Annotated in this window: 55 protein-coding genes and 1 pseudogene (2 of these 56 cut by a window edge); 26 read left to right on the forward strand and 30 right to left on the reverse strand. The window is 72.0% G+C overall.

Going from position 1 to position 54,168, the window contains the following annotated elements:
• Positions 1-107 carry the 3' end of an Rv1733c family protein gene (locus ACQCO7_RS37235; protein WP_464075938.1) on the forward strand. It extends 541 nt beyond the left edge of the window, so only the last 107 of its 648 coding nucleotides appear in the window; its start codon lies beyond the left edge, outside the window; it ends in the stop codon at positions 105-107.
• Between the two features lie 256 nt (positions 108-363).
• Here the strand turns inward: ACQCO7_RS37235 and ACQCO7_RS37240 are convergent, their stop codons facing one another.
• Together ACQCO7_RS37240 and ACQCO7_RS37245 are read right to left on the reverse strand one after the other, a co-directional pair.
• On the reverse strand, positions 364-2,676 hold the full coding sequence (locus tag ACQCO7_RS37240; RefSeq protein ID WP_464075939.1) for a HEAT repeat domain-containing protein: 2,313 nt from the start codon (positions 2,674-2,676) through the stop codon (positions 364-366).
• Between the two features lie 71 nt (positions 2,677-2,747).
• The gene (locus ACQCO7_RS37245; RefSeq protein WP_464075940.1) at positions 2,748-4,397 is read right to left on the reverse strand and encodes an acyl-CoA dehydrogenase family protein; all 1,650 of its coding nucleotides are present in this window, start codon (positions 4,395-4,397) and stop codon (positions 2,748-2,750) included.
• A 75-nt stretch (positions 4,398-4,472) separates the two neighbouring features.
• Between ACQCO7_RS37245 and ACQCO7_RS37250 the strand changes: the two genes are divergently transcribed.
• Positions 4,473-5,276: a PaaX family transcriptional regulator C-terminal domain-containing protein gene (locus ACQCO7_RS37250; RefSeq protein WP_464075941.1), complete on the forward strand. Its 804-nt coding sequence runs from the start codon at positions 4,473-4,475 to the stop codon at positions 5,274-5,276.
• Positions 5,277-5,605: 329 nt separating this feature from the next.
• Here ACQCO7_RS37250 and ACQCO7_RS37255 read toward each other — a convergent pair whose 3' ends face one another.
• Both ACQCO7_RS37255 and ACQCO7_RS37260 read right to left on the reverse strand, forming a co-directional pair.
• Positions 5,606-6,394: a pectate lyase gene (locus ACQCO7_RS37255; RefSeq protein WP_464075942.1), complete on the reverse strand. Its 789-nt coding sequence runs from the start codon at positions 6,392-6,394 to the stop codon at positions 5,606-5,608.
• Between the two features lie 116 nt (positions 6,395-6,510).
• Positions 6,511-7,479 carry a pectate lyase family protein gene (locus ACQCO7_RS37260; RefSeq protein WP_464075943.1) on the reverse strand — a complete coding sequence of 323 codons (969 nt, stop codon included), beginning with the start codon at positions 7,477-7,479 and terminating at the stop codon, positions 6,511-6,513.
• Positions 7,480-7,821: 342 nt separating this feature from the next.
• Between ACQCO7_RS37260 and ACQCO7_RS37265 the strand changes: the two genes are divergently transcribed.
• Positions 7,822-9,111: an extracellular catalytic domain type 1 short-chain-length polyhydroxyalkanoate depolymerase gene (locus ACQCO7_RS37265; RefSeq protein ID WP_464075944.1), complete on the forward strand. Its 1,290-nt coding sequence runs from the start codon at positions 7,822-7,824 to the stop codon at positions 9,109-9,111.
• 61 nt (positions 9,112-9,172) lie between these two features.
• On the opposite strand, the gene ACQCO7_RS37270 is transcribed toward ACQCO7_RS37265, so the two are convergent.
• Positions 9,173-10,498, reverse strand: a complete 1,326-nt coding sequence (locus tag ACQCO7_RS37270; RefSeq protein ID WP_464075945.1) for a nucleobase:cation symporter-2 family protein — start codon at positions 10,496-10,498, stop codon at positions 9,173-9,175.
• Between the two features lie 103 nt (positions 10,499-10,601).
• Positions 10,602-11,933, reverse strand: coding sequence for an FAD-dependent oxidoreductase (locus ACQCO7_RS37275; protein WP_464075946.1), 1,332 nt, complete (start codon positions 11,931-11,933; stop codon positions 10,602-10,604).
• 180 nt (positions 11,934-12,113) lie between these two features.
• Between ACQCO7_RS37275 and ACQCO7_RS37280 the strand changes: the two genes are divergently transcribed.
• Positions 12,114-12,572 (forward strand): DUF6214 family protein, encoded by a 459-nt coding sequence (locus ACQCO7_RS37280; RefSeq protein WP_464075947.1) that lies wholly within the window; start codon positions 12,114-12,116, stop codon positions 12,570-12,572.
• Between the two features lie 19 nt (positions 12,573-12,591).
• Here ACQCO7_RS37280 and ACQCO7_RS37285 read toward each other — a convergent pair whose 3' ends face one another.
• On the reverse strand, positions 12,592-13,239 hold the full coding sequence (locus ACQCO7_RS37285) for a DUF305 domain-containing protein (RefSeq protein WP_464075948.1): 648 nt from the start codon (positions 13,237-13,239) through the stop codon (positions 12,592-12,594).
• 179 nt (positions 13,240-13,418) lie between these two features.
• On the opposite strand from ACQCO7_RS37285, the gene ACQCO7_RS37290 reads away from it, so the two are divergent.
• Positions 13,419-14,924, forward strand: a complete 1,506-nt coding sequence (locus tag ACQCO7_RS37290; RefSeq protein ID WP_464075949.1) for an LVIVD repeat-containing protein — start codon at positions 13,419-13,421, stop codon at positions 14,922-14,924.
• Here the strand turns inward: ACQCO7_RS37290 and ACQCO7_RS37295 are convergent.
• From ACQCO7_RS37295 to ACQCO7_RS37325, 7 genes are all read right to left on the reverse strand, one after another.
• The gene (locus tag ACQCO7_RS37295; RefSeq protein WP_464075950.1) at positions 14,909-15,571 is read right to left on the reverse strand and encodes a TetR/AcrR family transcriptional regulator; all 663 of its coding nucleotides are present in this window, start codon (positions 15,569-15,571) and stop codon (positions 14,909-14,911) included. The genes ACQCO7_RS37290 and ACQCO7_RS37295 overlap by 16 nt on opposite strands.
• A 117-nt stretch (positions 15,572-15,688) precedes the next feature.
• Complete coding sequence (locus tag ACQCO7_RS37300) at positions 15,689-16,378, reverse strand: HAD family hydrolase (RefSeq protein WP_464075951.1); 690 nt, start codon at positions 16,376-16,378, stop codon at positions 15,689-15,691.
• 90 nt (positions 16,379-16,468) lie between these two features.
• Positions 16,469-17,155 (reverse strand): phosphatase PAP2 family protein, encoded by a 687-nt coding sequence (locus ACQCO7_RS37305; protein ID WP_464075952.1) that lies wholly within the window; start codon positions 17,153-17,155, stop codon positions 16,469-16,471.
• A 191-nt stretch (positions 17,156-17,346) separates the two neighbouring features.
• A complete protein-coding gene (locus ACQCO7_RS37310; RefSeq protein WP_464075953.1) occupies positions 17,347-18,282 on the reverse strand; it encodes a M56 family metallopeptidase in 936 nt (311 codons plus the stop codon).
• Between the two features lie 93 nt (positions 18,283-18,375).
• Entirely contained in the window at positions 18,376-18,972 is a 597-nt protein-coding gene (locus ACQCO7_RS37315; RefSeq protein ID WP_464075954.1) for a DUF5134 domain-containing protein, read from the reverse strand.
• Between the two features lie 287 nt (positions 18,973-19,259).
• The gene (locus tag ACQCO7_RS37320) at positions 19,260-20,021 is read right to left on the reverse strand and encodes a VOC family protein (RefSeq protein ID WP_464075955.1); all 762 of its coding nucleotides are present in this window, start codon (positions 20,019-20,021) and stop codon (positions 19,260-19,262) included.
• 221 nt (positions 20,022-20,242) lie between these two features.
• Positions 20,243-20,635 carry a VOC family protein gene (locus ACQCO7_RS37325; RefSeq protein WP_059048614.1) on the reverse strand — a complete coding sequence of 131 codons (393 nt, stop codon included), beginning with the start codon at positions 20,633-20,635 and terminating at the stop codon, positions 20,243-20,245.
• Positions 20,636-20,885: 250 nt separating this feature from the next.
• On the opposite strand from ACQCO7_RS37325, the gene ACQCO7_RS37330 reads away from it, so the two are divergent.
• The gene (locus tag ACQCO7_RS37330) at positions 20,886-21,425 is read left to right on the forward strand and encodes a GNAT family N-acetyltransferase (protein ID WP_464075956.1); all 540 of its coding nucleotides are present in this window, start codon (positions 20,886-20,888) and stop codon (positions 21,423-21,425) included.
• A gap of 72 nt (positions 21,426-21,497) precedes the next feature.
• Here ACQCO7_RS37330 and ACQCO7_RS37335 read toward each other — a convergent pair whose 3' ends face one another.
• Complete coding sequence (locus tag ACQCO7_RS37335) at positions 21,498-22,166, reverse strand: glycerophosphodiester phosphodiesterase (protein WP_464075957.1); 669 nt, start codon at positions 22,164-22,166, stop codon at positions 21,498-21,500.
• 263 nt (positions 22,167-22,429) lie between these two features.
• Here ACQCO7_RS37335 and ACQCO7_RS37340 point away from each other — a divergent pair, with 263 nt between their 5' ends.
• The 4 genes from ACQCO7_RS37340 to ACQCO7_RS37355 all read left to right on the forward strand — a co-directional run bounded on the left by ACQCO7_RS37340 (position 22,430) and on the right by ACQCO7_RS37355 (position 26,452).
• Positions 22,430-23,827: a DUF6421 family protein gene (locus ACQCO7_RS37340; protein WP_464075958.1), complete on the forward strand. Its 1,398-nt coding sequence runs from the start codon at positions 22,430-22,432 to the stop codon at positions 23,825-23,827.
• A 95-nt stretch (positions 23,828-23,922) separates the two neighbouring features.
• Positions 23,923-24,669: an SDR family oxidoreductase gene (locus tag ACQCO7_RS37345; protein ID WP_050374992.1), complete on the forward strand. Its 747-nt coding sequence runs from the start codon at positions 23,923-23,925 to the stop codon at positions 24,667-24,669.
• Positions 24,666-25,736, forward strand: a complete 1,071-nt coding sequence (locus ACQCO7_RS37350) for a threonine aldolase family protein (RefSeq protein WP_464075959.1) — start codon at positions 24,666-24,668, stop codon at positions 25,734-25,736. Before ACQCO7_RS37345 ends, ACQCO7_RS37350 begins: the two co-directional genes overlap by 4 nt.
• A 71-nt stretch (positions 25,737-25,807) precedes the next feature.
• On the forward strand, positions 25,808-26,452 hold the full coding sequence (locus ACQCO7_RS37355; protein ID WP_464075960.1) for a transglutaminase domain-containing protein: 645 nt from the start codon (positions 25,808-25,810) through the stop codon (positions 26,450-26,452).
• Positions 26,453-26,530: 78 nt separating this feature from the next.
• Here the strand turns inward: ACQCO7_RS37355 and ACQCO7_RS37360 are convergent, their stop codons facing one another.
• The 3 genes from ACQCO7_RS37360 to ACQCO7_RS37370 form a co-directional block, all read right to left on the reverse strand.
• Positions 26,531-26,920 (reverse strand): GAF domain-containing protein, encoded by a 390-nt coding sequence (locus tag ACQCO7_RS37360; protein WP_464075961.1) that lies wholly within the window; start codon positions 26,918-26,920, stop codon positions 26,531-26,533.
• 282 nt (positions 26,921-27,202) lie between these two features.
• On the reverse strand, positions 27,203-27,931 hold the full coding sequence (locus tag ACQCO7_RS37365) for a lysophospholipid acyltransferase family protein (RefSeq protein ID WP_464075962.1): 729 nt from the start codon (positions 27,929-27,931) through the stop codon (positions 27,203-27,205).
• Between the two features lie 191 nt (positions 27,932-28,122).
• On the reverse strand, positions 28,123-28,539 hold the full coding sequence (locus ACQCO7_RS37370; RefSeq protein ID WP_464075963.1) for a DUF4395 domain-containing protein: 417 nt from the start codon (positions 28,537-28,539) through the stop codon (positions 28,123-28,125).
• Between the two features lie 75 nt (positions 28,540-28,614).
• On the opposite strand from ACQCO7_RS37370, the gene ACQCO7_RS37375 reads away from it, so the two are divergent.
• The 4 genes from ACQCO7_RS37375 (at position 28,615) to ACQCO7_RS37390 (ending at position 31,784) form a co-directional block, all read left to right on the forward strand.
• Complete coding sequence (locus ACQCO7_RS37375; RefSeq protein ID WP_464075964.1) at positions 28,615-29,028, forward strand: TlpA family protein disulfide reductase; 414 nt, start codon at positions 28,615-28,617, stop codon at positions 29,026-29,028.
• Positions 29,029-29,224: 196 nt separating this feature from the next.
• Positions 29,225-29,734: a flavin reductase family protein gene (locus tag ACQCO7_RS37380; RefSeq protein WP_464075965.1), complete on the forward strand. Its 510-nt coding sequence runs from the start codon at positions 29,225-29,227 to the stop codon at positions 29,732-29,734.
• 220 nt (positions 29,735-29,954) lie between these two features.
• Positions 29,955-30,743, forward strand: a complete 789-nt coding sequence (locus ACQCO7_RS37385) for an electron transfer flavoprotein subunit beta/FixA family protein (protein WP_464075966.1) — start codon at positions 29,955-29,957, stop codon at positions 30,741-30,743.
• Positions 30,744-30,821: 78 nt separating this feature from the next.
• Positions 30,822-31,784 (forward strand): electron transfer flavoprotein subunit alpha/FixB family protein, encoded by a 963-nt coding sequence (locus tag ACQCO7_RS37390; protein ID WP_464075967.1) that lies wholly within the window; start codon positions 30,822-30,824, stop codon positions 31,782-31,784.
• Between the two features lie 68 nt (positions 31,785-31,852).
• Here the strand turns inward: ACQCO7_RS37390 and ACQCO7_RS37395 are convergent, their stop codons facing one another.
• Positions 31,853-32,782, reverse strand: coding sequence for an endonuclease/exonuclease/phosphatase family protein (locus ACQCO7_RS37395; protein ID WP_464075968.1), 930 nt, complete (start codon positions 32,780-32,782; stop codon positions 31,853-31,855).
• Between the two features lie 238 nt (positions 32,783-33,020).
• Between ACQCO7_RS37395 and ACQCO7_RS37400 the strand changes: the two genes are divergently transcribed.
• Positions 33,021-34,307: a DUF6986 family protein gene (locus ACQCO7_RS37400; RefSeq protein WP_464075969.1), complete on the forward strand. Its 1,287-nt coding sequence runs from the start codon at positions 33,021-33,023 to the stop codon at positions 34,305-34,307.
• 122 nt (positions 34,308-34,429) lie between these two features.
• Here the strand turns inward: ACQCO7_RS37400 and ACQCO7_RS37405 are convergent, their stop codons facing one another.
• Together ACQCO7_RS37405 and ACQCO7_RS37410 are read right to left on the reverse strand one after the other, a co-directional pair.
• Positions 34,430-34,816: a VOC family protein gene (locus ACQCO7_RS37405; RefSeq protein ID WP_464075970.1), complete on the reverse strand. Its 387-nt coding sequence runs from the start codon at positions 34,814-34,816 to the stop codon at positions 34,430-34,432.
• Positions 34,817-34,908: 92 nt separating this feature from the next.
• Positions 34,909-35,697, reverse strand: coding sequence for a hypothetical protein (locus ACQCO7_RS37410; RefSeq protein WP_464075971.1), 789 nt, complete (start codon positions 35,695-35,697; stop codon positions 34,909-34,911).
• A 304-nt stretch (positions 35,698-36,001) separates the two neighbouring features.
• Between ACQCO7_RS37410 and ACQCO7_RS37415 the strand changes: the two are divergent.
• Both ACQCO7_RS37415 and ACQCO7_RS37420 read left to right on the forward strand, forming a co-directional pair.
• Positions 36,002-36,367, forward strand: a pseudogene (locus ACQCO7_RS37415) (hypothetical protein); the annotation flags it as partial.
• Positions 36,368-36,462: 95 nt separating this feature from the next.
• On the forward strand, positions 36,463-36,783 hold the full coding sequence (locus tag ACQCO7_RS37420) for a hypothetical protein (RefSeq protein ID WP_464077449.1): 321 nt from the start codon (positions 36,463-36,465) through the stop codon (positions 36,781-36,783).
• A 537-nt stretch (positions 36,784-37,320) separates the two neighbouring features.
• Here ACQCO7_RS37420 and ACQCO7_RS37425 read toward each other — a convergent pair.
• Entirely contained in the window at positions 37,321-38,370 is a 1,050-nt protein-coding gene (locus tag ACQCO7_RS37425; protein ID WP_464075972.1) for a LacI family DNA-binding transcriptional regulator, read from the reverse strand.
• A 222-nt stretch (positions 38,371-38,592) separates the two neighbouring features.
• Between ACQCO7_RS37425 and ACQCO7_RS37430 the strand changes: the two genes are divergently transcribed.
• From ACQCO7_RS37430 to ACQCO7_RS37440, 3 genes are all read left to right on the forward strand, one after another.
• On the forward strand, positions 38,593-39,546 hold the full coding sequence (locus tag ACQCO7_RS37430; RefSeq protein WP_464075973.1) for an ROK family protein: 954 nt from the start codon (positions 38,593-38,595) through the stop codon (positions 39,544-39,546).
• A 388-nt stretch (positions 39,547-39,934) separates the two neighbouring features.
• Positions 39,935-40,129: a hypothetical protein gene (locus tag ACQCO7_RS37435; protein WP_010352981.1), complete on the forward strand. Its 195-nt coding sequence runs from the start codon at positions 39,935-39,937 to the stop codon at positions 40,127-40,129.
• 141 nt (positions 40,130-40,270) lie between these two features.
• Entirely contained in the window at positions 40,271-41,326 is a 1,056-nt protein-coding gene (locus tag ACQCO7_RS37440) for an NUDIX hydrolase (RefSeq protein ID WP_464075974.1), read from the forward strand.
• Here ACQCO7_RS37440 and ACQCO7_RS37445 read toward each other — a convergent pair.
• Together ACQCO7_RS37445 and ACQCO7_RS37450 are read right to left on the reverse strand one after the other, a co-directional pair.
• On the reverse strand, positions 41,284-42,282 hold the full coding sequence (locus ACQCO7_RS37445; protein ID WP_464075975.1) for a protein kinase family protein: 999 nt from the start codon (positions 42,280-42,282) through the stop codon (positions 41,284-41,286). The two genes, ACQCO7_RS37440 and ACQCO7_RS37445, sit on opposite strands and share 43 nt — an antisense overlap.
• A gap of 41 nt (positions 42,283-42,323) precedes the next feature.
• Positions 42,324-43,679 carry a M20/M25/M40 family metallo-hydrolase gene (locus tag ACQCO7_RS37450; RefSeq protein WP_464075976.1) on the reverse strand — a complete coding sequence of 452 codons (1,356 nt, stop codon included), beginning with the start codon at positions 43,677-43,679 and terminating at the stop codon, positions 42,324-42,326.
• Positions 43,680-43,871: 192 nt separating this feature from the next.
• Between ACQCO7_RS37450 and ACQCO7_RS37455 the strand changes: the two genes are divergently transcribed.
• Positions 43,872-45,131, forward strand: coding sequence for a geranylgeranyl reductase family protein (locus tag ACQCO7_RS37455; RefSeq protein ID WP_464075977.1), 1,260 nt, complete (start codon positions 43,872-43,874; stop codon positions 45,129-45,131).
• On the opposite strand, the gene ACQCO7_RS37460 is transcribed toward ACQCO7_RS37455, so the two are convergent.
• Positions 45,121-45,570, reverse strand: coding sequence for a nitroreductase family deazaflavin-dependent oxidoreductase (locus ACQCO7_RS37460; protein ID WP_464075978.1), 450 nt, complete (start codon positions 45,568-45,570; stop codon positions 45,121-45,123). The genes ACQCO7_RS37455 and ACQCO7_RS37460 overlap by 11 nt on opposite strands.
• Positions 45,571-45,719: 149 nt before the next feature.
• Here ACQCO7_RS37460 and ACQCO7_RS37465 point away from each other — a divergent pair, with 149 nt between their 5' ends.
• A complete protein-coding gene (locus tag ACQCO7_RS37465; protein ID WP_464075979.1) occupies positions 45,720-46,427 on the forward strand; it encodes a TetR/AcrR family transcriptional regulator in 708 nt (235 codons plus the stop codon).
• On the opposite strand, the gene ACQCO7_RS37470 is transcribed toward ACQCO7_RS37465, so the two are convergent.
• A complete protein-coding gene (locus ACQCO7_RS37470; protein WP_464075980.1) occupies positions 46,424-46,894 on the reverse strand; it encodes a MarR family winged helix-turn-helix transcriptional regulator in 471 nt (156 codons plus the stop codon). The genes ACQCO7_RS37465 and ACQCO7_RS37470 overlap by 4 nt on opposite strands.
• 93 nt (positions 46,895-46,987) lie before the next feature.
• Between ACQCO7_RS37470 and ACQCO7_RS37475 the strand changes: the two genes are divergently transcribed.
• From ACQCO7_RS37475 to ACQCO7_RS37485, 3 genes are all read left to right on the forward strand, one after another.
• On the forward strand, positions 46,988-47,314 hold the full coding sequence (locus ACQCO7_RS37475) for a hypothetical protein (protein ID WP_464075981.1): 327 nt from the start codon (positions 46,988-46,990) through the stop codon (positions 47,312-47,314).
• A 142-nt stretch (positions 47,315-47,456) separates the two neighbouring features.
• Positions 47,457-48,665 carry a sensor histidine kinase gene (locus ACQCO7_RS37480; protein ID WP_464077388.1) on the forward strand — a complete coding sequence of 403 codons (1,209 nt, stop codon included), beginning with the start codon at positions 47,457-47,459 and terminating at the stop codon, positions 48,663-48,665.
• Positions 48,662-49,327, forward strand: coding sequence for a response regulator (locus ACQCO7_RS37485; RefSeq protein WP_464075982.1), 666 nt, complete (start codon positions 48,662-48,664; stop codon positions 49,325-49,327). Before ACQCO7_RS37480 ends, ACQCO7_RS37485 begins: the two co-directional genes overlap by 4 nt.
• Here ACQCO7_RS37485 and ACQCO7_RS37490 read toward each other — a convergent pair.
• From ACQCO7_RS37490 to ACQCO7_RS37505, 4 genes are all read right to left on the reverse strand, one after another.
• Positions 49,288-49,605, reverse strand: a complete 318-nt coding sequence (locus tag ACQCO7_RS37490; RefSeq protein WP_464075983.1) for a DUF6332 family protein — start codon at positions 49,603-49,605, stop codon at positions 49,288-49,290. The two genes, ACQCO7_RS37485 and ACQCO7_RS37490, sit on opposite strands and share 40 nt — an antisense overlap.
• Before the next feature lie 33 nt (positions 49,606-49,638).
• On the reverse strand, positions 49,639-50,370 hold the full coding sequence (locus ACQCO7_RS37495; protein WP_464075984.1) for a maleylpyruvate isomerase family mycothiol-dependent enzyme: 732 nt from the start codon (positions 50,368-50,370) through the stop codon (positions 49,639-49,641).
• Between the two features lie 423 nt (positions 50,371-50,793).
• Positions 50,794-52,104: an MFS transporter gene (locus ACQCO7_RS37500; RefSeq protein WP_464075985.1), complete on the reverse strand. Its 1,311-nt coding sequence runs from the start codon at positions 52,102-52,104 to the stop codon at positions 50,794-50,796.
• A 47-nt stretch (positions 52,105-52,151) separates the two neighbouring features.
• Positions 52,152-52,730 carry a hypothetical protein gene (locus tag ACQCO7_RS37505; RefSeq protein ID WP_464075986.1) on the reverse strand — a complete coding sequence of 193 codons (579 nt, stop codon included), beginning with the start codon at positions 52,728-52,730 and terminating at the stop codon, positions 52,152-52,154.
• Between the two features lie 180 nt (positions 52,731-52,910).
• Between ACQCO7_RS37505 and htpG the strand changes: the two genes are divergently transcribed.
• Positions 52,911-54,168, forward strand: the 5' portion of a protein-coding gene (gene htpG / locus ACQCO7_RS37510; RefSeq protein WP_464075987.1) for a molecular chaperone HtpG. The gene runs 626 nt beyond the window's last position; only the first 1,258 of its 1,884 coding nucleotides appear in the window; the start codon lies at positions 52,911-52,913; its stop codon lies beyond the right edge, outside the window.

Below are 54,168 nucleotides of genomic sequence, written 5' to 3' on the forward strand. Positions count from 1 at the left end.
TCACCGGCCGGCTCCTGCGGGGGCGGCTGGAGCGGCGGAGGATGGATCAGTGGGGGGCGGACTGGGCTCGGTTCGATCCGCTGTGGGGGAGGCGGCAGACGGGGTGAGGGGCGGGGGCTGTGTCTGGTCGTGCCGGTGGCGGGCTGGGGCGGGGGTGCTGGCGGGTGGTGGCTCGGGTCGGTGCCGATGGGTTGGTTCGGTGTCGCGGGGTGCTGAGCTGTCGGGGCGGGGACCCCAGCGCCGGATCAACTCACCACCCCATGTAACAAGCTCCAGCCCCTCTCCGTCGCTCCCTGCCCTTCTCGGCCCTCAGGCTCGACCGGTGCGGCGGTGGTCGGGGTGTGTGAGGTTGGGAACCGGGGTTCAGAGGTGTGCCGTCAGGCTTCGGCACAGGGCCAGTAGGTTCTCGTCCTGGACGATGGTCTGTCCGCCCGGCCCGGTCGTGTGGCGGCGTCGGTGGGTCAACTCCGTTGTCGCCAGGTCGAGTAGAGGTGCGGCGGCTTCGGGGGTGAGGTTCGTCAGGGTCGTCGCTATGGGTACGCGGGTGTGGGGATGCGACTGCCAAGCGGACCGTAGGACGGTGTTCACCTCGCCCTCGATCTCGCCGGTGACAGAGGTGATCGCGCAGGCCGCCGAGACTCGTTCCCACGTGTCGAGGGAGTCGGTCACGAGACGCCTCAGGTGGGGCAGCGCGGGGCGGGCCGCAGGGCCCAGGTGGGACAGACGGTGGGCTGTGAGGGCACGGTGGTGGGGGTCGGAGCTGCTGCTCAACTCGTCGAGCAGCACCGGGAGTACGAGGGACACGTCCGGCTCGATCGCCCAAAGCGCCGCCGCCGCAGCCCCCTTGTGTACGCCGCGCAACGCGTCCCGTACGACCGGCAGAGCCTCCCGCGCGGCACTCCCCATCGCCTCCAACGCCCCGAACGCCGCCTCGACAAGCCCGGCAACCCCACGCTCCAGCACCCGCACCACCCCAGGCACGGCGTCCGGATCCCGCAACCCCCCGACGGCGACGAGCAACCCCCGGACAACCTCCCCCGACTCGGGCTGCTCAAGCGGCACAACTTCCAAATGCCGCTGCAAGACAGGCGCGAGCGAGGCTCCCCCCGCCCCCAAATACGGCACCACGGCCGCAGCATGACGAGGCAACTCCCCGCCACGCAACACTTCCCCCAACACACCCACAGCCCGCCGATCCCCACACCGAGCCAACGCAAGCAAGGCCCCTCCAAGCACGACAACCCCCCGAACCCCACCCCCGGAGGCCGTATCCGACCCACCCCCTCCAGCCCTTTCGGGCCCAACCTCACCCACCTCGGCGCCCTCTCCGGAAACCGCCGGCCCCTCAGATCCGCCCACCCCTCCGAACCCAGCCGAACCACTCACCCCACTAGGCACCACCTCCCCAACGGGGGACACCGCACGGGACGCCACGGAACCGCCCAGCCCCCTCACCCCCGCCCCTCCGAACCGCGTCAACCCTCCGCCCACCTCCACACCACCGCCCGAATCCGCCACCTTCACCAACCCCGTCCCAACCCCCGCCCTCCACCTCTCGACCCACCCCTCAGGCCGCCCCACCACCAGCGAGTGCAACCGGTCCGCAGCAGGCGTCCCCACCCCGAACAACCCCCCGAGCACAGACACAGCCGCATCGCGCAACCGCCCCTCCTCAGCCACCAGTTGCTCCCCGATCAGCGCGACGAGCCCCGAGTGGTCCGCACGCCACTCCCGGATGAACCCGGCGGAGAGCAGCACGGCGTTGCAACGGTCCGTGGGGGAGGGGAGGCGGAGTTGGGCCCGGAGGAGGGCTGTTCGGGTGGGGACGTCGTCGGCGAGGGCGCTGTGCAGCGTACGCATCAGATGCGCGCCCTGCTCGTCGGACGGCCGCAGCCGGCGCAACCGCCCCGTGAGTGTCTGCTCCGCGCCCGGCGACTCCCACGCGCGCGTGGACTGCGACGACCGTTCCCGCAGGAGCCGCGTCGTGAGGGCGACCAGGTCGGGCGGGAGCCGATCAGGCGCGTACGCGGCGAGTTGACCGAGGACGGCGAGGCGCAGGACGGGCGGGTTGGGCGAGGGAAGGTACGTGGTGAGGAGCGCGACCGCCTCGCCCGCGTACGCGGGATGCCGCCGCACGAAGAGCCCGACGGCCTCGGCGGCGGCGATCAGCGCATCGTCGTCCCGCTCGAAGCGCAGCCGCCGGCTCAGAAGCGGCAGTACCCGCGAGGGATCGTCCAGAAACCGCACGACCCCGGTGACGGCAGCACGCCGAACGGCAGGATCGGAATCAAGGGTGAGCGCAACAAACAACTCGCCCCCCGCACGAACGGCAGCCGCCCCCGAACCACCCGCCCAGCCAGAAGCACCCTCCTCCCCAATGCTCAACAACAACTCCAGCACCCCCGCCCGATCCCCGCCCCCCTCCCGCGCGGCCACCGCCAGCAAGAACGGCACCGCCGCCAGTGCCGAGTCGTACACCCCGTCCTCGTGATGCACAGCCCCGTACAACGCGTCCAGCGCCGCTTCCCGCTCGCTCCGCTCCTCGGAAGCCAGCGCCCGCAGCCAGCCGGGTACGTCCCCGGCGTCGCCGTGTGCGTGGTGCAGTGAGGTCCAGTCGACCTCGTCGATCCCCGTGAACACCTGGTCCTCCCCCGGACGGTGTGTCAGAAGTGCCACCTGATCACGAGTGTGCACCACGCCACTGACAACGATGCGGAGCCGAGGGGTGACTCAGAGGTAACGGGATGTCAGAGCCCGGAGGGAAGCGCGCGGTCGAGGATCGCGGTGAGGTCGGCGGAGTCGGGGAGGGTACCGAAGGAGTGCCCCCAGTCCCCGTCGAGCCGGCTCGCGCAGAACGCGTCGGCGACGGCGGGCGGCGCGTGCCGGACGAGGAGGGACGCCTGGAGGGTGAGGGCCATGGTCTCGACGACACGGCGGGCCTGGGAGGGGGAGGCGGTGGCCGCCAGACGCCGTACGCGCGCGTGGGCCGCGTCGAGGCGGGCGTCCGCCCCACGGGAGAGGGCGAGTTCCGTGTCGTACGCCTCGGCGGTGGCCGGATCACGGGTCAGCGCGCGCAGGACGTCGAGCGCGTTGACGTTGCCGGAGCCCTCCCAGATGGACAGCAGGGGGGCTTCCCGGTAGTGGCGGGGCATGCCGGAGTCCTCGACGTACCCGTTGCCGCCCAGGCACTCCAGGGCCTCGGCGGTGAACGCGGGCCCGCGCTTGGTGACCCAGTACTTGCCGACGGCGGTGGCGAGGCGGCGGAAGGCCCGCTCACCGGCGTCCCCGCGCGCGGCGCGGTCGGCGGCGCCCGCGAGCCGCAGGGTGAGCGTCGTCGCGGCCTCGGATTCGAGCGCGAGGTCGGCGAGGACGTTGCGCATGAGGGGCTGGTCCAGCAGGCGCGCGCCGAACGCGGTGCGGTGGCGGACGTGGTGGCCGGCCTCGACGAGGGTCTTGCGCATCAGGGTCGCCGTCGCCATCACGCAGTCCAGGCGCGTGCAGTTGACCATGTCGATGATGGTCTTCACGCCCTGCCCCTCGGGCCCGACGAGCCAGCCGACGGTGCCGTCGAACTCGGGCTCGGAGGACGCGTTGGAGCGGTTGCCGAGCTTGTCCTTGAGGCGCTGGATCCGGAACGGGTTGCGGGTGCCGTCGGGCAGGACGCGCGGGACGAGGAAGCAGGACAGGCCGTCGGGCGCCTGGGCCAGCACGAGGAAGACGTCGCACATGGGGGCCGACGTGAACCACTTGTGCCCGCGCAGGACGTACACGCCGGGCTCGGCGGTCGGCGTGGCCGTCGTCGTGTTCGTCCGGACGTCCGAGCCGCCCTGCTTCTCGGTCATGCCCATGCCGGCGAGGATGCCGCGCTTCTCCGTCGGCACGCGCAGGCCGGGTTCGTACGCGCGCGCGGTGAGCAGCGGTTCGTACACCTTCGCGAGGTCCGGCTGGTGGCGCAGGGCCGGGACGGCGGCGTACGTCATCGAGACCGGGCAGCCGTGGCCCGCCTCGGTGTGGTTCCACACGAGGCCGCCCGCCGTACGCGCGACGTGCGCGCCGGGGCGGTCGTCCGCCCACGCGGAGCCCGCGAGGCCCTCGGAGACGGCGACGTCCATCAGGGAGTGCCAGCTCGGGTGGAAGTCGACCTCGTCCACGCGGTGTCCGTAGCGGTCGTGCGTGCGCAGGGTCGGCTCGTGGCGGTTGGCCAGGTCGCCCCACTCCTGCGCCTCGACGCTCCCCGCGCGGCGGCCCAGCGCGCGTACGTCCGCCTCGGCCCACGCCGCGCCCTCGCGGCGCAGGCCCTCCAGGAGGGCGGGGTCCGCCGAGGCGTCGTAGGGGGCGAGGGGCGGCGGCTGGTTCGTGACGTCGTGGGTGGCGGACGGAGCGGGCGTCGATGACATGCCGTCCATGTTGCGCCTTTGCTGCGACTGTCGCAATAGTGCAACATGAAGAGGTGGGCCGTAGAGTACGTGCCCATGCGCAGGGAGGTTTCGGCGGAGACGGGGCTACGGCCGCTGTCCGCCCGGTCGGTCGTCCTGAGCCTGCTGCTCGGCGCGCAGCCGCCCGAACTGCCGGTGCGGGAACTCGTACGCCTCGTCGAGCCGTTCGGCATCGGCGGGTCCACCCTCCGCGCCGCCCTCAGCCGGATGACCGCCGCCGGCGACCTGCGCTGCGCGGACGCGGTGTACGGCCTCAGCGACCGCCTCCTCGAACGCCGCCGGCGCCAGGACGAGGCGCTGCACCCGCGCACGCGCGCGTGGACCGGCGACTGGGAGATGGCCGTCATCACGACGACGGGCCGCCCGGCGGCGGAACGAGCGGAACTCCGGGCCGACCTGACGGCCCTGCGCCTGGCGGAACTCCGCGAGGGCGTCTGGCTGCGCCCGGCGACCCTCCTGCGCCCCTGGCCCGCCCACCTCGCCCGGCTGACCCACCACTTCACGACACGCCCGACGAACCCGTCCCGGGAACTCGCGGCGACCCTCTGGCCGTTGACGGACTGGAAGACCACCGGCACGACCCTCCTCCGCCACACCGACCGCTCCACGACCCCCGCCGACCGCTTCACCACCTTCACCGCAGTAGTCCGCCACCTCCTCTCCGACCCCGTCCTCCCCCCGGCCCTCCTGCCCCCCGGCTGGCCTGGAGAGGCCCTGCGCAGGGCCTACGCCGACTACCGCCAGGAGTTCGCGCCCCAACTCCCCGGCGAACGGAACGCCGAGAACGCGACGGGCACGGGGCGAAGCCGGGAGACGGAGGGAGCACGACGGGCGAAGTGAGGGCACACGCGCAGGAGCGCACACCGAGGACGGCGCTCAGCCCGTGCCGACCCTGTTCGCGCCGCGACAGCCGCGCCGCGCCGAACGGCAGGCCCGGGGCGGCGCACCGAGCGACGGCCCCGGAACCCCCTCACAACTCCCGGCCCCGGCCTTCCGGCCCCGGCCTTCCGGCCCCGGCCTTCCGGCCCCGGCCTTCCGGCCCCGGCCTTCCGGTTCCTGCGACCCGTCACCTCACCACCCGAACCTCCGGAAACCCCGCACCCCCGAACCCCGGCCGCGCGCAACGCCGTGCGGGTGTGTTGCGTGCGGCCGGGTATCCCGTGGGAGGACTACCGGTACGTGATGTCCGACGTCGCGTACTTGCAGTACGTGCCGTCCGGGCCGGAGCCGTTGGTCGTCGGTTCCTTGCCCGTGTTGTTGCCGATGTACTTCTGGCAGGGCACGATCTTGCGGCTGCTGTCGCCGACGATGGTGATGCCCCGCAGGGTCGCGCTGTCGCCGTAGTTGGTGTTGATGCCGACGAGCCTGCCGCCGGAGTAGGTCGCCTCGATGGAGTTGAGGTTGACGGTCCGCTTGTACTGCGTCGAGCAGTTGCCGCAGGACCGCACGAAGGTGCCGAAGTTCTGGACGGCGAAGTTGGACACGTTGAGCGTCCCGGCGCCGTTGAACTGGAACACCTTGTCGCTGGCGGAGCGTGCGCCCCCGCCGGAGACGGTGTAGACGTTGGAGGAGGACGAGCCCCGGAAGGTCGCGGCGTCCTCGCCGACGTCCTCCCACCAGACGTTCTGGAGTGTGCAGGCGCCCTTGCAGTGGATGCCGTCGGCGGCGGGCGCGCCGATGATGACGTTCTTCAGGACGGCCCCGGCGGCGAGTTCGAGGATCGGGTCCTGGTCCTCGTTCTGCCCGCCGGTGCCGAGGTCGCCGCTGCCGTAGAGCCGCTTCATCCCGTAGTCCTTGGTGCCGGAGACCGGGATCGTCGCGGTGACGGCCTGACTCCCGTTGGCCGACGGCCAGGTCGCCGCCTGCACGGGGGAGGCCGCACCACTAGTCATGATCATGCCAAACGAGAGCGAGAGGGCGGCGAGGCCGCCGCCTGCTGCGCGCGCTAAAGAGGTCATGTCCCGTATGCCTTCTTCCTGTTGGGGAGAGAAGCGCCGCCACGAAGGCGCTTCGAGGGGGAAACTTTCGAGGCACCGCCACGGAGATGCGGGAGCCGCCACCGAGCGGGGAAGCGTCAGAGCTTCCCGGCCCCCGCCCCCGCCGACACCGACGCCACCACGGACGACGCCGGCTCGGCGGTGTACGCGTACGGCGGCGCCGTGAACGACCCGGTCCGCGACACCTCGGTCACCGCGCCCCCGAGATCGTTGCCGCGCAGGTTCGCGAACCCGTCGACGTCGCTGCTCTGACTCGTCGTCACCGCGATCTTCGTGTTCCGGAAGACGTTGTTCTCGACGAGCATCTGCGCGCCCATCCGCGAGTGCACGCCGGTCTCCGCGCCGGTGACGTAGTTGTCATAGAAGTGCCCGGTCCCGAACCGCAGGCTGGGGATCCGCGAGTACACGTCGCTGAACAGGTTGTGGTGGTACGTCACCCTCAAGTGCCCGGTGTCCTCGGCGGAGTTCTTGTCGCTGTGCCCGACGAGCGACCCCTTGAAGTGGTCCTTGAAGGTGTTCCAGGACACGGTGACGTGGTCCGAGCCGTGATTGACGTCGAGCAGGCCGTCGTAGTGGTCCTTGTCGTGACTGCGGTCGGCGGAGAAGGAGTTGTGGTCGATCCACACCTTCGTCGAGCGCTGCACCTCGATGCCGTCGGCGGGAGCCAGCGGCTTGCTGATGGCGAGGTTGCGGATCACGACGTTCGTGACGTTCTTCAGCCGCAGCCCGCCACCGGTGAATCCGGACGACGAACCGACGCCCAGAACCGTCGTGTTGGACCCGACATCGACCTGACCGCTCAGCGTGATCAGGCCGTTGACCCGCACGACCTTCGAAGTACCGCCGGTCACCGCCGACTTGAACGCGTCCAGGGTCGAGACGGTGACCGCCGGGGCGCTGCCGCCACCGGTCGTCCCGGCGCCGAACCCGACGGGCGAGGACTCCGCCGCCCCGGCGGGGTGGGGGAGGGTGACGGCAAGCGCGGCGGTCAGCGCCGCCGCCAGTGCGGCCTGTGCGGTTCTGCGGGACAGGGGATGCGTACGCATGGGGGGCGTCCCTTCACGAGGGCATGGTTGTACATATCCTTGAACAAGAAACGTGATGTTGAGCGCTGGCGTGGGAATGATGCGGCCTTTGGGGGGAACTGGAGCGCGGCTCGGTCACATCACTGAACGGAACGTAGAGGGTAAGCGCTTTCTGGTCAACGCCTCGCGCAGAACGGATCCGGTCGGCTCCGAAAGTCCCGAAAGAAGCGTGGGAGCGCTTCCATGGGGTGGCGTGCCCATGCCACCATGCGAATCGGACGACCGCCTGGGCCGCGCCCTGCCGACGCGACCGCACTTCACCCGCTGACCCGTCCCCGAGCCGTGACCAGAAGGGACCGACCCGTGTCCACCCTCAACTCCCCCCGCACGGTGCTGCGTTCGGCGCTCACAGCGCTCGCCGTGCTGCTGGCGGCGCTGTTCCTCGCCCCGCCGCCCGCCTCCGCCGCACCCGTGCCGCCCGCGACCTTCACCGAGGTCACCGGCTTCGGCGCCAACCCCAGCAACCTCCGCATGTGGGCGTACGCCCCGGCCAACGTCAGCGCGCACCCGGCGGTCATCGTCGCCGTGCACTGGTGCGGCGGCTCCGCGACCGACATGTACAACGGCAGCGAGTACAGGTCCCTCGCCGACCAGTACGGCTTCGTCGTCGTGTACCCGTCGGTGACCCGCGCCAGCAAGTGCTGGGACGTCGCCTCCCCGCAGGCCCTCAAGCGCGGCGGCGGCAGCGACCCCGTCGGCATCAAGTCGATGGTCGACTGGGCCGTCACCAACTACGCGGCGGACACCGGCAAGATCTTCGTCACCGGCATGTCGTCCGGCGCGATGATGACGAACGTCCTGCTCGGCGACTACCCGGACGTCTTCGCGGCCGGCGCCGCCTTCGCGGGCGTCCCCTTCGCCTGCTTCGCCACCACGAACGGCTCCGAGTGGAACAGCGACTGCGCGAACGGCACGATCATCCGCACCCCGCAGGCGTGGGGCGACCTCGTCCGCGGCGCCTACCCCGGCTACACCGGCCCCCGGCCGCGCATGCAGCTGTGGCACGGCACCCAGGACGACACCCTGCGCTACCCCAACTTCGGCGAGGAGATCAAGCAGTGGACCAACGTCCACGGCCTGACCCAGACCCCGACCGCGACCGACTCGCCCAACGGCTGGACCCGCACCCGCTACGGCTCCACCGGTGACCGGGCCCCCGTCGAGGCGATCAGCATCCAGACCGGCCACAACGTGTACGCCGCCGGCATGGGCGCCCGCGTCCTCACCTTCTTCGGCCTCACCCCCGACCCCGGCGGACCCGGCAACCCCAACCCGCCCGCCGGGCCCTGCAAGGTGACCTCCAGCGTCAACGCCTGGAACACCGGCCTCACCAACTCCGTGACCATCACCAACACCGCCACCGCCGCGGTCAACGGCTGGCGCCTCGCCTTCACCCTCCCCGCCGGCCAGACCATCACCAGCGGCTGGGGAGCGACGTACGCGCCCGCCTCCGGCGCGGTGACGGCCACGAACGTGACGTACAACGCGGCGCTCGCGCCCGGCGCGTCCGTGACCGTCGGCTACCAGGCCAACCACACCGGTAACTCGGCGGCGCCGAGCGCCTTCACCCTCAACGGCACGGCCTGCTCGTAGAACTGACAGGACGTCAAGAAGCCGGGGAGTCCTGTGACTTCCCGGCTTCGACCGCTGGACGTCAGCCGTCCGCCCGCGCGGCGACCGGTGAACTCGCCTTCGAGGGAAGGTGGTTGAAGAGCAGGTTGAGGACGATCGCCGTCAGGCACCCCGCGCTGATCCCGCTGTTCATGACCGTCTGGAACCAGTCGGGGAACTTCGCGTAGACCGTCGGCACCCCGACCGGCAGCAGCCCCACCGCGACCGACACGGCGACGACGGTCAGGTTGTGGTTGTCGCGGAAGTCCACCCCGGCCAGCGTGCGCAGACCGCTCGCGGCGACCGTCCCGAACATCGCGAGCCCCGCTCCGCCCAGCACGGGCGCCGGTACGGCGGCGACCACCGCGCCCAGTTTGGGCAGCAGCCCGAGGACGACGAGCATCCCGCCCGCAGCCGCGACGACCCACCGGCTGCGCACCCGCGTCATCCCGACCAGCCCCACGTTCTGCGCGTACGCCGTGTACGGGAACGTGTTGAACACCCCGCCGAGGACGGTCGACAGGCCGTCCGCGCGCAGCCCGTCCGCGAGCGAACTCTCCTTCACCTCACGGCCGGTGAGCTCGCCGACCGCGATCAGGTCACCGGTCGTCTCGGTCATCGTCACCACGGCCACGACCAGCATCGAGATGATCGCCGACGCCTCGAACACCGGCGCCCCGAAGTGGAACGGCGTACTGATCCCGACCCAGTCGGCGTCCCCGACCCCGCCGAAGTCCGTGAACCCGAAGGGGACGGCGACCGCGAGCCCGACGGCGATCCCGGCGAGCACCGCGATCCGGCTCAGGAAGGGCGGCCCGAACCGCTGGACGAGCAGGACGACCGCGAGGACGAACGCGGCCAGCCCGATGTTCTTCGGCGCCCCGAAGTCCGCCGAACCGACCCCGCCCGCAGCCCAGTTGCCCGCGACCGGCAGCAGCGACAGGCCGATGACGAGGATCACCGTCCCGGTCACCAGCGGCGGGAAGAACCGCAGCAGCTTCCCGAACACCGGTGCCAGCAGCATGATCGCGAGCCCGGCCACGATCACCGAGCCGTAGATCGCGGGGAGTCCACCGCCCGTCGTACCGATCAGCACCATCGGCGACACCGCCGCGAACGTACAGCCCTGCATGATCGGCAGCCGTACGCCGAATCGCCAGAACCCCACGCACTGGATCAGCGTCGCGATGCCGCACACCAGGAGGTCGGCGGTGATCAGGTACGCCAGGTCGGCCGCCGAGAGCTTCATCGCGCCGCCGACGATCAGTGGGACGGCGACCGCGCCCGCGTACATCGCGAGGACGTGCTGGAGGCCGAAGGCGGCCAGGTGGCGTATCGGTGGCACCTCGTCGACGGGGTGGACGGTCATGTGCGCTCCTGAGCGGAAGGGGACGGAAAGCGGCAGGATGTGACCGTAGGACGGTTGAACAGATTGTTGATTTCCGTGGTGTTGCCGCTCTGTATCCCGCGCATCAGGCGCCGGGGGACGCCGCCGCCCGCAGCGCCGCCCAGTCCGGCAGCTTCACCACACCCCGCCCGAGCGACGCACCCCACGCGGCCTCCGCCCGCTCGATCGCCCGCCACCCCTCCCACCCGACCGGCTCCACGCCGTCCGCCCTCAACAACGGCAACGGGTCAGGAAGTTGATGGTCCGTCATATCGGCCAGCAGCGACAGCGCCGTCTCCTTCGCGCACGGCCGGTTCGTCCCGATCACCCCCGTCGGCCCCCGCTTGATCCACCCCGCCACGTACTCACCCGGCGACACGACCCCGTCCCGCAGCACCCGCCCGGCCGTATGCGGCACCGTCCCGAGCGCGTCGTCGAACGGCAGCCCCGCCGGCGGCACCCCGCGATACCCGACCGACCGCAGCACCAACTCGGCCCGGATCTCCTCGAATTGGCCCGTCCCCCGCACACCCCCGCTCCCGTCGGGCCGCGTCCGCTCGAACCGCACGGCCCCCACCCGCCCCCGCGCATCGGGCAGCAGCGCGACCGGCCGCAGGAAGAAACGCAGCCGGATACGGCGGCTCGCCGCGCCCGCGCCGGAAGCGGCCCACCCCCGCAGCGCCGCCACGTTCCGCCGCTGGGCCGCCGCCAGCCCGGACGGGTCGACGTACCCCGGATCGAGCGCCGACTCCCTTTCGTCCACCGAGACTTCGACCCCCGGCAGGCTCCCCAGCTCCCGCAGTTCCTTGGTCGTGAACCGCGCCTGTGAAGGGCCGCGCCGGCCCACCATGTGCACCTCGCGCACCCCGCTGTCCGCCAGCGCGAGCAGCGCCGACTGCGGCATGTCGGTCGGGCTCAGCTCCGCCTCACCGCGCGCCAGGATGCGCGTCACGTCCACCGCGACGTTCCCCACCCCGATCACGACCGCCGAGCGGACGCCGGTCAGGAAGCCGTCGGCGACGGCGTCGGGGTGCGCGCTGTACCAGGACACGAACTCCGTCGCCGACCAGCTTCCCGGCAGCTCCTCCCCGTCGATCCCGAGCCGCCGGTCGGTCGCCGCGCCGACGCAGTACACGACGGCGTCGTACACCTGGCGCAGTCGTACGACCGTCACACCGGACGGGCCGACCTCGACGCCGCCCAGGAAGCGGACCCGGTCGTGCTCCAGGACCGTCCGCAGGGTGTTCTGGAGGGACTTGATCTTCTCGTGGTCGGGGGCGACGCCGTAGCGGACGAGGCCGTACGGGCACGGCAGGCGGTCCAGGACATCGACGACGGCCTCGGGATCGCGCTCCACCAGGGACTGGGCGGTGTAGACCCCGCTCGGCCCGGAACCGACGACGGCGACTCGCAGCACGCGCAACTCCTCACGCGGGGGAGGTCTCCAGGATGGCACCGGGCGTGCTGCGCTGTCAGGGTGCCGGGCCGGACCGGTGTGCGTGTCTTTTCGTATGGAATGTGATGATGCGGTTACGTTGCGTGTGTGCTAGAAGCATCTTTTCTTAATCTTTCTGATCGCCCCGCCGAGGACGCCGAGGTGTCCGTGTGGCCCGCGTGGGAAGTGCGGGAGAGTGGCGGCGCGACCGCCTGGTACACCGTCCGCCTGGCCTTCCCCGACCGGGCGTGGGTCGAGGTCCTCGCGGTGGTCCGCGACGGCGACGTCTCCATCGAGGACGTCAAGGCCCAGCCCGCGCTGTCCCTCGTCGACCTGGCCGTCCTCGCCGACTGGATCGAGGGCCCGCTGTTCGAGATGTGCGGCGGGGAGGGTGACGACGGGCCCGGATACACCGGCCCGAGCCGCGCCCGCCCCGCCTGGCCGCGCGGCGCCGAGGGCCACCGGCTCGTCGCCCAGGAGTACCGGGCCGCCCAGGAGGAGGGCGCCGACCCGGTCCTCGCCGTGATGGGCGCGACCGGCCACAGCAGGCGCCGTTCGCTGGGGCTCATCGCGCAGGCGCGGGACGCCGGATTCCTGACGCCTCGTCATGTCAGGCGCTGAGTAAGTCAGTTGACGCCGGTCACTGAAGCATCGTGCGCATCCGGGCGATCTCGCTGGCCTGTTGGGCGACGACGTCGTCCGCCATCTCCTCCGCCTGGATGTTGTTCCCCTGTGCCTTGACGTCCGTCGCCATGGTGATCGCCCCCTCGTGGTGGGTGATCATCAGGGTGAGGAAGAGCTTGTCGAACGCCGCGCCCTTCTTGCCGCGCAGTTCGGCGAGTTGGGCGGCGGTCGCCATCCCCGGCATCGCCGTGTGGCCCGAATGGCCCTGCGCCTGCTGGGGTTTCCTGGAGGACGTCAGCCAGTCCCGCATCATCTCGATCTCGGGCTTCTGCGCCGCCGCGATCCGCTCCGCGAGCCCCTTCACGGCCGCCGACCCGGCGCGGTCCGGGGCGAGTGCGGTCATCTCCAGCGCCTGCGCGTGATGGACGATCATCATCTGCGCGTACGACACGTCCGCCGCGTTGGGCGAGTCGTCCTGCGCCCGGTGCCCGGCCGCCTCCTCGGCGGACATCGTCCGGTTCGCCTCACCAGGCATCCCCGGCACGAGCACCGTCGGACCCCCGCTGCGCGCCGCCTTCGGCTCGTCGTCCGACCCCGAGTCGCAGCCGGCCAGAACGAGCGCCACCAGTGCGGCGGCGACCACGGACGCGCGGCGAGAGCGCACAACGACCTCCAGTTGCAGGTGAGTTGGAACAGCTGTGACCGTCCTAGCACGGATCTGTGCCCCGCTGATCGAAAAGTTATGTGACGAGCTTGTTGCCATCTGTTGGTGTGGGCATGACTAAGACGATACTTCGGGGACTGCGAACCGTTCCGTGAGGAACGGCGACGAGGGAGGACACAGTGATCCTGTTGAAGGAGCCCCGAACGCGGCGCAGACGACTGGGAGTTCTGGTCGGCGTGACCGGACTGCTGGCCACGCTGCTCACCGCCGCCCCGGCGCTCGCGATCCCCGACCCCGGGGACTCGCCCGCCGCGGAGCGCAAGGTGTCCCAGAGCGACCGGGCCGAGGTCGCCGAGGCGATAGCCGCCGGGGAGATACCCGGTGTCGGCGAGATCGTCCACTCGGCCAACATCAAGCACCTCGCCAACGTCCCCAAGGACGTGCTGCGCGACAAGAACTCCGACCTCGCCTTCCAGGGCAGGTACGCGTTCGCCGGGAACTACGACGGCTTCCGTATCTTCGACATCAGCAACCCGAAGGCCCCGAGGACCGTCGCCCAGGTGCTGTGCCCCGGCTCGCAGAACGACGTCACCGTCGAGGGCGACCTGCTGTTCCTGTCCACGGACTCCTCGCGCAGCGACGCCAGTTGCAACTCCACCACCCAGCCGGCGACCGAGAAGTCGTCCTGGGAGGGCATGAAGATCTTCGACATCAGCGACAAGCGCAACCCCGAGTACATCGCCGCCGTGGAGACCCCCTGCGGCTCGCACACCCACACCCTGGTGCCCGAGCGCAGGAACATCTACCTCTACGTCTCCTCGTACTCGCCGAACGCGACGTACCCGGACTGCCAGCCCCCGCACGACGGCATCTCCATCATCAAGGTGCCTCGCAACGCCCCTGAAAAAGCGGCCATGCTGAACTTCACCGTGCTCTTCCCCGGTGAGGGCCCCGACGGCGGCGGCAACCCCGGCTCGCCCACCAACCCCGGCGTCGCCAAGACCACCGGCTGCCACGACCTCACCGCCCTGCCCGAGCTGGACCTCGCGGCCGGCGCCTGCATGGGCGACGGCATCCTGATGTCCATCAAGGACCCGGAGCGGCCGAAGATCATCGACCAGGTCCAGGACAACGTCAACTTCGCGTTCTGGCACTCGGCGACCTTCAACCAGAAGGCCAACAAGGTCGTGTTCACCGACGAGTTGGGCGGCGGCGGGGCGGCCACCTGCAACGCCGAGATCGGCCCGAACCGCGGCGCCGATGGCATCTACGACATCGTCGGCAAGGGGGAGAAGCGCAAGCTTGTCTTCCGCAGCTACTACAAGATCCCCCGCCACCAGGCGAGCACCGAGAACTGCGTTGCCCACAACGGCTCGCTGATCCCGGTCAAGGGCCGCGACATCATGGTCCAGGCCTGGTACCAAGGGGGCGTCTCGGTCTGGGAGTTCACCGACTCCAGCCGGCCCAGGGAGATCGCCTACTTCGAGCGCGGCCCCGACAACGCCACGACCCTCACCAGCGGCGGCTCGTGGTCCGCGTACTACTACAACGGCTACATCTACTCGAACGACATCAGCAACGGCTTCGACGTCCTCAGGATCGACGACCGGCGCACGGATCCGGCCAGGTGGGTGCGGCTGGACCAGCTCAACGTCCAGACGCAGCCGGACTACTTCGGCTGGTGATCCGTCTCGAAGAAGCGTGACAGATCCAGGTCGCGCACCCCGCCGGGCGCCTCGGCGTCCGGCGGGAACCCCTGCTCCCACTCCAGCCCGTACCGCGCGAACAGCTCCGCCCGCAGCGTCTCCAGCGCCAACGGCACGTTCGGCAGCACCATCCCGTACACCGCGCCCATCAACTGCACACGCAGCATCGGGTAGTCGGTGTCCACGTCCCGCGAGCCGTGCCGGACGACCGTGTCGCGCAGCAGCTCCGCCAGCCGCCGCTGCTCGGGACACTGCACGAACCCGGCCGTGTCCAGCATCCCCGCCATGTGCTGGCGCATCAGCACGGGACGGTCCTTCGCCAGCCCCAGCACCGCGTCGATCGCCCGCGCCATCCGCTCCGCGCCCTCCTTGACGCACGGCTCGCTCTCCAGCGCCTCCTGCAAGGTCCGGTGCATGAGCCGGTGCACGGCCGACTGCACGAGCTGACGCTTGCCCGGGAAGTAGTACGACACCAGCCCGCGCGCCGACCCGGCCCGGTCCGCGATGTCCCCGAGCGTCGTCGCGTCGTACCCGCGCTCACCGACCAGCTCCAGGGCCGCCAGCAGCAGCCGTTCACGGGAACGCCTCCGCAATTCCTCATTGACCGATGCGCTGCGCGGGGACATCCTGTAACTCCTGCGTTGACTGGTCGGCAGCCAACTATAATCGACGCGGTGACACGGGCCGGGCGGTCTTGTTCGGGCGATGCGGGGGATCGCCCGAACAAGACCGCCCGGCCGTACTCAGCCCACGAATTGCAGCAACGGCCGCAGCCCGTCCGGCCGTTCGGCCACCGGCAGATGGTCCACGAAGTGCACCCGGCAGCCCAGCGCCGCTGCCCCGCCGTCCGCCCGCCGGTCGTCCCCGACCATCACCGCCGACCGCGGCTCGACCCCGAGGGCCCCGCAGGCGATCGCGAACAGCTTCGACTCCGGCTTCTGCACGCCGTGTTCGAACGACAGGATGTACGCGTCGACGAGCCGGTCCAGACCGTGTGCGCGGAACACCGGCCGCAGGTCCCACCCGATGTTGCTCACCACCGCGACCCTGACGTCCCGCGCCCGCAGGGCCCCCAGCACCTCGGCCGCGTCCGGGTACGGCGACCACGCGGCAGGCCGCATGTGCCGCTCGTACAACGCGTCGTGGAGCGCAGGGTCGGGCAGCGGGACCAGCCGGGACAGGCCCGTGTACGCGGCCCGGTGCGCCTCGGCGCTCTCGTCCCGCACCCGCCACACCTCCGCCAGCTCCTTGGGCACCCGCACCTCTCCCTTGCCGCCGGGCAGCGCGCCCACCTCCTCCAGGGCGCGCGCGTATCCGGCCAACTCGGCTTCGGGCAGGGCGAGTCCGGCGTCCTCTACCACCGCGCGGAGCCAGGAGTCGGTGGACTCGATACGGAAGAGGGTCCCGGAGAAGTCGAACAGCACTGCGCTCATGCGCTGGACTCTACCCGGGGGTCCCGTCGGCACAGGGTGCTTGACCTGCGGGCCAGTTGAGGGCGGTGACGTCGACCGGGGGCGGGGCGTTCAGCGGTGCGGGTCGCCGTTCAGTACGCGGCGGTGCGCCTCGATCGCCGCTACGACGATCAGCGCGCCCAGCAGCCAGCCGCCTAGGACGTCCGTCGGCCAGTGCACGCCCAGCCAGATCCGGGTCAGGCCGACACCGGCGACGGATACCGCCGAGACCGCGACCGCCGTGCGCCACACCGCGCGCGAGCAGCCGTGCACGTGCAGGAGCCAGAGCAGAAGCCCGGACGCGACCGTCGCGGTGAGGGCGTGGCCCGAGGGGAAGGCCGCGTAGTGGGCCGAGTCGAGGGGGTCGGGCCAGACCGGGCGGTCCCGGCCGACGGCGCTCTTCAGGCCCTGCTGGATCAGCGTCCCCACGGCCGAGGTGACCCCGAGCCACAGCGCTGTGCCCCATGCGTGCCAGCGGATCACGAGCCCTACGGCCACCGCACCGAGCAGCAGGCGCATCGTCAGGGGGTCCCACACCCAGTCCGTGAGGATGCGGGACGCCTGCGTGAGGGCGGGGGAGTCGACTGCCCAGCGGTGCGTGGTGCGCGAGACCTCGCCGTCGGCGTCGAGGATCGGGGGCCACTCCGCCCAGACCAGGGTGAGGAGAAGGGCGAAGGAGGCGCCCAGCAGGAGGGCGGCGCGGGCGGCCGGGGGGTGGGTCTGAGGGCGGGGCGGGGAGGCGAGGGGTGGGGGGTGCATGGGTCGATCCTCGCGGATGGGGGTGGGGGAGGCGAACGGGGGGTGGAGCGTAGGTGGCTTCGGGGGGTGGGCTCCTTCGCCGAGCGGAGGTTGGCTCGGCGGCTTGTACGGGGGGTGTGGCGGGCCTTGGCTCAGTGGCTCGCGTGGGGTGCGCCGGGCCCGGACTCGGCGCCTGCGCGGGGTGTCCGCCCTCAGCTCAGCGCGCGCAAACCCGGGACCAGCGTGATCAGTACCGGGATCACCGGGACCAGCGTCGCGAGTGCCGTGAGGCGCAGGCGGTGGGTCGGGGGGAGGCGGTTCGGGGGCGTCAGGAGCCGGTCCACCCGTTGGGAGAGGTGGGCGTCCGGGGTGGGCGTGGGGCCGAACACCCCTCTGTCCTCGTTGAGTTCGACGAGGGCGAGGGCCGTGGTGAGCCGGCCGAAGCGGCGCGACGCCATGTCGTCCGCGGCGAGTTCGACCAGCCGGTGCATCTCGTCGCGGAACGCCGCGAACACCGGCACCTGCGGGAACCCGCTCGCCAGCGCCCCCGAGGCGTGCAGCAGCCAGTCGTGCCGCGCCTGCGCGTGCCCCTGCTCGTGAGCGCGTACCGCGTCCAGCTGACGCCCCTTCAGGCGGCGCAACGCGGCGGTGGTGACGACGAGTTGAGGCTTCGCGCCGGTCAGGAACCAGGCGTCGGGACGGTCGCCCTCCAGCACCACGAGCCGCTCGCCGCCCGGCCGCTCACCCGGCAACAGCGGTACCCGCAGCCGGAGTTCGGCCCGCCGGACCCGGTGCCGGCGCCGGGCGCGGACGACCTCCCGGACCAGCATCGCCCCGCTCCACAGGCCCGCGCACGCCAGCGACACGGCCGTGGCCGCGGCCCAAGGGCCGGTCGTCGTCAGGGCGTACGCCTCCACGACCCCGCGCGGCGCCGGGGCGAACACATGCCCCCGCACCGCCTGCCAGGCCGCCGCCGCGCTCAACGTCATCGACAGCGCGCAGCACAGCAGCACCGCCGCGACCACACACTGCCAGGCCCACAACGCGACCACCGGTTCCCGGTCCGGCCAACTGGCCCGGGAGAGCAGCCGGGGGGCCGCGACGGCGGTCACAAAACCGAGCAGGAGGAGGACCGCGGGGACCGTCATGGGCAGCAGCCTATGAGCGGGGGTCTGCTCAGGGGTGGTGTCGGGGTGGCAAAGTGACGCAGGACACTGTTTGGGGCGAGGCGGGTCGGGGCGTCACATGCTCAGGAGCATCGCCAGCATGCCGATTCCCATCGACAAGCGGCACGCCCGTGCCAGTTCCGGACGGTCGCCCCATCCCGGACGGCCACCTCCGCCGCCGTCCCCACCGGTCGCCGTTCCCACGGGTACGAGTCTCGCGCCGGACGCCAGGACGTACGCCGCGAAGTACACGAGCAGTACGCCCGTGAGCAGCGGCACACCTGAACTCCCGTGCGCATGCACGTGCGACGGCGTCGCGGCCGTCACGGCGGCCATGTAGACCATCGCCAGCGCGCCCACGAGGTGATGCGCATGGTGTCCGACCAGCCCGCTCAGGACGCCGGAACCATCCCGCCCACCCCCGCGCACCGCCCACAGCGAGCGCGCCGCCGCCACCCCGAACACCGTGAGATACACCGGCCACGCCCACCCCGGCGGCGTGAACACCCCCGCCGGTACCGCCATCGCGGCCATTCCGAACCCCATCACCGCCTCGCCGCCCGCGGCCCTGCGCTGCCCCTCGTCCGCGCTGCGCATCCGCAGCAGGCAGTAGGCCCCCGTCGCCGCGCACAACGCCACCAGCAGCCAGCTGAGCGAAGCCGGTCCGTGCACGTGCACCTCCCCGTGCCGTGTCCTGTGCGTGAGTGAATCCGCGCCGGGCGTTCGCGTGCTGGGTGTTACTTGTCGGACCTCTCGTTCCTGGCGTTCCGCCCCGAGCGTTCCGTACGGAGTGAGCGATGCCCGGGGTTGGCGGCGCGCACACAAGCGCAGAAGTGCACGAGGGGGCGTGAAGGGGGTCGCCGACGCGTCAGGTGGGCTCTGGATGTCTTGGGCGCCGGGCCGCACTCGCCCACGCTGGAGGGGCAACGTGACCGTGGTGCCACTTGCTTGACGGGGCGTCAGTCGGCGGTGCTGTGGTAGACGCCGAAGACTCCGCCCTGCGGGTCGCGGAGGACGGCGATGCGGGGGCCGTCGGGGACCGTCATCGGTGCCATCAGCGTCGTGCCGCCCGAACTCGCCGCGCTGGACGCCGTGTTGTCTGCGTCGGTCACCGCGAAGTAGGGGAGCCAGTGCGGGGGGACCTCGGGTGGGAAGCGGTCGTCCATGGTGAGCATGCCGCCGAAGTCCTCGCCGCCTACGCCGAGTTGGGGGTAGCGGGCGGAGGGGCGGATCGTCCAGCCGAAGACCGTCGTGTAGAAGGACTCGGCGCGGGCCGCGTCGCGGGTGAGGAGTTCGACCCAGCCGAGGGCGCCGGGGGAGTTGAAGACTCCGGCGCCGGGGAAGGTTCCGCCCTGCCAGAGCTGGAAGACCGCGCCGCCCGGGTCCGCGGCTACGGCGAAGCGGCCGATGTCGAACACGTCCATCGGGCCGACCAGCACCTTGCCGCCAGCCTCGACGAGCAGACGGGTGCTGACGTCCGCGTCGGACACGGCGAACGACACGTTCCAGGCGACCGGCTGACCCGGCTGGTACAGCGGCGTCAGCGCGGCGACGGCGTCCTCACCGAGGTACGCCATCGTGTAGCCGCCCGCCTCCTGCCGGGGGTCCGTCTCCGTTCGCCAGCCGAACAGCCCGCCGTAGAACTGTTTCGCCGCGTCCAGGTCGCTGGTGCCCAACTCGGTCCAGCAGGGCCCGCCGGGCACGGGCGCGTCGAGCTTCATGACGTACCTCCCGAAGCACCCCGAGAACAGAGCACGGAAGCTTCCCAGGGGCGGCACCTCGGAGGCGGGAACCCTTGAGGCCGAGACTCCCGAAGCCGAAGCCAGGTCCTGGAATCAGCGTTCCGGAAGCGTTCCCAGGACGCGCCCGTCGGAGAGGGACCCCGGTGAGAGCCCCTCCCCGCACGCTAAGCCCCCACCCCCGCCCCGGCCATCCGAGCGGCTCAGATACCGGGCCGGTACCTGATCGGATGGTCCGCCGGGACCTCCACCAGCACGATCGGCGTCCCGTCGGGATCCGCGATCCACATCTCGATCAGCCCCCACGGCTCCTTCACCGGCTCCCGCACGATCTCGACCCCCTTCGCGGCCAGCTCGTCGCGGGCCGCCGACACGTCCGGGACCTGGAGCCACAGCCGCGTCCCGGGGTCCCGGGGTGCGTCCGTGCGCCCCGCGACCTCCAGGAACCCGCCGCCGAGGAAGTACACCGTCCCCCGCTCCGGTCCGGTGCCGAACTCACGGTAGACGCCGAGGCCGAGCTGCTCGCCGTAGAAGCGGCGGGCCCGCTCGGGGTCGGCGGGGTGGAGGAGGATCCGGCTGCTCAGTACATGCACCATGCGTCCGGAGCCTACGGGAGAGTTAGGCTCTGCGAGGCTCCGGGCCTGGGAGAACCGCAGGTCACCCCGGAGCCCCGGACCTTGAGCCCGAGACCCCGGGCCCCGAACTCTGAGCCCCAAACCCCGGAAGCCCGGAATCCCGAGCCCCGAACCCCGGGACCCCGAGGCCCACGGGGCCCAGCCCCGGATCGGACCCCCACAGCACCCCCCACCCCCGCACCCCCCTCCGCCCCCAGAACGGATCACCCCCATGAACACCCCCGCCACCGACCTGACCTACCGCGACGCCACCGACACCGACGTCGACACCCTCGTCACCCTCATCGAGTCCGCGTACCGGGGCGACACGAGCCGCACCGGCTGGACCACCGAAGCGGACCTCCTGGACGGCCGGCGTACGGACCCCGAGGGCGTACGGGAGGTCATCGCGAAGCCGGACGGCCGGCTCCTGATCGTCGAGCGCGCCGGCACGGCCGTCGCCTGCTGCCAGCTCGAACACCGGGGCACGCACGCCTACTTCGGCATGTTCGCGGTGAGCCCGGCACTCCAGGGCGAGGGCCTCGGCAAGCGGATCATCGCGGAGGCGGAGCGGCAGGCGCGCGAGAGCTGGGGCGCCACCGAGATGCACATGACGGTGATCTCGGTACGGGAGGAGCTGATCGCCTGGTACGAGCGGCGCGGCTACCGCCGTACCGGCCGGACGACTCCCTTCCCGTACGGCGACGAACGCTTCGGCATCCCGCGCCGCACCGGCCTGGAGTTCGAGCTGCTGGTCAAAACCCTGGGCTGAAAAGGCACTTGAGGCGCCCGGCCCCTTCGGGCTGATCGAGGCCCTGAACGATTCGATCAGCCGTCCGGCCGCTCAACTCCCCTTGATCTCCGGGTAGTCCGTCGTCACCCCGTCCAACTCGAAGGCCCGCGCGAGCCGTAGCTGATCCTGCGTGTTCACGACCCACGCGAGGACCCGCAGATCGTGTTTGCGGGCGTGCTCGACCGTCTCCAGCGTGAGGCGGCGGAGGTTGAGGCACAGTGTGCGCGCTCCCACGTCCACCGCGCGGTCGGCGATGTCGGCGCCGTAGCGCCCGCCGATCAGCGCGGTCCGCACGCCCGGCACGAGCCGTGTGATCTCGGCGAGCGCCTGGTCGTGGAAGGACGACACCTCGACCCGCTCCGCGAGCTCCCGCTTGAGCATGACCTCGGCGAGCGCCTGGGCCACCCGTGTGTCCTTGATCTCCGCCTGGATCGGCGCCGTGACCACGTCGAGAACCTCCTCGAAGGTCGGGACACGCTCCCCGCGCCCCGCGTCCAGCGCGCGCAGCTCCTGGAGGCTGTGCGCGGAGACCGGCCCGCTGCCGTCGGTCGAACGGTCCACGTCGGCGTCGTGCATCACGACCAGCGTGCCGTCCGAACTGAGGTGCAGATCCAGCTCGATCCCGTCGAGACCGGCCTCCTGCGCCGCCATGAACGACCGCAGCGTGTTCTCGGGCTCGACCCCCATCACCCCGCGATGCCCCATCGTCACAAACTCCAAGGCCCGTCTCGCTCTCCGTCGACGCCAGTTCGCTTGGCAGCCTAGGCCCTGCGACCCCCTCCCCGCCCCCGTGCCCCGGAGCGCGCGGGCGCGGGGGCGGGCTCGGGGCGCTCGCGCGAACTACCCGTGCTTGGCATGTACGGCAGGAAAAAATGCGGTGACCATGAAGGCGCGCAGGATAATTTCCCGAGGTTCTTCTTGCTCACGGAAACGCCATATGTCTACGGTGTCCTTACGCGAGGTTCTCCCGTGGAGGATGGGACATGACGGAAATTCTTGTGCGGGCGACGGCGGGGGAGAGGCTTCCTCCCGAGGTCGGAGTGGTCGAACAGGCCGCGTGGCCGGTTCTGAAGGCGGCCGTGGAGCGCATCCGCCCCTGGCAGGCGGCGAACGGCTCGATCGACTTCGACGCCGACGGCGCCCCCACGCACGCCGAGGCGGAGGCCGCCGTGCACGAGGTGATCACGGCGGTCGGCGAGCTGTCCCCGCTGCTGCCGCACGACGCGGACTACCACCGCGCGCTGGTCGCCGACCTCACCGCCTGGTCCGAGGGCGGCTTCCCGGTCCCCGACTTCCTGGACTCGCTGCTCGCCTTCCAGCCCGCCGCCGACCGGCGCGACGGCCTCCAGCACCTCGTCGTGTTCCCGATGTACACGCAGAACGGCAACCCGGACCGCAACCTCGAAGCGGTCGTCCTGCGCATGGTGTGGCCCGACTGGCTGGCCGAACTGGAGCGCACCCGGTACGACAACCCGCTGTTCTGCGGCATCACCTTCGAGGACTTCACCCCCGGCTACGACACCAACTCGGCCGTCCTGTTCCCGGAGACCATCGCCGTCCGCGAGGCACCGGAACGTTTCTCCTGGGGCGGGATCTTCTGCGACCGCGAGGCCGCGCGCTTCCGCCGGGTCACCGAGTCCGCCGTATCGATCCTCGGTATCGACCTGCCCGAGGACGTCGCCGCGATGGTCCACGACCAGAAGCGCTGCGAGGAGGCGTTCGTCCTGTGGGACATGGTCCACGACCGCACCCACAGCCACGGCGACCTGCCCTTCGACCCGTTCATGATCAAGCAGCGCCAGCCGTTCTGGATGTACGGCCTCGAAGAGCTGCGCTGCGACCTCACCGCCTTCAAGGAGGCCGTGAAGCTCCAGGTGGACGGCGTCCCGCAGGCGCGTGACGTGCAGTACGCGGTCCTCTTCGACCGCATGTTCCGCTTCCCGGTCACCGGAGACCGCGTCCGCAACTACGACGGACTCGGCGGCCAGCTCCTCTTCGCCTACCTGCACCGCAACGACGTCGTGCGCTGGACGGACAACAAGCTGCACATCGACTGGGACCGCGCCCCCAAGGTCACCAACGACCTGTGCGCAGAGATCGAGAAGCTCTACAAGGACGGCATCGACCGCCCCAAGCTCGTCCACTGGATCGCCGGGTACGAGCTGGTCGCCCGGTATCTCTCCCCGCACCCGGCCTCCAAGTGGGCCAAGGGGCCGGACGCCCTCGACCTCTCCCAGCCGCCGCGCAAGCTGGTGGACGACGTGCTGCCGGACGAGTTTCCGCTGAGCATGTTCTATGAGGCACTGGCGAAGAAGCTGAAGAACGTGATCGCCTCGGCGAAGGGGATCACGGCCGACAGCGTGGAGCGCGCGGCGGCATGAGGACGGCCCCGTACCGTCGGACGGCGGCGTATCGACGATACGGTCCCGTCCGACGTCGGGCAGACAGCAGGAGCGACAAGAGTGAGGCGAGGAACATGGGCAACGGCGCGCTGAGCGGTGCGGTGATCGCGGTCGCCGGAGCGGGCGGACCGGCAGGCCGGGCGACGCTGATCCGGCTGGCCGAGGCGGGGGCGACCGTCGTCGGCGCCGACAACGACCCCGAGCGGCTCGCGGCGGCCGTCGACGCGGCCCGGTACGCGGCGGGCGGCGCGACCGTCACCGGCGAACCGGTCGACCTGCTGGACCTGGACTCCACGCGCGCGTGGGCCGACCACACCGAGAAGGAGTTCGGCCGCCTCGACGGCCTCGTCCACCTCGTCGGCGGCTGGCGCGGCAGCGAGACCTTCACCAAGACCAGCCTCGACGACTGGGACTTCCTGGAGCTGCTGCTCATCCGCACCGTCCAGCACACCTCCCTGGCCTTCCACGAGGCGCTCCAGCGCAGCGAGCGCGGCCGGTACGTCCTGGTCAGCGCGGCCGGCGCGAGCGCACCCACGGCGGGCAACGCCGCGTACGCCGCGGGCAAGGCCGCCGCCGAGGCGTGGACCCTCGCGCTCGCCGACTACTTCCGCAAGGCCGGCGGCGAGGGCGGCCCCACCTCCGCCGCCGCGATCCTCGTCGTCAAGGCGCTCGTGCACGACGCGATGCGCGCCGAGCGGCCCAACGCCAGGTTCGCGGGCTTCACCGACGTCAAGGACCTCGCCGAGGCCGTCACCGGCGTCTGGGACAAGACCGCCGCCGAAGTGAACGGACAGCGCCTGTGGCTCACCGAGAAGCCGTGAACCCCCCGAAGACCGACGCCCGCCGCCACCACGACCCCGAGGTCCGGGGCTTCGCCAGCGACAACTACGCGGGCGCGCACCCGGAGGTGATGGCCGCCCTCGCGCTCGCCAACGGCGGCCACCAGGTCGCGTACGGCGAGGACGACTACACCGAGCACCTCCAGACGGTCGTCCGCAGCCACTTCGGCCCCACCGCCGAGGCGTTCCCCGTCTTCAACGGCACCGGCGCCAACGTCGTCGCCCTCCAGGCGGTCACCGACCGCTGGGGCGCCGTGATCTGCGCGGAGAGCGCCCACATCAACGTCGACGAGGGCGGCGCGCCCGAGCGCATGGGCGGCCTCAAGCTGCTCACCGTCCCCACGCCCGACGGCAAGCTCACGCCCGAGCTGATCGACCGGCAGGCGTACGGCTGGGACGACGAGCACCGTGCGATGCCGCAGGTCGTCTCCATCACCCAGAGCACCGAACTCGGCACCCTCTACACGCCGGACGAGATCCGCGCGATCTGCGACCACGCGCACGCGCGCGGGATGCGCGTCCACCTCGACGGGTCCCGGATAGCCAACGCGGCGGCCTCGCTCGACGTACCGATGCGGACGTTCACCAACGCCGTCGGCGTCGACATCCTGTCGCTGGGCGGCACGAAGAACGGCGCGCTGTTCGGTGAGGCCGTCGTCGTCATCGACCAGGACGCCGTGCGGCAGATGAAGCACCTGCGCAAGCTGTCCATGCAGCTCGCCTCCAAGATGCGGTTCGTGTCCGTGCAACTGGAGGCGCTGCTCGCCAAGGACCTCTGGCTGCGCAACGCCCGGCACGCCAACGAGATGGCCCAGCGCCTCGCCGAGGGCGTCCGCGCGGTGCACGGCGTCGAGATCCTGTACCCCGTCCAGGCCAACGGCGTCTTCGCGCGCCTGCCGCACGACGTGAGCGTCCGGCTCCAGGAGAGGTTCCGGTTCTACTTCTGGGACGAGGCGGCCGGGGTCGTGCGGTGGATGTGCTCCTTCGACACGCGCGAGGACGACGTGGACGCGTTCCTGGCGGCGCTGAAGGAGGAGATGGCGAGGTAGGTGTGCATAGTTATACGATCTCCCGTAAATAAATTGACGATCGGGTGGTCGTATTCCTATGCTCGGCGGGCATGGAGCTGATCCAGAACACCCCCGACCTCTCCGCGTACCTGGCGGCCGACGAGGTCATCGACCACCACCATCCCGTCGTACGGCAGACCGCCGCCCGGCTCGCCGCGGACGTACCCGACTCGTATGCCTATGCAGAGGCCGCGTTCGTGTACGTCCGTGACGGGATCCCCCACTCCCAGGACGCCCAGGACCCCCGCGTCACCTGGCGGGCCTCCGACGTCCTGCGACAGCGCACCGGCATCTGCTACGCCAAGGCCCACGCCCTCGCCGCCCTCCTGCGCGCCGAGGACATCCCCACGGCCCTGTGCTATCAGCTCCTGCGCGACGACGACGGTCCCGGCCATGTCGTCCACGGCCTGGTCGCCGTCCGCTTCAACGGGGCCTGGCACCGGCAGGACCCGCGGGGGAACAAGGCGGGGGTGGATGCGCGGTTCTCGTTGACGGGGGAGCGGCTGGCGTGGGTTCCTGACGCGAGGGAGGGTGAGTTGGATTATCAAACCCTCTACGCGGAGCCCCATCCGCTGGTCCTGGAAGCACTTCGCGCGGCCCCCGACCGCGCGACCCTTTGGCGCACGCTCCCTACAGAGCTGCGTCGCCCTGATAGGTCGTTCGACCGCGCCGGCGGGCCGCCGCCCACGACCTGAGCAGCACCACCACGGCACACAGCCCCGCACCCCCGGCGCAGCCGTACGCCCAGGCGGCCAGCCCGTCGGCGGCCGTGATCACGGCGCAGACCAGGGCGCCGACGAGGAGAACGAGCAGCGAGAACGTCTCCCAGTGCCCAGTGCCCAGTACCCAGTGCCCAGTGCGTCGGCCAGGCGCTGGAGCAGGCGGACATGGGCGACGGTCGGATCAACGGGGCCGGGTGCGTCGACGGCAAGCACCCCGAACGCGCGGTCGCCGGCCATCACCGGTACGGCGATCACCGACTTGTAGTCGGCGTTCTGCTGTTGCGGGACGCTGATTTTGCTGGCGTCCTCGCGGGGCGGCGCTGGGCGGCCCGCCCAGTCCTGGGGCTCGCGGGAGAACCGGTGGTTCGTGCGGTCCCCGAGCCGGCAGAACGCGCTGCGGGCCGTGGGCAGCCCTGTCGGGTCGACAGGGGCTGTCAGCATCACCGCTCCCACCAGAACCGACCGAAGGGCGGTGTCACGGTCGCCGCCGCGTGCGGTGGCCAAAGCGGTCGGCGGGGTCGCGGCGTACGGACCGCCTCGCTCCGCGCCTTGTTCTTCTCGCGTTCGTCGAGGACCGTCCCGCTCGCGGTGAAGCCAGAACGACCATCACGGCCAAGGCGGCCATGCCAGCCAGTTCATCCCGCCCCTGGGTCCACAGCCGGGCGGCGTCCTTCGCTACCCGGAGCGAGGGACGCCCGGGTGGCGGTGCCGGTTCCGGTCGGGTCAGCCGATGCCGGCCGCCTTCAGCTGCTCCGGGGTCGGCGCCGTGCCGCCGAGGTGGGCCGGCATCCACCACGTGTCGCTCGCGTTCTTCGGGCGGACCGGGTACGCGCGCTGGGCGGCCTCCAGGAGCTCCTGGACGCGCTCGCGGAGCTGGCGGGTGATGGCGCCCGCGTACTTGTCCTTGGACGCCTCGAACGCCTCGCCGACGCGGATCGTGATCGGGATGTGGCTGCGCTTGAAGTTGCGGGGGTGGCCCTTCGTCCAGAGGCGCTGGGTGCCCCAGACGGCCATCGGGATCAGCGGTACGCCCGCCTCCTGGGCGAGCCGCGCGGCGCCGGACTTGAAGGTCTTGAGGGTGAACGACTGCGAGATCGTCGCCTCGGGGAACACGCCGATGATCTCACCGGAGCGCAGCGAGGTGAGCGCGTGCTGGTAGGCGGCCTCGCCCTGCTTGCGGTCGACGGGGATGTGCTTCATGTTGCGCATCAGAGGGCCGGAGACGCGGTGGCGGAAGACGGACTCCTTGGCCATGAAGCGCACCAGCCGCTTCTGGGGGAGCGCCGCGAGGCCGTCGAAGATGAAGTCCAGGTAGCTGATGTGATTGCTCACCAGCACCGCACCGCCCGTGCGCGGGATGTTCTCCGAGCCCCGACAGTCGATCTTGAGGTCCCAGACCTTGAACAGGGTCTGCGCGAGACCGACGGCGGGACGGTACACAAGCTCTGCCATGGGTGAGGCGGGCCCTTCCTTCTCTCAGCCCGGAAGGGAAACCCCCGGCGGACAAGTTACGCAGCCGTAGGTTTACGGCATGTCGCAGATCGTGCCCCAAGAACGTGCGGCGGGCCAGTCCTGGTTCCTGACCGCGTCGGAGATCCTCGTCACGTCCGCACCTTGATCCACCTCGGGCTTTGATCCTTTCTTTACTCCGCGCGGACCGCGACGCGCCGGACGATCAGGTACAACTCGCAGCCCAGGCAGTACCCGAAGGCCGCGTTCAGGAACGCCGCCGCCAGCGCGAGCCCCGTCGCCGCGAGCCCCAGCCACTCCACCCCGAGGCCGAGGCCGGCCAGCCCCACGCCCGCGAACAGCAGCCCCACGGCCTGTGCGAACCTCGGCGGCTCCGGCGCCTCGAACGCGACCGGCGGCCCGAGCCGGGGCCGTACGGCCGTCCTGAACAGCCACCCGTACGGCGAGCGGGCCACCCCGCCCGCCGCGCCCAGCGCGAACGCCAGCGTCTGCCAGGCGAGCAGCCAGGCGCTGCCGGTGATCAGCGCGACCGCCAGTACGGCGGTCGTGACGGCCGCGCCGAAGCGTGGCCCACGTGCGTCGATGTCCATGAAGCCAGCATTCCGCATCGGAAACGGTCAGGGGAGCCGGGAATGTTTGCGGTCTCGTGAACGCTTGAGCGGCTGATGACCGGACTCATGGTGTGTGTCGCGGTGCTCGCTGCGGCGAGCGCCTACGGAGTGCTGCACAGGCGGCACGGCGGGAGGGTACGCGTGCGCGCACGGGACGACGGCAGACGGCTGGACGCCGTACGGCTCGGCGCCGAACTCGGCGAGCGGGCCACCCTCGTCCAGTTCTCCAGCGCCTTCTGCGCACCCTGCCGGGCGACGAGGCGGACCCTCGGCGAGGTGGCCGGCATGGTCCCCGGCGTCGCGCACATAGAGATCGACGCCGAGCAGCACCTCGACCTCGTCCGCGACCTCGGCATCCTCAAGACGCCGACCGTGCTCGTCCTGGACGCCGGCGGGAACGTCGTACGGCGCGCGAGCGGTCAGCCGCGCAAGGCGGACGTCATCGCCGCGCTGGGGGAGGCGGTGTGACGGAGCGGCAGCTTCCAGATCCCGGAACGCCCTTGACTGGACATGCCACCTATCGTCAGCCTGACGTCATGCCTGAGGAACTCCTTCTCTACGGGCGGGTCCATGTCGACCTGGCCCGGAGCACCGCGAGCGCACGTTGTCCGGGCCGCTGAGCACCCCGGACCCCGCTCGTCACTTCAGCCCGAAGGACACCCTGATGACGGCCTCGCCCGACCTCGCTGCCGCTCAGCCCGCCTCCCCCGACCTCCTTCGCTCCGTCTTCCGCCGGCACGCCGCCGGTGTGGCCGTGATCACCGCCTCCGGCGAGCACGGCCCCGTCGGATTCACCGCCACCTCCCTCACCTCCGTCTCCGCCGAACCCGCGCTGCTCTCCTTCGGCATCGGCACCGGCGCCTCCAGCTGGCCCGCGATATCCCGCGCGCAACACGTCGGCGTGCACCTGCTCGGCGAGCACCAGGCCGACCTGGCAGCCACCTTCGCGCGCAGCGGCGCCGACCGCTTCGGCGCGCCCACCGCCTGGCGCGAGGGCCCCGAAGGGGTGCCCGTCCTGGACGACGTCCTTGCCTGGCTGGTGTGCCGCGTGCACACGCGCGTGCCCGCGGGCGACCACCGCATCGTGCTCGCGGAGGTCGTTCTCGGCGACCCCACGCGCGCGGGACGGCCGCTGCTCTACCACCAGGGACGGTTCAACGCGCTGCGCGACTGAGACCGTTCCCCCGCCCCCTGCGGGGCCGTCGGGTTCCGGTTACGCTGCGTTGCGAAGGTCACAGTTCAAAGCGCTTGCTTAGCGGGCATGAACTGGGTGTACTGGTGAGTAATATTCGGGTCGGAGGCGGGCCGCCCCCGATCCGGGAACGGCCTCTTCAGGCGCCTATGCTGCCTGTAAGTAGGCAGCCGAGAACTGACGATGCAGTAGGAGAGCCGGCGTGAGCTTGAGGATCGTTGTCACTGTGAAGTACGTGCCCGACGCCACTGGCGACCGGCACTTCGCCGATGACCTGACCGTCGACCGGGACGACGTGGACGGTCTGCTCTCCGAGCTCGACGAGTACGCGGTCGAACAGGCCCTCCAGATCTCCGAGAACTCCGACGACGACGTCGAGGTCACCGTTCTCACCGTCGGCCCCGAGGACGCCAAGGACGCCCTGCGCAAGGCCCTCTCCATGGGCGCCGACAAGGCGATCCACGTCGAGGACGACGACCTGCACGGCACCGACGTCCTCGGCACCTCCCTGGTGCTCGCCAAGGCCATCGAGAAGGCCGGCTTCGACCTCGTCGTCTCCGGCATGGCCTCCACCGACGGCGGCGGCGGTGTCGTCCCCGCGCTGATCGCCGAGCGCCTCGGCGTCCCGCAGGTCACGCTGCTGTCCCAGGTCGAGGTCGAGGACGGCGTCGTCAAGGGCCGCCGCGACGGCGACGCCGCGTCCGAGCAGCTCGAAGCGTCCCTGCCGGCCGTCGTGTCCGTCACCGACCAGTCCGGCGAGGCGCGTTACCCGTCCTTCAAGGGCATCATGGCCGCCAAGAAGAAGCCGGTCGAGTCCTGGGACCTGTCCGACCTCGACATCGAGGCCGAAGAGGTCGGCCTGGACGGCGCCTGGACCAAGGTCGACGACGCGACCGCGCGCCCGGCCCGCACGGCCGGCACGATCGTCAAGGACGAGGGCGAGGGCGGCAAGCAGCTCGCTGAGTTCCTCGCGGGCCAGAAGTTCATCTAGGCCCCGCGCGCGGGGCAGAGGTTCGTCCAGGCCCCTTGCTGACCGCCCTTCAACTTCGTTTCGCAGGAGATCATTCCCATGGCTGAAGTCCTCGTCTACGTCGACCACGCGGACGGCGCCGTCCGCAAGCCCACCCTTGAGCTGCTGACGCTCGCCCGCCGCATCGGCGAGCCCGTCGCGGTCGCGCTGGGCAACGGCGCCGCCGGTACGGCCGCCGTCCTCGCCGAGCACGGCGCGACGCGCGTTCTGACGCACGAGGCGTCCGAGTACGCCGACTACCTCGTCGTCCCCAAGGTCGACGCCCTCCAGGCCGCCTACGCCGCCGTCTCCCCGGCCGCCGTCCTGGTCTCCTCCTCCGCCGAGGGCAAGGAGATCGCCGCCCGCCTCGCGCTGCGCATCGAGGCCGGTCTGATCACCGACGCGACCGACCTGGAGGCCGGTGACGAGGGCCCGGTGGCCACACAGGCCGTGTTCGCCGCGTCGTTCACCACCAGGTCCCGCGTCATCAAGGGCACGCCGGTCATCACCGTCAAGCCCAACTCCGCCGCCGTCGAGGCCGCCCCGGCCGCAGGCGCCGTCGAGGACCTCGCGGTGTCGTTCTCCGCCGCTGCCACCGGTACGAAGATCACCGGCCGCACCCCGCGCGAGTCGACCGGGCGTCCGGAGCTGACCGAGGCCGCGATCGTCGTCTCCGGCGGCCGTGGCGTCAACGGCGCCGAGAACTTCGGGATCATCGAGGCCCTCGCGGACTCCCTCGGCGCGGCCGTCGGCGCCTCCCGCGCCGCCGTCGACGCCGGCTGGTACCCGCACACCAACCAGGTCGGCCAGACCGGCAAGTCCGTCTCGCCGCAGCTGTACATCGCCAACGGCATCTCCGGCGCGATCCAGCACCGCGCGGGCATGCAGACGTCCAAGACGATCGTCGCGGTCAACAAGGACGCCGAGGCGCCGATCTTCGACCTCGTGGACTACGGCGTCGTCGGCGACCTGTTCGACGTGGTGCCGCAGCTCACGGAGGAGATCAACACCCGCAAGGGCTGATCTCCGGGTTGTACGAGGCCCTGTGACCGGTGTTCCGGTCGCGGGGCCTCTGGCGTGCGTGGGGGGGGCTATGTCAGGTCCACGCTCGCGCACACCGGCAGGTGGTCGCTCGGGTACTGGCCCCCGCGCGTGTAGGTGTCCACCCAGGCTCTCCGCGCGCGTACGCCGGGTGTGGCCAGCACCCAGTCGATCCGCCAGCCGTCCGCCACCAGGCCGCGGTAGTTGTGGAACGTCCCGAACGACGGCCCGCGCGTGAGGGCGCTGTCCCACGTGTCGACGAGGTCCGCGCGCAGCAGCGTGTCGTACACCTCGTTGCCGTGCGCCGCGACGTTGAAGTCCCCGAGCAGCAGGGCGGGGTGGGTGAGCGCGCTCATCCGGGCGGCGATGAGAGACGCCGCACGCGCGCGTGCGTACTGGCTGCGGTGGTCCAGGTGCGTGTTGAGGACGTAGAACTCCCGGCCGGGGCCCAGCCGGTCCCGGAACCGGACCCAGGTGCACATCCGGACGAACGCGGCGCCCCAGGTGTTCGACGCGAGGTCCTCCGGCGTGTCCGAGAGGGCGTACGTGCCGTGCGCGAGGGGCTTGAGGCGGGTCGTGTCGTAGTAGACCGCCAGGGACTCGTCCGTCGTACGGCCCTCAAGTCCCGTACCGATCCACGCGTACCGGGGCCCGAGGTCGGCGGCGATGTCCAGGATCTGCCCGTGCACGCCCTCCTGGGTGCCGACGACGGACGGGGCGGCCCGCAGGAGCGGTTCGCGGGTCACGGGGCGGCGTGCGGCCCAGCTGTTGGGCTCCTGGGCGCTGGCGAAGCGGAGGTTGAAGGTCATGGCCCTCAGCGGGGGGACGGGCTGTACGGGTCGCGCCGACTGGTTCGGGAGCTCGGCCTCGTCGACGTGGGCCTGCGAGGCTCGTACGGTGCCCAGCAGCGGGACGGCCAGGGCCGCCGCCAGGGCGGTCCTCAGCCCCGCGCGCCGCGTCACTTTGCCGGTGCCCGTCATGTGCGCCCCCTCGCCTCGGGGATCAGGATGAGGGTGCGAACCGCTGGGCGAAAGAGGGTCCGGGTGAAGAAAAGGATCAGCGGGAGTGAACCGTTTCGAGGGGCCGCAGCGATGAAGGGGTACGAGGCGGGCCGAGGGGACCGCTGGGTGGACGGGGTGTTGACCGGCGGCAAGATCCGTTGTTGGCTTCCGTCGCCGGAGTGTTGATTCCGTAGAGCGGAAAACTGGAGGGTGCGGGATGGGGTCAGGGCAGCAGGAGCCGGTCGTGACGAGCCTGGCGGGCGCCGTCGGCGAGGAGATCGCCGCCCGGCTCGCCCCGGTCGACGTGGAGCTGGCCCGCCGCTACCCCGGCGACCCCGGCACCCGCCAGCCCGTCCACACCGTGTACGTCCCCGGGGACGTCTTCGCCGCCGACACCGTCCGCGCCTGGGGCGACCGCGCGCTCACCGCCCTCGACGAACACGCCCCGGACGCCGCCTCCTTCGCCGCCGTCCTCGGCCTCGCCGACGACCTCGCCGAACCCGTGTACGCGCGCGTGCGGGCCAAGCTGGAGCGCGAACCGGTGGAAGACCTGCGCGTCGACTTCGAGGACGGGTACGGCCCCCGCCCCGACGCGCAGGAGGACCAGCACGCGGCCCACGCCGCCCGTCTGGTCGCCCGCGCGTACCGGGACGGCACCGCCGCGCCGTACACCGGCATCCGCATGAAGTGCATGGAGGCCGCCGTCCGCGACCGGGGCATCCGCACGCTCGACATCTTCCTCAGCGGCCTCATGGAGGCGGGCGGGCTGCCCGACGGGCTCGTCCTGACCCTCCCCAAGGTGACCTATCCCGAGCAGGTCACCGCCATGGTCCGGCTCCTGGAGGCGTTCGAGCGGACCCGCGGCCTCGACAGCGGGCGCATCGGCTTCGAGATCCAGATCGAGACCAGCCAGGCCGTGCTCGCCGCCGACGGCACCGCGACGGTCGCCCGCATGATCGACGCCGCCGAGGGGCGTGCCACCGGGCTGCACTACGGCACGTTCGACTACAGCGCCTCCCTCGGCGTCTCCGCCGCGCACCAGGCCAGTGACCATCCCGCCGCCGACCATGCCAAGGCCGTCATGCAGGTCGCCGCCGCGGGCACGGGCGTACGTGTCTGCGACGGTTCCACGAACGTCCTGCCGGTCGGGTCCACCGAGAAGGTCCACGATGCCTGGCGGCTGCACTACGGGCTGACGCGGCGCGCTCTTGCCCGCGCCTACTACCAGGGGTGGGACATGCATCCCGGGCACCTGCCGACCCGGTACGCCGCCGTGTTCGCGTTCTACCGGGAGGGGTTCGCGCAGGCCGCCGCGCGGCTCTCGCGGTATGCCAGCCGTACCGCCGGGGACGTCATGGATGAGCCGGCCACGGCGAAGGCGCTCAGTGGGTATCTGCTGCGGGGGCTGGACTGTGGGGCGCTGGATGTGGATGAGGTGGGGGAGGGGAGTGGGCTGACGCGGGGGGAGCTGGAGGAGTTCGCGGGGCGGCGGAAGGGGGTGTGAGGGAGCTTGCGGGTTGCCGGGGGGTGGTGACGGCGGGCGGTGCTGAGGGGGCTTCTTCGGGTGCCGGTCGGCCCGAGGGGGCCGACCGGTGTTGTGCCGAGGGGGGCAGGCGCCGGTGAGGGCTACTCCCCGTTGGTGTACGGGCGCGTGATGATCTCCATCGTGTGTCCGGACGGGTCCAGGAAGTAGACGCCACGGCCGCCGTAGTAGTGGTTGATCCGGCCCGGGCGCCGCAGGTGCGGATCGTCGAAGTACTCGATCTTCGCCTCCTCGATCCGGGCGAACGCGGCGTCGAACTCCTCGTCGGTCACGAGGAAGGCGTAATGCTGGGTGGTGATCGAATCCTCCGGCACGGTGAGGAAGTCCAGCGACACGCCGTTCGCGGTGTTCACGGGGAGGAAGGGGCCGAGCGGCGGGGCGACCTCGAGTCCGAGGACGTGGGCGAGGAAGTGCGCGGATTCGTGCTGGTCCCGGGCGGCCACGATGGTGTGGTTCAGTTCGACAGACATCTGTGGAGTGCCTCCGTAAGGCAATCTCACAGGCACCTCCATGCCGCACCGGGACGGTGACCGGCACGCGATGCCTTGCCTCCGACGATAACTCAGCTTCCCGGCCTGCCTGACCTGCGGGGAAGCGTTTCGGTCTGGGGGCGGAGGTGTTCCAGGCCGGACGTCGTGACCAGTTTTTCCTCCCACAGCAGTCGGGTGCCCCGGTCGCACAACTCCGCGTCCGCGCGGGCCCGTTCGCTGAACTGCTCCGGGGTCGTACCGAAGAGGCGTCGCAACTCCGGTGAACCCTTGAGGAGTTCGGCGATCAATGTGCGCTGGTCTCCATGGCGGCGCGGGGTTCCCGTGCCGTCGTGCAGGACGCCGTGGCGGTTCACGTAGACATAAGTCCCGGGCAGTGCATGGCCGTTCTCCAGCTCCACCCCGAACTCCGGCGCGGGCAGCCGGACTCGGGCGTAGTTCCCCTGGGGCGAGTGTGCGCCCTCGCTGGCGTCGACGGCTTTCAGCTGCTCGTCGTCCAGCCAGATGACGAACAACTCCCGTGTGACGTCCGGGGCGTTGAGCGGCGACGCGGAGACGTAGCCCATCCGGCTCACGTGCGCGGAGACGCCGATGTCGAGGCCGGTGACGTGTGCCTTCGTCATCGGGATGGGGGAGGTGATGCCGAACTCGTCCATCTTGTGCCGCAGTTGGCCGGGGCAGGCGTTGGAGCCGACGGCCAGGACGGGGGTGCGGTCGGGGTGGGTCAGGCGGTCCAGGGGGAGGAGGCGGTCGCCCTGGAGGAGGGCGGAGGCGGTGGGCCAGGGGCCGGGGTAGGTGAGGGGGTGGTCCCGGGGGGCTTGGGCGAGGCCCAGGGCGGTGAGGGTGGAGGCGGAGAGGGGCATGTGAGGTGTCCTATACCACCGGGGCGGTACCACGCACCGACGCGGTGTCCCCCGTTCCGCCGTGTCGTGGAAGGGTTGCCGTATGGCCGACGCGAGTTTCCGACCCGACCTGTACCGGGGCACCGCCGGTTACTACGACCGCTTCCGCCTCGCCTACCCCGACACGATGCTCACCGACCTGATCCGCCGTACGTCTCCGTCCGGACACGGACGCCTGCTGGACCTGGCCTGCGGCACCGGTCAGCTCGCCTTTCCGCTGCGTGCCGGGTTCGGGGAGGCGTGGGCGGTGGATACGGAGGCTGACATGGGGGAGGTGATCCGCGCGAAGGTGGCGGCCGACGGGGGCGTGGCCGGTGTTGGGGAGGCGAGTTGTGGGGACGCGGCCTTCGTCCGGGCCGTCACGGCCAAGGCGGCGGTCACCGGTGACGCGGTCGATGTTGGGGCCGGCATCGCCGGAGTGGCGGCCCGTGGGGACGCGGTTGATGTCAGGGTCGGCACTGCCAGGGAGGCGAGTCGCGACGGCGTGGCCCACGTCCGGGTCGTCACCGCCAAAGCCGAGGAACTGGACATGGACGCCGGAAGCGTTGAACTCGTCGTCATCGGCAACGCCTTTCACCGCCTGCCCCGGGATTTGGTCGCCCGGCGTGCCCTGACCTGGCTCGAACCCGGCGGGCACCTGGCCCTCTGCTGGTCGACGAGTCCCTGGACGGGCCGCTGGACCGGCAGCGCGCGTTCGGTGACGTCCTGCGCCGGTGGCAGGAGGCATTGGGGGCGACGAGCCGGGTGCCGTCCGGCGCCGAGCAGCGCCGGCAGGCGGACCCCGACCGGGAGGTGCTTTCCCGCGCCGGGTTCGAGCCCGCGGTACGGCACGAGTTCGCGGTCGAGCACCGCTGGACGGTCGAGGAACTCGCCGGGCACGTCCGCTCGACGTCCTTCTTGCCGCCGTCCGTACTCGCGGACCGCGCCACGGAGTTCGACGGCGACCTCGGGACCGTACTCAGCCCCTACGCGACCGACGGCCACCTGACCGAGACGGTGAGCTTCGCGTACGACCTGGCGTGCAAGCCGGGCCGGTCCGCCGGCTGACCGGCTGCCGTACGGGTTCGCCCGGGGCCGGGACGTCCGCTCGGTGCGCATCCCTGTCGGCTCCGCCTTGTCGAGCCGGTTCGGGTGTCCTGCGGAAGCTCGGGAACGGCCGCTCACCGCCACTCTCGTCCAACGAGGAACGGCCGCTCACCGCATCCCCCGTCGGCCCCGCCTCGCTGATCCCGCCCAGGCGTTTCGCCGACCCGGAGACGGCCGTTCCGGCTCGGGTGCCCTCCCCGGCCCGGGGAAGGCCGTTCGCTGCACCCCTGTTGGCCTCCGCCGCGTCCAGTTGGTTCGGGCGTCCCCTGGAGGTCCGGAAGCGGCTGCGCACCGCATCTCTTGCCTGGCCCCGCCTCGTCGGCCGGCTCAGGCTCGCCCTGTCGGCCCGGAGCGGCCGTTCCGGCTCAGGTGGCTCCCGGTCCGGGGAGGGCCCGTTTGCCGCCCCCGTCGGCTCCGCTCGTCGATCCCGCTGGGTTCCTTGCCGGCCCGGAGGCGGTCGTTCGGGTCCAGGCGTCCGCCTGACCTCGGGGTGGCCGTTCAGTCCGCCGGTGGCAGTTCCCCCGACCCCCGGGCGATCAGCCGGGTCGGCAGGACGATGTGTTCGGGGGCTATGTGGGTGCCTTCGAGTTGCTGGAAGAGGCGTTCCGCGGCGGTGCGGCCGATGATCGCCGCGTCCTGGGAGATGACCGTCACGCCGGGCTGGAGGAGGTCGGCGAGTTCGAGGTCGTCGAAGCCGATGAGGGCGACGCGGCGGGCGTGTTCGGCGAGGACGCGGATGACGGTGACCGTGACCCGGTTGTTGCCGGCGAAGATCGCGGTGACCGGCGAGGGCCCCGACAGCATCAGCTCGGCGGCGCGGCGTACCCGGTCGGGGCTGGTGACGCCGAGGGACATCCAGTCGTCCTCGACGGTTATCCCGGCGTCGCCCATGGCGGCCCGGTAGCCGCGCAGGCGCTCGGCGGCCGTGTGGATGCGCGGCATGTCGCCGATGAACCCGATTCTGCGGTGCCCGTGCGCGAGGAGGTGGGCGACGCCTTCGAGGGCCCCGCCGAAGTTGTCGGACAGGACGCAGTCGGCGTCGATCCGCCCGGCCGGCCGGTCGACGAACACCGTCGCGACGCCCGCCTTGATCTCCGGCTCCAGGTACCGGTGGTCGTCGCCCGCCGGGATCACCACGAGCCCGTCGACCCGCCGCGCGCACAACGCCAGCGCCAGCTCCTGCTCGCGCTCGGGGTCCTCGGCGCTGGAGCCGTTGATCAGCAGGGCGCCGTGCGAACGGGCCACCTCCTCGACCGCGCGGCTCAGCGGGCCGTAGAACGGGTCGGCGAGGTCTTCGAGGACCAGCCCGATGCTCGCCGTACGGCCCTTGCGCAGTACGCGCGCGCTGTCGTTGCGGCGGAAGCCCAGCGCGTCGATCGCCTCCTGCACGCGCCGCTCGGTCTCGGGGGTGACGCCGGGTTCGCCGTTGACGACGCGGGAGACGGTCTTGAGTCCGACACCGGCGCGGGCGGCGACGTCCTTCATCGTGGGACGGTTGCCGTAGCGGGCGGTGGTCAGGGAGGCGGCGCGTCGGGGCGTCTCTGGCACGATGCGGGGTCCTGTTCCTGTCGGCCTCGGGGGTACGGCGATGTCCGGGTTTGCGGGGGTCGCGCGATCCCTGGGGTTGTATGAGGATGTGGCGTCGAGCATAGAGCCTGGACAACGTTGTCAGATGCCGAGAGACTGTCCGACGCCTTCTCCGGTCCGCGTCCCCCACCGCTGGACCGGCCCGCTCTTTTCCACGGTCGACTGGGGAGAACCGAGACTTTGATGCACACCGACCTCGTGGCCGCGCTCGACATCGGCGGCACCAAGATCGCCGGCGCCCTGGTGGACGGCGACGGCGCGATCGTGGCCCGCGCACAGCGGCCGACCCCCGCGCGTGAGGACGGCGAGACCGTGATGGGCGCCGTCGAGGCGGTGCTCGGAGAGCTGACCGCGTCGCCGCTGTGGGACCGCGTCCACAGCGTCGGGATCGGCAGCGCGGGCCCCGTGGACGCCTCCGCGGGCACGGTCAGCCCGGTCAACGTGCCCGGCTGGCGCGGCTTCCCGCTCGTCCCGCGCGTGCGCGCGGTCACCGGTGAGCTGCCCGTCGAGCTGATCGGCGACGGGGTCGCCATCACCGCCGCCGAGCACTGGCAGGGCGCCGCGCGCGGGCACGACAACGCGCTCTGCATGGTCGTCTCCACCGGCGTCGGCGGGGGCCTGGTCCTGGGCGGCCGGCTCCACCCGGGGCCCACCGGGAACGCCGGCCACATCGGGCACATCTCCGTCGACCTCGACGGCGACGACTGCCCGTGCGGTGGGCGCGGCTGCGTCGAGCGCATCGCCAGCGGCCCCAACATCGCCCGCCGCGCCCTCGACAACGGCTGGCGCCCCGGACCCGACGGCGACGCCACGGCAGCCGCTGTCGCCGCCGCCGCGCGCGCGGGCGACCCGGCCGCCCTCGCGTCCTTCGACCGCGCCGCCCAAGCCCTCGCGGCGGGCATCGCGGCGACCGCGACGCTCGTCGAGATCGACATCGTCGTGATCGGCGGGGGCGTGGGGAAGGCCGGGGACATCCTCTTCGGGCCGCTGCGCCGCCATCTCGCCGACTACGCCACGCTGTCCTTCGTCCAGGGGCTGACGATCGTGCCGGCTCAGATGGGGACGGACGCGGGGTTGGTGGGGGCGGCTGCGGCGGCGCTCGTGCGGCAGGAGGGGGCCGCGGCGGCGGGGGTGTAGCTGCGGGGCGCCGTGCGCGCGGGAGGGGTGGCCGGTTTCGGGCACGCGCGTGGAGGTGCGGGGGGATGCGCCGGGCGCGTGGGGGTGCCGGTATCGGGACGGTCCCACGCGCGCGGACGCGTGTTGCGAGTTGCGAGTTGCGGTCCCGCGCGCGGGAGGTGTGGGGGGTGCACTGCGCGGTGAGGCGGTCGCGCATCGTTGCGGTCCCGCGCGCGGGAGGTGTGGTTCGGGTCCGGCACGGCCCTGCACGTGCGCGTGGACGTGCGGTTCGGGTACGGGGCGATGCGCCACGCGTGCGTGCCTGTCCGGGGCGTGTTCCCCGCCCGTGCGCCCTGTCCTCGTCAACCCCGTGCGTGACCTCTCGCCCGGCGGGGGCGTTGGAGTGGGCATGAAGAAGCGCAGCATGCTTGCCATCGCCTCCCTGGCCACCGGGTTCGTCGTCGCCGCGATCACGCCGTCGCACGGGGCGGACCACGACAAACTCGGGGGGCTCGACGTGGGGGACACGCTCAGCCAGCTCGACCACACGGTGGCCGACGACAGTCTGGCCGTCGACGACAACGCGCTCGGGCAGGGCGGCTGACGAAAGCCGTACGCGAGCGCGAGGCGCCGGTCCCTCAGGGGCCGGCGCCTCGGTGCTTCTCCCTGGTCCTCAACGGGAACTGGTTTCCGTGGCAGGGTGGAGCGGGCAAGCCTCAGGGGGCCAACGGAAGAGGGGGGAATCGTGACCGTCGTCTGGATCAACGGCGCGTTCGGTGCGGGAAAGACGACCACCGCACGGGAACTGAACGATCTGATCCCGAACAGCACGCTCTTCGACCCGGAGTTCGTCGGCGGCGCGCTCCCGCACCTGCTTCCGGCCAAGCACCTGGCCGAGGTGGGCGACTACCAGGACCTGCCGATCTGGCGCAGGCTCGTCATCGACACGGCCGCGGCCGTGCTCGCCGAGGTCGGCGGCACCCTGCTCGTCCCCATGACGCTGCTGCGCCAGGAGTACCGCGACGAGATCTTCGGCGGCCTCGCCGCCCGCCGCATACCGGTACGCCATGTGCTCCTCGCCCCGGCTGAAACGATCCTGCGTGAACGCATAGCGGACCGCCCCGTCCCGCCGGACCTGCCGGACGGCGAGATGCGGGTACGGCAGTGGGCGTACGACCACATCGAGCCGTACCGCGCGGCGCTCGCCGCCTGGCTGACGGCCGACGCCCACCTCATCGACACCGGCGCCCTCACGCCGTACGAGACGGCCCTGAGGATCGCGGAGGCGGTCGGGACGGGCGCCGTTCCGGTGTGCGACATCGTCCAGACGCCCGAGCCGACGGCGGAGACGCTCGCCTCGGGGGTGCTGCTCTTCGACGAGGACGACCGTGTCCTGCTCGTCGACCCGACCTACAAGGCCGGCTGGGAGTTTCCCGGAGGCGTCGTCGAACCCGGCGAGGCGCCCGCACGCGCGGGCATGCGCGAGGTCGAGGAGGAGACCGGGATACGCCTGACGGACGTGCCCGAGCTGCTGGTCGTCGACTGGGAGCCGCCCCAGCGTCCCCGGTACGGCGGGCTGCGCTTCCTCTTCGACGGCGGTCGCCTCGCCCCCGAGGCCGTGGCGGACCTGTCGCTGCCCGGCCCCGAACTGCGCGCCTGGCGCTTCGTCACCGAACGCGAGGCCGTCGACCTCCTGCCTCCCGCCCGCTACGAACGCCTGTGCTGGGCTCTGCGGGCCCGGGAGCGCGGCGCGGCGATCTACCTGGAGTCGGGTGTCCCCGTGCCCGGAGACGGCCGCTGAGCGGCTTCGTCCGCCGGGAACGCGGTGGTGGCGTCCTGCCCCAGCCGTGACTCGAACGCGTCCATCACCGCGCCGACGGCGGCGTGCCGCCGGACCAGTTCGGCCGCGCCGTCCGGCATGCCTTCCGGCCGGGCCCCCTTCGCGTACGCGCGCAGGCGGGCCAGGCGGTCGGCGCGGCCGTGGAACTCGGTGTCCAGCCAACGGGCCAGGTACGCGTGCGCGTAGGCGTCGTCGTACGACAGGTGGGCGGCGTGGAAGGCGCGTTCCGCCGGGGTGAGGGCGAACTCGGGGGAGAGCGCCAGGCCGTGGTCGGTGAGGTAGAGGCGCCGGCCGTCCGTGAGGACGTTGCGGAAGTGGACGTCGAAGTGGACGAGGCCCGTCGTTCTCAAGAAGGCCGTCAGGGCCGTCAGCTGACGGCCCACCAGAGCGCACGCCGCGTCCGCGTCGGGCCCGTGCACGTGGGCGTGCAGCCAGTCGTGCAGGGTGGACGGGACGTGCTCCAGGAACAGCGTCAGGCTCGCCGGTGCCGTACGCAGGGCCTCGATGCGCGCGCGGACGGCCGGGCCCCAGTAGGCCACCGCCTCTTCGGCGTCGGGGGCGGCCGTCGGGGCGATGGTGGGCAGTACGCGCGCGTGGTGCAGCAGGGGGAAGGCCGGGAAGCGGCCCGAGACGGCCCACCGGGTGGTCGTCTCGTACACCGCCAGCTCCCGCCAGGCGCCGAACCCGGGGCTGGGGACGGCGCCGATGCCGTAGTGGCAGGCGGGCGGGAGGCCGAACACGTTCGCCGTGGTGCGGTGGCGGTCGGTGTCCGTCAGCGGCATCCGCTTCACGAACACCGGGCGCCCGGCGACCCGCACGCGTGCGGTGGTGCCGCCCACGCCCGTGCCGTGCGGGTCGGCGGTATCGAGGAGCGCGGTCAGCTCGGTGTCGTCCAGGCGGGCGAGGGCGGCGGACACCGCGTTGTGAGCGGCTGTCCGCGCCCGACCGCGCAATGGGCTCAGCTCGCCGCGTAGTTGAGCAGGAACAGGGCCTCCGCCACCGACAGCCGCTCCAGCTCCTGCGGCGACACGCTCTCGTTCACCGCGTGGATCTGTGCCTCCGGCTCGCTGAGGCCGATGAGGAGGATCTCCGCGCGCGGGTAGAGCGCGGCGAGGGTGTTGCACAGCGGGATGGAGCCGCCCTGGCCGGCGTACTGCATCTCCTCGCCGGGGTAGGCGACCGCCATGGCCTCGGCCATCGCCGCGTACGCCGGGCTGGTCGTGTCGGCGCTGAACGGCTGGCCCTGGCCGACCTGTTCGATCTCCACGCGCGCGTGCCACGGCGTGTGCGCCTCCAGGTGCGCGCGCAGCAGCTTCGTCGCCTCGGCGGCGTCCGTGCCCGGCGGGACGCGCAGGCTCACCAGCGCGCGGGCGTGCGCCTGCACGGACGGGGTGGCGCCGACGACCGGCGGGGAGTCGATGCCGAGGACGGTGACGGCGGGGCGCGCCCAGATGCGGTCGGCGACCGTCCCCGTACCGATCAGGCCGACGCCGTCGAGGACCTTGGCGTCCTGCCGGAACTGCCCCTCGTCGTACTGGAGGCCCTCCCAGCGGGCGTCGGACGTCAGCCCGTCGACGGTCGTCGAACCGTCGTCCGCGCGCAGCGAGTCGAGGGCTCGGATCAGCGCGGCGAGCGCGTCCGGGGCGGCGCCGCCGAACTGCCCGGAGTGCAGGTTGCCGCCGAGGGTGCTGACGCTCACCCGGAGCATCGTCATCCCGCGCAGGGTGGTCGTGACGGTGGGCAGGCCGACGCGGAAGTTGCCCGCGTCGCCGATGACGATCGTGTCGGCGGCCAGCAGCTCGGGGTGGGCCTCCGCGTACCGCTCCAGGCCGCCCGTGCCCTGCTCCTCGGAGCCCTCGGCGATGATCTTGACGTGCACCGGGACGCCGCCGTTCGCCCTCAGGGCGCGCAGCGCGAGGAGGTGCATGATCAGGCCGCCCTTGCAGTCGGCCGCCCCGCGCGCGTACCAGCGCCCGTCGCGCTCGGTCAGCTCGAAGGGCGGGCTCGCCCAGGCGGCCTCGTCCAGCGGCGGCTGCACGTCGTAGTGGGCGTACAGCAGGACCGTGCGCGCGCCCTCGGGGCCCGGGAGGTAGCCGTACACGGACTGGGTGCCGTCCGGGGTGTCCAGCGCGGCGACGTCCTGGAAGCCCTCCGCGGCGAGCGTGTCGGTGATCCAGCGCGCGGCGGCCTCGCTCTCGCTGCGCGGGAACTGGTCGAAGTCGGCCACCGACCGGAAGGCCACCAGTTCGGCCAGCTCCGCCTTCGCCCTGGGCATCAGGGAAGCGACGGTCTCGGCGACCGATTTCGACGACATGGGCACGCTCCTCGTGGGTGCGACGTTGGATGAGGTGAGCACGCGTCCGTACGGGTCCGTACGGTGGGGATCTCGCAGCCGAGCGTACGCGCTCGGGCCTGCGGGGCCTCACCGGAGGACCTCGGCGATCTCCGCCGTAGGATGCGGGTGGACAGGTGCGACAGGCGGCCGGATCGGGAGCAGCAGACCATCGTGAGCAGCGAGAACTCTTCGGCGGACGACGTGCGTGAGACCGAGGACGCGCGTCAGGTGTGGGACGTCGTCGTGGTGGGTGCGGGCCCCGCGGGTGCCTCGGCCGCCTACGCGGCGGCGGTCACGGGGCGGCGTGTGCTGCTGTTGGAGAAGGCCGAGCTGCCCCGCTACAAGACGTGCGGCGGCGGCATCATCGGCCCTTCGCGCGACTGTCTGCCGCCCGGTTTCGAACTGCCCTTCAAGGACCGGGTGCACGCGGTCACGTTTTCCAACAACGGCCGCTTCACGCGTACGCGCAAGTCCCGGCAGATGCTGTTCGGGCTGATCAACCGTCCCGAGTTCGACCAGCAGCTGGTGGAGCACGCCCTGAAGGCGGGCGCCGAGCTGCGGACGGGTGTGACGGTGACGCGGGTCGAGCAGCACGGCTCGGCCGTCCCGGACCGGCGCAGCGTCGCCGTCGTCCTCCAGGGCGGCGAGACGCTGCTGGCGCGCGCGGTGGTCGGCGCCGACGGCAGCGCCAGCCGCATAGGGGCGCACGTGGGCGTGAAGCTCGACCAGGTGGACCTCGGCCTGGAGGCGGAGATCCCGGTGCCCGAGACGGTCGCCGAGGACTGGAAGGGCCGCGTTCTCATCGACTGGGGCCCGATGCCCGGCAGTTACGGCTGGGTGTTCCCCAAGGGCGACACCCTGACGGTTGGCGTGATCTCCGCGCGCGGGGAGGGCGCGGCGACCAAGCGGTACCTGGAGGACTTCATCGGGCGGCTCGGGCTCGCCGGTTTCGAACCGAGCGTCTCCTCCGGCCATCTGACGCGCTGCCGTGCGGACGACTCGCCCCTCTCGCGCGGGCGCGTGCTGGTCTGCGGCGACGCGGCCGGTCTGCTGGAGCCGTGGACCCGTGAGGGCATCTCCTTCGCGCTGCGCTCCGGACGGCTCGCGGGGGAGTGGGCGGTGCGCATCGCGGAGGCGCACGACGCGGTCGACACGCGCCGTCAGGCCCTGAACTACGCGTTCGCCGTCAAGGCGGGTCTCGGGGTCGAGATGAGCGTCGGCAAGCGCATGCTGGCCGCCTTCGAGCGCCGTCCGGGCCTGTTCCACGCCGCCCTCACCGGCTTCCGGCCCGCTTGGCGCGCGTTCGCCGAGATCACTCGCGGCAAGACGACCCTGGGCGAACTGGTCCGTACGCATCCGCTCGCGCAGCGCGTGCTGATCGGGGTGGAGCCGAGGCCCAAGGTGCCGGACGAGGCCGAGGTCAGTTCTTGACGGTGATCCGGAAGACGGGGTGGTCGCCCGCGGCGGCGGCGATCTCCTCGTCCGACGACTTCGCCGTGACCCCCTGGAAGTACTGGTTGACCTCCCAGCCCCATTTCTCCAGGTAGGTCCGCAGGATCGCGGTCTTCTCGGTGTCGGCCACCTCCACGGCCGTGAACTCCCGGACCTTGCGGCCGACACGCAGGTCGCCGCCGCCCGCCGCGCGCATGTTGCGCACCCACTGGGAGTGGCCCCGTGCGGAGACGAGGTACTGCGCGCCCTCGTGGGTGTGCGGGTTCACCGGGATGCGCTGCATCTGCCCGCTCTTGCGGCCCTTCACGGACAGTTCGGCGGTGCCGGCGAGGCTGAAACCGTGCCGGGCGAGCCAGCCGATGACGCCGTTGAGGCGGACGTTCAGGGGGCTGCCCTTGAGGTAGTACGGCTGCGACATGGTGACTCCCGAGTTTCGGAGAGCAGTGCTCTCGTTTCCTGGCTCCGAGTCTGCACGAGGCGTTCCCTCAATGCAAGAGCAGTGCTCTCTCTTTTGTTCGCCGTTCTCCAATGTGTGCACCGCTCCGTTTTGGTGGAAGACTTGCCCGCATGAGCCGTAACGTCTCTCCAGGGGCCCGAGCCCGCGCCCGGATCGAAGTGACCGCCGCCATCAAGGAGGAGGCCCGCAGACAGCTTGCCGCGGCGGGCGCCGCCCAGCTCTCCCTGCGGGCCGTCGCCCGTGAGCTCGGCATGGTCTCCTCAGCCCTCTACCGCTACTTCCCGAGCCGCGACGACCTCCTCACGGCCCTCATCATCGATGCGTACGACAGCCTCGGGGAGTCCGCCGAGAAGGCCCACGCCGGGATCGCCCAGGGTGACGCCGTACGGCGCTGGGTCGCCGTCTGCGAGGCCGTCCGCGCGTGGGCGCTCGCCCGGCCCCAGGAGTACGCGCTCATCTACGGCTCGCCCGTCCCCGGCTACCAGGCGCCCGACTCCACCGTCCCCGCCGCCGCGCGCGTGGGCTTCCTCCTCATCGCCATCACCCGCGACGCCCACCGGGTCGGCGCCCTCGCCGAACCGCCCCTCACGCCCGCCCTGCGCCCCGAGGCCGAGCGCATCGCCGCCGACCTCGCCCCCGACCTCCCGCCCGGCGTCGCCGCCGCTCTTGTCGCCGCCTGGGCCCAGCTCTACGGCCTCGTCGGCTTCGAGCTCTTCGGCCAGTTCCACCGCGTCGTCGAGGACCGCGAGCCGTTCTTCCACGAGGCGGCGACGCGCCTCGCGCGCGGGGTGGGGTTCCTGGGGAAGAAGCCGGCCTAGGTTCTGTCCCGCTCGGTCAGGGCGGCGAAGTCCTGGACGAAGCGCGGGAAGAGGCGGGCGAAGGTGTCCTGGTCCTCGGTCGGCCAGTGGGCGATGGCCTCGGCGATCGCGCGGTGCCGGATGTCGTGGACGTGGGCCAGGGTCGCGCGGCCGGCGTCGGTGAGGGTCAGCAGGGAGCGGCGGCCGTCGCTCTGGTCGGCCTCGCGGCGCAGCAGGCCCGCGTCCAGGGCCTGGGCGGCGAGGCGGCTGGAGCGGGGCTGGTCGACGCCGAGCGCGGTGGCCGCGTCCGTGACCGTGAGGGACTCGCCCCGGTCGGCGGCCGACTCGACCGCGTCGAGCAGTTCGAGCACCGCCTCCGGCAGCCGCCCGCTTTCTTTTCTCTCGCCGTGCAGCTCGGCCGGCCGGGCCGGGTTGCGGTGCTGCTGGGACCGGCGGAGCGCGACGAGAGCGCGCTCGATGGCTGTCATGTCCGAAATGGGGTTGTCGGGCACGGGGCCTCCGATGCATAGTGGTACGCAACTGCATGTCACTGTACATGGATCGGAGCTACGGGGGTTCCCATGACCACGGATCGGCCTGTCGGCTACTGGCTCAAACACCTCGACCGCGCCGGGCTTCACGAGGCACTGGCCCCGTTCTGGACCGCGGGTAACGGCCCCGGGCCCGACGAGGTGCTCGCGGTGCCGGCCGCCCGCGGACTGACCGGGCGGGGCGCGGACCTCGGCCTGACCGAGGAGGGCCGCGCGATCCACACGCGGGCGCTGGAGCGGGTCGAGCGCACTCGCGGCACGGTCCTGACCGGCCTGACACCCGAGGAGTACGCGCGCACGGTCCGGGTCCTGTCCGTCATGGCCGCCGACGTGGAGGCGGACCTTGCCGCCCGCTGACGCCCCGCCCCGTACTCCCGGGGAAGTACGGACGACCGCTCCGCCCGGCGGACGTGCCGCACCCCGCGACCCGTCTAGCGTGGCCGGCATGGAGGAACAGCGGACAGCGCGACGGTGGCCGGACGAGCCGCTGTGGGCGCGCATGGCGGAGAACACCCGGCGCCGGCCCTGGCGGTCGACCGCCGTCGTCACCGCGTTCGTGCTGATCGGCTCGGCCTACGCGGCCCACGGCCAGGAGGGCAGCCGCCAGCCCCTCGACGTCTTCGCACGCCTGCTGCTCGTCGCCGCCTCCGGACTCCTCCTGTGGCGCCACCGCCGCCCGGTGACCGTCGTGTGGGGTACGGCGGGCGCTGCGGCCCTGTACCTCGGCGCGGGGTACCCGTACGGGCCGGTGTTCGTGACCGTCGCCCTCGCCTGCTTCGCCGCCGTCGTCGCCGGCCACCGCAAGGCCGCGTGGGCCGCCGTCGGCATGCTGTGGGCCGTCCACCTGCTGGTCACCCAGTGGCTGTACCGCTGGCTGCCCCCGTCCGGCGACGGATCCGCGCCCCTGGCGCAGGAGTTCGCCGTCGCCGCCTGGGCCGCGGTGATCGTGGCCGTCTCGGAACTGGCCTCCACCCGGCGCGAGCAGTGGGCGCGGGAGCGCGCCGAACGCGCCCAGGCCGCCCGGCGCCGCGCCGACGAAGAACGCCTGCGCATCGCCCGCGAGCTGCACGACGTCCTCGCGCACAGCCTCTCCGTCATCAACGTCCAGGCGGGCGTCGGCCTCGCCCTCCTCGACACCGACCCCGGGCAGGCGCGCACCGCCCTCACCACCATCAAATCCGCCAGCAAGGAAGCCCTCGGCGAGGTCCGCCAGGTCCTGGACACCCTCCGCGCCCCCGGAGACGCCCCGCGCACCCCGGCGCCCGGCCTCGACCGGCTCCCGGAACTCGTCGAACAGGCCGCCCACGCGGGCCTGACCGTCCAGGTCGACGGCACCCCGCCCCGCCTCTCCCCGGGCACCGACCTCGCCGCCTTCCGCATCGTCCAGGAAGCCCTCACCAACATCGTCCGCCACTCCGGCTCCCGCCACGCGCGCGTACGCCTCGACAAGACGGGCGGCGCCCTGCGGCTCGTCGTCGACGACGACGGCCCGGCGACCGGAGCGGACGCCGGCGGCAGCGGCAACGGACTCGCCGGGATGCGGGAGCGGGCGGCGGCGCTCGGGGGGACGATCGCGGCGGAGGCGCGCGAGGACGGAGGGTTCCGGGTGGTGGCGGTGCTGCCGGTACGGGGTACGGCGCTTCCCGAGGGGGCGCCCTCGGTGCCGCCGGCCTCGGATGCCTCTGCTTCGAAGGAGGGCGACCAGTGATCCGTGTACTCCTCGCCGACGATCAGTCCCTCGTCCGCGCCGGGTTCCGGGCCCTGCTCGACGCGCAGGCCGACATCGAGGTGGTCGGTGAGGCGGCGGACGGCGAGGAAGCCGTACGGGCCGTGCGGGAGGCGGCGCCGGACGTCGTCCTCATGGACATCCGGATGCCCGCGCTGGACGGGCTCGCCGCGACCCGCCGGATCACCGGGGATACGGCGCTCCAGGGCGTGAAGGTGGTCGTCCTCACCACCTTCGAGCTCGACGAGTACGTCTTCGAGGCGATCCGCTCCGGCGCCTCGGGCTTCCTCGTGAAGGACACCGAACCGGACGAACTCCTGCGCGCCGTACGGGCGGTGGTCGCCGGGGACGCACTGCTCTCGCCCGGCGTGACCCGGCGGCTGATCGCCGAGTTCGCGGCGCGCTCGAAAGAGCCGTCCAGCGCCGACGCCCTCGCACCGCTCACCGAACGGGAGCGGGAGGTGATGGCGCTGGTCGGGATCGGGCTGTCCAACGAGGAGATCGCGCGCAGGCTGGTCGTCAGCCCGCTCACCGCGAAGACGCATGTCAGCCGGACGATGGTGAAGCTGGGTGTGCGGGACCGGGCGCAGCTGGTCGTGCTGGCCTACGAGTCGGGGTTGGTGCGGCCCGGGTGGCTGGGGTGATCCGAGGGGGCGGCCCGGTCCGCGCGTCCGGACCGGTTCGCGGTGAAGGTCATCAGCACGCTGATCACCCGTGCGAGGAACACCACCGGCGCGAGCATGATGCCCGCCTTGAGCAGCAGGCTCTCCGCCGGACCCGGCAGGTCGAAGAGCAGCGCCGGACCGGCCACCGCTCCGAACACGACCGCCGCCGCGAACCCCGCGCTGAACAGCGCGTACCCGATCTCCACCGTGATCGCGTCCCGATCGGCCTGCGTACGGCGTCCCCCATGCCCCGTCATGCCGACGAGTCTCGCACAGAGGCTGCCACCCCGTCAGATCGCCGACCGCTCCGTCCACAGCGTGGCCAGCGTCCCGTCGCCGTGGACCTCGGGGAACGGGCACCGGTTCCACAGGGCGAGGTACAACGTGCGGGCGGGACCGGCGAGTTCGCAGTCGGCGTCCGCTGCGTTCGCGCGTACCGTCACCGGCGGGCCGGGGGACAGGCGTACGGTCCACACCGCGTCGTCCGCGTCCGTCGCGCGTACGCGCAGCAGGCGGGGTTCCTCGGTGCGGACGCGGCTGCGCTCGCGCGCATGGAAGCCGCGCAGGAGTTCGTCGATGCCGTCCACGGCGAAGCCGGTGGCGACCGGGGCGGGTTCGGCGCCGGTCGCGGACTCGGCGTCGTACCGGTGCACCGCCGTCTCGTGGGCCTGGCGGCGGGCCCAGAAGGCGAGTGGCGAGGGGGCGGGCAGGAAGGCGAAGCAGGCGGTGTCGGGCGGGGCGGTGGTGAGCGTGTCGACGAGCAGGCGGTGCCCCTCGCGGAACCAGTCCAGCAGGCCGGGGCCGTCGAGGCGCGGCGCCGGAGCCAAGGGCCGCCGCTCGGCGATCCCCTCGGCGACGTACGCGCGCGCCCAGCGGTGCACGACCCCCGTGTGCTCCACCAACTCCCGCACCCGCCACTCCGGGCAGGTGGGGACGGCACTGCCGACCCCGGCGGCTTCGGCGGCAGCGGCCAGGGCGCGGCCCTCACGGTCGAGGACGTGGATGAACTCGCTCGTCTCCATGGGGACGAGTGTGGCGGGCCGGAGGCGTGTACGGCACGCAATAGGGGTGGCCAGGGGGCCTGCGTGGACGGTCGTGGGCTGCTTGGCTCTGGCGGGCGAGGGGCGGTCCGCGCGGGCGGTCGTGAGCCGCGCGGCTCGGGCGGGCGAGGGGTGATCGGTTCGGATGGTTGCGGGGCGCTCGGTGCAGGCGGGCGTTCGGTGTTCTGTGCGGAGGGTTGGGGATCGTACGGCTCGGGCGGGTGCGGGGTGTTCCGCGCGAGTGGTTGCGGACAGCGCGGCTTGGACGCGTGCGTGGCGTTCCGCGCAGGTGGTTGCGGACCGTGCCGCTCGGGCGGGTGGGTCTCGTTCCGCGCGGGCGCCCCTGCGCCGCACCGCTCCGGCAGGCGCCCGGCGTTCCGTCCCGACCTCTGTGGGGCGTTCGGCTCAGGTCGTCGTACGGCGCTCCGCGCGCCCCGCGCCCGCCCCGATCAGCGCGGCCAGTCCCGCCAGGACGGCGACGCTCGTGAGGGCGGTCGGCAGGGAGAGCCAGTCGGCCATGAAGCCGATCGCCGGTGGGCCCAGCAGCAGGCCGCCGTAGCCGAGGGTGGAGGCGACGGCCACGCCGTGCGGTCCGGCCAGTGCGCCCGCGCGTTCGACGGCGACCGGGAAGAGGTTCGCGAGGCCGAGACCCGCGACGGCGAAGCCGATCAGCGCCGCCCAGAACGCGGGGGCCAGCGAGCCCAGCAGCATCCCGGCCGCCGCGAGGGTGCCGCCGACGACGACCGTGCGGCTGCGTCCGAGCCGCTCCAGCAGTGTCGTCCCGGAGAGGCGGCCGACCGTCATGGCCAGGGCGAAGCACGAGTACCCGACGGCGGCGGCCCCGGCGGACGCGTCCAGGTCCTCGCGCAGGTGCAGCGCGCCCCAGTCGGCGAGGGCGCCCTCGCCGTAGGCCGTGCAGCAGGCGATCAGGCCGAAGACGATCACGAGGCGCCGGGTGCGGGGGCCGCCGGCGGGCGCGGGGGCGGGGCGGGAGTCCCGGGCGGCGGACTTGCCGTCGTCCCTGTGCGCACGGGCCGGTGGTACGGCCGTGCCGTGATCCTCCGCATGCGCGCGGACCGGTCGTACGGCCCTGTCGTGATCCCCCGCGTGCGCGCGTGCCGGTGGCAGACGCAGGAGTGTGCGGCCCGCGACGGCGGTGACCACGAGGCCGACGGCGCCCAGGAGAAGCAGGTGCCAGGCGGGGGAGAGGCTGCCCGCGACCAGCGCGCCGAGGCCGGCCCCCAGCATGCCGCCGAGGCTGAACGCGGCGTGGAAGCTGGGCATGATCGGCCGGCGCAGGACGGTGACGAGGTCCACGGCGGCACTGTTGAAGGCGACGTTGATCCCGCCGTACGCCGCGCCGAACAGCAGCAGGACGGCGCCCAGGGTCGGGACGGAGTGGGCGTGCGGGGGCAGGGTGATCGACAGGGAGAGCAGGACCGCGCAGATCACGGTGATCAGGTGGCTGCCGTGGCGCTGGCAGAGGCGGCCCGTGAAGAGCATCGTCACGACCGCCCCGGCGGACACGCAGAGCAGGGCCAGGCCGAGGGAGGAGGCGGAGGCGCCGGTCTGTTCCTTGATGTCGGGGATGCGGACGACCCACCCGGCGAACATGAAGCCGTCCACGGCGAAGAACGCGGTCAGGACGACCCGCAGAAGACCGAGGTCGCTGCTCGGCGCGACGCTGCGCGAGCGGAGTTTGTTTATCGGCGGCACAAACTCAGGCTAGGGAGCCGGGGAGGGCGGGGCAAGAGTGTTGCCGGTCACTCTGCGCGGGGGCGTGCGTGTTGCGGGTGTGCAGGTCGGGGCGAGGTGAAGGTGCTCGGCCGGGTGGGAACCGGCGGCCCGGCCACGGCGGCGCGGGGGCGGCCGAGACTGCCGTACCGGCCGTCTGGGGAAACGCGATCCGGACGCTCCCCGAGGGGCAACACCCGGCAGCACCAGGGGAGTTCACCCCGCCGCCCGCCGCCCGCCGCCCGCCGCCCGCCGCCCGCCGCCCGCCGCCCGCCGCCCGCCGCCCGCCGCCCGCCGCCCGCCGCCCGCCGCCCGCCGCCCGCCGCCCGCCGCCCGCCGCCCGCCGCCCGCCGCCCGCCGCCCGCCGCCCGCCGCCCGCCGCCCGCCGCCCGCCGCCCGCCGCCCGCCGCCCGCCGCCCGCCGCCCGCCGCCCGCCGCCCGCCGCCCGCCGCCCGCTGCCCGCTGCCCGCCGCCCGCCGGGGCGCTGCGGCTTGGTCCGGCGGCGTGGCGTGCATCGCGTCGGCGGTCGGTGTCACCCGGCGCCCGTCCCGGCGGTTCGCCGCCTCCCTCGCGTCGGCGACAGGGCGGGCTGCGGTCCCGCCTGCCACCCCAACGCCCTTGTCCCGCCCGCGCATTGGCCAAGAAGGAAACCCGGCGCATCGTACGCCCATGGCCGACTCCCGTCAGTTCTCGGCTCAAAGCCTGCGATGTCGCCCCCACTTGGTGTTTTAAAGTGGCTCTCGCTTTTGTGAACCGGTTGATTCGGCATGTGGGAGGACGCGCGCATCATGGCGACGGAAACGTTTGAGTTCCAGGTAGAGGCCCGTCAGCTTCTCCAGTTGATGATCCACTCGGTCTACTCGAACAAGGACGTGTTTCTCAGGGAGCTCGTCTCGAACGCCTCCGACGCGCTCGACAAGCTGCGTCTCGACAAGCTGAGGGACGACAGCCTCGACGCGGACACCACCGACCTGCACATCAGGATCGAGCTGGACAAGGACGCGCGGACGCTCACCGTCCGCGACAACGGCATCGGCATGTCGTACGACGAGGTCGGCAAGCTGATCGGCACCATCGCGAACTCCGGAACCGCCGCGTTCCTCAAGGAGTTGAAGGAGCAGGACGGCGAGGGGGACGAAGTCGAGGGCCTGATCGGCCAGTTCGGCATCGGCTTCTACTCCGGTTTCATGGTCGCCGACGAGATGACGCTGCTGACCCGCCGGGCCGGCGAGAGCGCCGGTACGCGCTGGTCGTCGCGCGGCGAGGGGACGTACACGCTGGAGAGCGTCGACGACGCCCCGCAGGGCACGGCCGTCACGCTGCACCTCAAAGAGGCCGACCCCGACAACCAGTTGCACGACTACACGGCGGCCTGGACGGTCAAGCAGATCGTCAAGAAGTACTCGGACTTCATCACCTGGCCGATCCGCCTCGACGCCGAGGACGAGCCGCTCAACTCGATGAAGGCCCTGTGGGCGCGTTCGCGTGACGAGGTCACCGACGACGAGTACCACGAGCTGTACAAGCACGTCAGCCACGACTGGCGCGCACCGCTGGAGACCATCCGCCTCCAGGCCGAAGGCACCTTCGAGTACCAGGCGTTGCTGTTCCTGCCCGAGCACGCGCCGCACGACCTGTTCACCCGCGACTACCGCCGCGGCCTCCAGCTCTACGTCAAGCGCGTCCTGATCATGGACGACTGCGAGGCGCTGCTCCCGCCGTACCTGCGGTTCGTCAAGGGCGTCGTCGACGCGGCCGACCTCTCGCTGAACGTGTCCCGCGAGATCCTCCAGCAGGACCGCCACATCCTGATGATCCAGCGCAGGCTCGCGAAGAAGCTCCTCTCCTCGGTGAAGGAGATGCGGGCGAACGCGGCCGACAAGTACGCCACGTTCTGGCGGGAGTTCGGGGCGGTCCTCAAGGAGGGGCTGCTCAGCGACACCGACAACAAGGACGCACTGCTGGGGGTTTGCTCCTTCGAGAGCACCAACTCCTCTGCCGAATCCGGTGAGCTGACGACGCTTCAGGAGTACGTGGAGCGGATGA

Source organism: Streptomyces saintjeani (genome assembly GCF_055409605.1).

What these genes read in the sequence shown, in the direction of transcription:
- ACQCO7_RS37400 (WP_464075969.1), top strand. Translation starts at nt 33,021, where the DNA reads ATGGGGTCAGGGCAGCAGGAGCCGGTCGTGACGAGCCTGGCGGGCGCC.
- ACQCO7_RS37245 (WP_464075940.1), bottom strand. Translation starts at nt 4,397, where the DNA reads ATGTCATCGACGCCCGCTCCGTCCGCCACCCACGACGTCACGAACCAG.
- ACQCO7_RS37305 (WP_464075952.1), bottom strand. Translation starts at nt 17,155, where the DNA reads ATGCACCCCCCACCCCTCGCCTCCCCGCCCCGCCCTCAGACCCACCCC.
- ACQCO7_RS37325 (WP_059048614.1), bottom strand. Translation starts at nt 20,635, where the DNA reads ATGGTGCATGTACTGAGCAGCCGGATCCTCCTCCACCCCGCCGACCCC.
- ACQCO7_RS37330 (WP_464075956.1), top strand. Translation starts at nt 20,886, where the DNA reads ATGAACACCCCCGCCACCGACCTGACCTACCGCGACGCCACCGACACC.
- ACQCO7_RS37345 (WP_050374992.1), top strand. Translation starts at nt 23,923, where the DNA reads ATGGGCAACGGCGCGCTGAGCGGTGCGGTGATCGCGGTCGCCGGAGCG.
- ACQCO7_RS37270 (WP_464075945.1), bottom strand. Translation starts at nt 10,498, where the DNA reads ATGACCGTCCACCCCGTCGACGAGGTGCCACCGATACGCCACCTGGCC.
- ACQCO7_RS37450 (WP_464075976.1), bottom strand. Translation starts at nt 43,679, where the DNA reads ATGTCGTCGAAATCGGTCGCCGAGACCGTCGCTTCCCTGATGCCCAGG.
- ACQCO7_RS37260 (WP_464075943.1), bottom strand. Translation starts at nt 7,479, where the DNA reads ATGCGTACGCATCCCCTGTCCCGCAGAACCGCACAGGCCGCACTGGCG.
- ACQCO7_RS37480 (WP_464077388.1), top strand. Translation starts at nt 47,457, where the DNA reads ATGGCGGAGAACACCCGGCGCCGGCCCTGGCGGTCGACCGCCGTCGTC.
- ACQCO7_RS37410 (WP_464075971.1), bottom strand. Translation starts at nt 35,697, where the DNA reads ATGCCCCTCTCCGCCTCCACCCTCACCGCCCTGGGCCTCGCCCAAGCC.
- ACQCO7_RS37340 (WP_464075958.1), top strand. Translation starts at nt 22,430, where the DNA reads ATGACGGAAATTCTTGTGCGGGCGACGGCGGGGGAGAGGCTTCCTCCC.
- ACQCO7_RS37460 (WP_464075978.1), bottom strand. Translation starts at nt 45,570, where the DNA reads ATGTCGCAGCCGTACTACCTCAAGGGCAGCCCCCTGAACGTCCGCCTC.
- ACQCO7_RS37430 (WP_464075973.1), top strand. Translation starts at nt 38,593, where the DNA reads ATGCACACCGACCTCGTGGCCGCGCTCGACATCGGCGGCACCAAGATC.
- ACQCO7_RS37395 (WP_464075968.1), bottom strand. Translation starts at nt 32,782, where the DNA reads ATGACGGGCACCGGCAAAGTGACGCGGCGCGCGGGGCTGAGGACCGCC.
- ACQCO7_RS37250 (WP_464075941.1), top strand. Translation starts at nt 4,473, where the DNA reads ATGCGCAGGGAGGTTTCGGCGGAGACGGGGCTACGGCCGCTGTCCGCC.
- ACQCO7_RS37365 (WP_464075962.1), bottom strand. Translation starts at nt 27,931, where the DNA reads ATGGCAGAGCTTGTGTACCGTCCCGCCGTCGGTCTCGCGCAGACCCTG.
- ACQCO7_RS37375 (WP_464075964.1), top strand. Translation starts at nt 28,615, where the DNA reads ATGACCGGACTCATGGTGTGTGTCGCGGTGCTCGCTGCGGCGAGCGCC.
- ACQCO7_RS37300 (WP_464075951.1), bottom strand. Translation starts at nt 16,378, where the DNA reads ATGAGCGCAGTGCTGTTCGACTTCTCCGGGACCCTCTTCCGTATCGAG.
- ACQCO7_RS37320 (WP_464075955.1), bottom strand. Translation starts at nt 20,021, where the DNA reads ATGAAGCTCGACGCGCCCGTGCCCGGCGGGCCCTGCTGGACCGAGTTG.
- ACQCO7_RS37495 (WP_464075984.1), bottom strand. Translation starts at nt 50,370, where the DNA reads ATGGAGACGAGCGAGTTCATCCACGTCCTCGACCGTGAGGGCCGCGCC.
- ACQCO7_RS37355 (WP_464075960.1), top strand. Translation starts at nt 25,808, where the DNA reads ATGGAGCTGATCCAGAACACCCCCGACCTCTCCGCGTACCTGGCGGCC.
- ACQCO7_RS37435 (WP_010352981.1), top strand. Translation starts at nt 39,935, where the DNA reads ATGAAGAAGCGCAGCATGCTTGCCATCGCCTCCCTGGCCACCGGGTTC.
- ACQCO7_RS37470 (WP_464075980.1), bottom strand. Translation starts at nt 46,894, where the DNA reads ATGACAGCCATCGAGCGCGCTCTCGTCGCGCTCCGCCGGTCCCAGCAG.
- ACQCO7_RS37380 (WP_464075965.1), top strand. Translation starts at nt 29,225, where the DNA reads ATGACGGCCTCGCCCGACCTCGCTGCCGCTCAGCCCGCCTCCCCCGAC.
- ACQCO7_RS37255 (WP_464075942.1), bottom strand. Translation starts at nt 6,394, where the DNA reads ATGACCTCTTTAGCGCGCGCAGCAGGCGGCGGCCTCGCCGCCCTCTCG.
- ACQCO7_RS37370 (WP_464075963.1), bottom strand. Translation starts at nt 28,539, where the DNA reads ATGGACATCGACGCACGTGGGCCACGCTTCGGCGCGGCCGTCACGACC.
- ACQCO7_RS37295 (WP_464075950.1), bottom strand. Translation starts at nt 15,571, where the DNA reads ATGTCCCCGCGCAGCGCATCGGTCAATGAGGAATTGCGGAGGCGTTCC.
- ACQCO7_RS37490 (WP_464075983.1), bottom strand. Translation starts at nt 49,605, where the DNA reads ATGACGGGGCATGGGGGACGCCGTACGCAGGCCGATCGGGACGCGATC.
- ACQCO7_RS37390 (WP_464075967.1), top strand. Translation starts at nt 30,822, where the DNA reads ATGGCTGAAGTCCTCGTCTACGTCGACCACGCGGACGGCGCCGTCCGC.
- ACQCO7_RS37310 (WP_464075953.1), bottom strand. Translation starts at nt 18,282, where the DNA reads ATGACGGTCCCCGCGGTCCTCCTCCTGCTCGGTTTTGTGACCGCCGTC.
- ACQCO7_RS37465 (WP_464075979.1), top strand. Translation starts at nt 45,720, where the DNA reads ATGAGCCGTAACGTCTCTCCAGGGGCCCGAGCCCGCGCCCGGATCGAA.
- ACQCO7_RS37360 (WP_464075961.1), bottom strand. Translation starts at nt 26,920, where the DNA reads ATGCTGACAGCCCCTGTCGACCCGACAGGGCTGCCCACGGCCCGCAGC.
- ACQCO7_RS37475 (WP_464075981.1), top strand. Translation starts at nt 46,988, where the DNA reads ATGACCACGGATCGGCCTGTCGGCTACTGGCTCAAACACCTCGACCGC.
- ACQCO7_RS37405 (WP_464075970.1), bottom strand. Translation starts at nt 34,816, where the DNA reads ATGTCTGTCGAACTGAACCACACCATCGTGGCCGCCCGGGACCAGCAC.